The 56279-nt window shown below is 72.1% G+C and carries 49 protein-coding genes and 2 pseudogenes; 14 read left to right on the top strand and 37 right to left on the bottom strand.

Annotated elements, in window-relative coordinates; translation table 11 throughout:
- Positions 1-55 precede the first annotated feature (55 nt).
- Positions 56-1114 (bottom strand): aspartate-semialdehyde dehydrogenase, encoded by a 1059-nt coding sequence (locus ACFVYS_RS13005; RefSeq protein WP_389501549.1) that lies wholly within the window; start codon positions 1112-1114, stop codon positions 56-58.
- Positions 1114-2406: an aspartate kinase gene (locus ACFVYS_RS13000; protein WP_020129234.1), complete on the bottom strand. Its 1293-nt coding sequence runs from the start codon at positions 2404-2406 to the stop codon at positions 1114-1116. Before ACFVYS_RS13000 ends, ACFVYS_RS13005 begins: the two co-directional genes overlap by 1 nt.
- Positions 2407-2634: 228 nt before the next feature.
- Here ACFVYS_RS13000 and ACFVYS_RS12995 point away from each other — a divergent pair, with 228 nt between their 5' ends.
- Both ACFVYS_RS12995 and ACFVYS_RS12990 read left to right on the top strand, forming a co-directional pair.
- Positions 2635-3375: a response regulator transcription factor gene (locus ACFVYS_RS12995; RefSeq protein WP_389501547.1), complete on the top strand. Its 741-nt coding sequence runs from the start codon at positions 2635-2637 to the stop codon at positions 3373-3375.
- Complete coding sequence (locus ACFVYS_RS12990) at positions 3372-4739, top strand: ATP-binding protein (protein ID WP_389501546.1); 1368 nt, start codon at positions 3372-3374, stop codon at positions 4737-4739. The genes ACFVYS_RS12995 and ACFVYS_RS12990 overlap by 4 nt, the downstream gene beginning before the upstream one ends.
- Here the strand turns inward: ACFVYS_RS12990 and ACFVYS_RS12985 are convergent.
- Together ACFVYS_RS12985 and ACFVYS_RS12980 are read right to left on the bottom strand one after the other, a co-directional pair.
- On the bottom strand, positions 4705-5202 hold the full coding sequence (locus tag ACFVYS_RS12985; protein ID WP_389501544.1) for an SgcJ/EcaC family oxidoreductase: 498 nt from the start codon (positions 5200-5202) through the stop codon (positions 4705-4707). The two genes, ACFVYS_RS12990 and ACFVYS_RS12985, sit on opposite strands and share 35 nt — an antisense overlap.
- Before the next feature lie 126 nt (positions 5203-5328).
- Positions 5329-5517, bottom strand: a complete 189-nt coding sequence (locus ACFVYS_RS12980; RefSeq protein ID WP_389501541.1) for a hypothetical protein — start codon at positions 5515-5517, stop codon at positions 5329-5331.
- A gap of 149 nt (positions 5518-5666) precedes the next feature.
- On the opposite strand from ACFVYS_RS12980, the pseudogene ACFVYS_RS12975 reads away from it, so the two are divergent.
- Positions 5667-6250 (top strand): annotated as a pseudogene (locus tag ACFVYS_RS12975) (TSUP family transporter); the annotation flags it as partial.
- Between the two features lie 137 nt (positions 6251-6387).
- Here the strand turns inward: ACFVYS_RS12975 and ACFVYS_RS12970 are convergent.
- The 3 genes from ACFVYS_RS12970 to ACFVYS_RS12960 form a co-directional block, all read right to left on the bottom strand.
- Positions 6388-7053 (bottom strand): DUF5063 domain-containing protein, encoded by a 666-nt coding sequence (locus tag ACFVYS_RS12970; RefSeq protein WP_389501539.1) that lies wholly within the window; start codon positions 7051-7053, stop codon positions 6388-6390.
- Positions 7046-7645: a recombination mediator RecR gene (recR, locus tag ACFVYS_RS12965; RefSeq protein WP_267019168.1), complete on the bottom strand. Its 600-nt coding sequence runs from the start codon at positions 7643-7645 to the stop codon at positions 7046-7048. Before recR ends, ACFVYS_RS12970 begins: the two co-directional genes overlap by 8 nt.
- Positions 7646-7724: 79 nt before the next feature.
- Positions 7725-8069: a YbaB/EbfC family nucleoid-associated protein gene (locus ACFVYS_RS12960; RefSeq protein ID WP_389501537.1), complete on the bottom strand. Its 345-nt coding sequence runs from the start codon at positions 8067-8069 to the stop codon at positions 7725-7727.
- Positions 8070-8388: 319 nt separating this feature from the next.
- Between ACFVYS_RS12960 and ACFVYS_RS12955 the strand changes: the two genes are divergently transcribed.
- Positions 8389-9123: an SLATT domain-containing protein gene (locus tag ACFVYS_RS12955; RefSeq protein ID WP_389501800.1), complete on the top strand. Its 735-nt coding sequence runs from the start codon at positions 8389-8391 to the stop codon at positions 9121-9123.
- Positions 9124-9247: 124 nt separating this feature from the next.
- Here the strand turns inward: ACFVYS_RS12955 and ACFVYS_RS12950 are convergent.
- From ACFVYS_RS12950 to ACFVYS_RS12935, 4 genes and pseudogenes are all read right to left on the bottom strand, one after another.
- Positions 9248-10764 (bottom strand): annotated as a pseudogene (locus ACFVYS_RS12950) (substrate-binding domain-containing protein); the annotation flags it as partial.
- Positions 10765-10865: 101 nt separating this feature from the next.
- A complete protein-coding gene (locus tag ACFVYS_RS12945; RefSeq protein WP_389501535.1) occupies positions 10866-12764 on the bottom strand; it encodes a protein kinase in 1899 nt (632 codons plus the stop codon).
- Positions 12765-12857: 93 nt separating this feature from the next.
- On the bottom strand, positions 12858-13316 hold the full coding sequence (locus ACFVYS_RS12940) for a MarR family winged helix-turn-helix transcriptional regulator (protein ID WP_389501533.1): 459 nt from the start codon (positions 13314-13316) through the stop codon (positions 12858-12860).
- The gene (locus tag ACFVYS_RS12935) at positions 13313-13921 is read right to left on the bottom strand and encodes a DJ-1/PfpI family protein (protein ID WP_389501531.1); all 609 of its coding nucleotides are present in this window, start codon (positions 13919-13921) and stop codon (positions 13313-13315) included. The genes ACFVYS_RS12940 and ACFVYS_RS12935 overlap by 4 nt, the downstream gene beginning before the upstream one ends.
- A 189-nt stretch (positions 13922-14110) precedes the next feature.
- On the opposite strand from ACFVYS_RS12935, the gene ACFVYS_RS12930 reads away from it, so the two are divergent.
- The 4 genes from ACFVYS_RS12930 (at position 14111) to ACFVYS_RS12915 (ending at position 19796) form a co-directional block, all read left to right on the top strand.
- Entirely contained in the window at positions 14111-15466 is a 1356-nt protein-coding gene (locus ACFVYS_RS12930; protein ID WP_389501529.1) for an aspartate aminotransferase family protein, read from the top strand.
- 396 nt (positions 15467-15862) lie between these two features.
- Positions 15863-16564, top strand: coding sequence for a GntR family transcriptional regulator (locus ACFVYS_RS12925; protein ID WP_389501527.1), 702 nt, complete (start codon positions 15863-15865; stop codon positions 16562-16564).
- A gap of 77 nt (positions 16565-16641) precedes the next feature.
- Positions 16642-19086, top strand: a complete 2445-nt coding sequence (locus ACFVYS_RS12920; RefSeq protein WP_389501525.1) for a glycosyltransferase — start codon at positions 16642-16644, stop codon at positions 19084-19086.
- A gap of 59 nt (positions 19087-19145) precedes the next feature.
- Entirely contained in the window at positions 19146-19796 is a 651-nt protein-coding gene (locus ACFVYS_RS12915) for a hypothetical protein (RefSeq protein ID WP_020129216.1), read from the top strand.
- A 20-nt stretch (positions 19797-19816) separates the two neighbouring features.
- Here ACFVYS_RS12915 and ACFVYS_RS12910 read toward each other — a convergent pair whose 3' ends face one another.
- The 3 genes from ACFVYS_RS12910 to ACFVYS_RS12900 all read right to left on the bottom strand — a co-directional run bounded on the left by ACFVYS_RS12910 (position 19817) and on the right by ACFVYS_RS12900 (position 23476).
- The gene (locus ACFVYS_RS12910; RefSeq protein WP_389501523.1) at positions 19817-20110 is read right to left on the bottom strand and encodes a hypothetical protein; all 294 of its coding nucleotides are present in this window, start codon (positions 20108-20110) and stop codon (positions 19817-19819) included.
- A gap of 96 nt (positions 20111-20206) precedes the next feature.
- Positions 20207-22036, bottom strand: coding sequence for a bifunctional metallophosphatase/5'-nucleotidase (locus ACFVYS_RS12905; RefSeq protein ID WP_389501521.1), 1830 nt, complete (start codon positions 22034-22036; stop codon positions 20207-20209).
- 156 nt (positions 22037-22192) lie between these two features.
- On the bottom strand, positions 22193-23476 hold the full coding sequence (locus tag ACFVYS_RS12900; RefSeq protein ID WP_389501519.1) for an adenylosuccinate synthase: 1284 nt from the start codon (positions 23474-23476) through the stop codon (positions 22193-22195).
- 206 nt (positions 23477-23682) lie between these two features.
- Between ACFVYS_RS12900 and ACFVYS_RS12895 the strand changes: the two genes are divergently transcribed.
- Positions 23683-24555, top strand: coding sequence for a diacylglycerol kinase (locus tag ACFVYS_RS12895; RefSeq protein WP_389501517.1), 873 nt, complete (start codon positions 23683-23685; stop codon positions 24553-24555).
- 12 nt (positions 24556-24567) lie between these two features.
- Here the strand turns inward: ACFVYS_RS12895 and eutC are convergent, their stop codons facing one another.
- A complete protein-coding gene (gene eutC, locus ACFVYS_RS12890) occupies positions 24568-25440 on the bottom strand; it encodes an ethanolamine ammonia-lyase subunit EutC (RefSeq protein ID WP_389501515.1) in 873 nt (290 codons plus the stop codon).
- Entirely contained in the window at positions 25437-26861 is a 1425-nt protein-coding gene (locus ACFVYS_RS12885) for an ethanolamine ammonia-lyase subunit EutB (RefSeq protein WP_389501513.1), read from the bottom strand. The genes eutC and ACFVYS_RS12885 overlap by 4 nt, the downstream gene beginning before the upstream one ends.
- 150 nt (positions 26862-27011) lie before the next feature.
- Here ACFVYS_RS12885 and ACFVYS_RS12880 point away from each other — a divergent pair, with 150 nt between their 5' ends.
- Positions 27012-28532, top strand: coding sequence for an APC family permease (locus tag ACFVYS_RS12880; protein ID WP_389501511.1), 1521 nt, complete (start codon positions 27012-27014; stop codon positions 28530-28532).
- A gap of 6 nt (positions 28533-28538) precedes the next feature.
- On the opposite strand, the gene ACFVYS_RS12875 is transcribed toward ACFVYS_RS12880, so the two are convergent.
- Positions 28539-29033 (bottom strand): GbsR/MarR family transcriptional regulator, encoded by a 495-nt coding sequence (locus ACFVYS_RS12875; protein WP_389501509.1) that lies wholly within the window; start codon positions 29031-29033, stop codon positions 28539-28541.
- 73 nt (positions 29034-29106) lie between these two features.
- On the opposite strand from ACFVYS_RS12875, the gene ACFVYS_RS12870 reads away from it, so the two are divergent.
- Positions 29107-29997: an ATP-binding cassette domain-containing protein gene (locus ACFVYS_RS12870; protein ID WP_389501507.1), complete on the top strand. Its 891-nt coding sequence runs from the start codon at positions 29107-29109 to the stop codon at positions 29995-29997.
- Positions 29994-31562 (top strand): ABC transporter permease, encoded by a 1569-nt coding sequence (locus ACFVYS_RS12865; protein ID WP_389501505.1) that lies wholly within the window; start codon positions 29994-29996, stop codon positions 31560-31562. Before ACFVYS_RS12870 ends, ACFVYS_RS12865 begins: the two co-directional genes overlap by 4 nt.
- Before the next feature lie 180 nt (positions 31563-31742).
- Here ACFVYS_RS12865 and ACFVYS_RS12860 read toward each other — a convergent pair whose 3' ends face one another.
- A complete protein-coding gene (locus ACFVYS_RS12860; RefSeq protein WP_389501503.1) occupies positions 31743-33938 on the bottom strand; it encodes a hypothetical protein in 2196 nt (731 codons plus the stop codon).
- Between the two features lie 207 nt (positions 33939-34145).
- Here ACFVYS_RS12860 and ACFVYS_RS12855 point away from each other — a divergent pair, with 207 nt between their 5' ends.
- Positions 34146-34382 carry a hypothetical protein gene (locus ACFVYS_RS12855; RefSeq protein ID WP_389501501.1) on the top strand — a complete coding sequence of 79 codons (237 nt, stop codon included), beginning with the start codon at positions 34146-34148 and terminating at the stop codon, positions 34380-34382.
- Here ACFVYS_RS12855 and ACFVYS_RS12850 read toward each other — a convergent pair.
- The 19 genes from ACFVYS_RS12850 to ACFVYS_RS12760 all read right to left on the bottom strand — a co-directional run bounded on the left by ACFVYS_RS12850 (position 34366) and on the right by ACFVYS_RS12760 (position 54772).
- Entirely contained in the window at positions 34366-35583 is a 1218-nt protein-coding gene (locus ACFVYS_RS12850) for a cytochrome P450 (RefSeq protein ID WP_389501499.1), read from the bottom strand. The two genes, ACFVYS_RS12855 and ACFVYS_RS12850, sit on opposite strands and share 17 nt — an antisense overlap.
- A gap of 259 nt (positions 35584-35842) precedes the next feature.
- On the bottom strand, positions 35843-36508 hold the full coding sequence (locus ACFVYS_RS12845; protein ID WP_355702593.1) for a response regulator transcription factor: 666 nt from the start codon (positions 36506-36508) through the stop codon (positions 35843-35845).
- Positions 36505-37866 carry a sensor histidine kinase gene (locus ACFVYS_RS12840; protein WP_389501497.1) on the bottom strand — a complete coding sequence of 454 codons (1362 nt, stop codon included), beginning with the start codon at positions 37864-37866 and terminating at the stop codon, positions 36505-36507. Before ACFVYS_RS12840 ends, ACFVYS_RS12845 begins: the two co-directional genes overlap by 4 nt.
- A gap of 171 nt (positions 37867-38037) precedes the next feature.
- Positions 38038-38715 carry a response regulator gene (locus ACFVYS_RS12835; protein WP_389501495.1) on the bottom strand — a complete coding sequence of 226 codons (678 nt, stop codon included), beginning with the start codon at positions 38713-38715 and terminating at the stop codon, positions 38038-38040.
- Complete coding sequence (locus tag ACFVYS_RS12830) at positions 38712-40178, bottom strand: sensor histidine kinase (RefSeq protein WP_389501798.1); 1467 nt, start codon at positions 40176-40178, stop codon at positions 38712-38714. Before ACFVYS_RS12830 ends, ACFVYS_RS12835 begins: the two co-directional genes overlap by 4 nt.
- 10 nt (positions 40179-40188) lie before the next feature.
- Positions 40189-41409, bottom strand: coding sequence for an acyltransferase (locus ACFVYS_RS12825; RefSeq protein ID WP_389501493.1), 1221 nt, complete (start codon positions 41407-41409; stop codon positions 40189-40191).
- A gap of 52 nt (positions 41410-41461) precedes the next feature.
- On the bottom strand, positions 41462-42472 hold the full coding sequence (locus ACFVYS_RS12820) for an alpha/beta hydrolase (protein WP_389501491.1): 1011 nt from the start codon (positions 42470-42472) through the stop codon (positions 41462-41464).
- Positions 42473-42638: 166 nt separating this feature from the next.
- Positions 42639-43523, bottom strand: coding sequence for an alpha/beta hydrolase (locus tag ACFVYS_RS12815; protein ID WP_389501490.1), 885 nt, complete (start codon positions 43521-43523; stop codon positions 42639-42641).
- 271 nt (positions 43524-43794) lie between these two features.
- Positions 43795-44997 (bottom strand): kynureninase, encoded by a 1203-nt coding sequence (gene kynU, locus ACFVYS_RS12810; RefSeq protein ID WP_389501489.1) that lies wholly within the window; start codon positions 44995-44997, stop codon positions 43795-43797.
- Positions 44990-45835, bottom strand: a complete 846-nt coding sequence (locus ACFVYS_RS12805; RefSeq protein ID WP_389501487.1) for a tryptophan 2,3-dioxygenase family protein — start codon at positions 45833-45835, stop codon at positions 44990-44992. Before ACFVYS_RS12805 ends, kynU begins: the two co-directional genes overlap by 8 nt.
- Before the next feature lie 160 nt (positions 45836-45995).
- Positions 45996-46409 carry a DUF3151 domain-containing protein gene (locus tag ACFVYS_RS12800; protein WP_389501486.1) on the bottom strand — a complete coding sequence of 138 codons (414 nt, stop codon included), beginning with the start codon at positions 46407-46409 and terminating at the stop codon, positions 45996-45998.
- Between the two features lie 80 nt (positions 46410-46489).
- Positions 46490-48013, bottom strand: coding sequence for an MFS transporter (locus ACFVYS_RS12795; RefSeq protein WP_389501484.1), 1524 nt, complete (start codon positions 48011-48013; stop codon positions 46490-46492).
- A gap of 116 nt (positions 48014-48129) precedes the next feature.
- Positions 48130-49161, bottom strand: a complete 1032-nt coding sequence (gene fbaA / locus ACFVYS_RS12790) for a class II fructose-bisphosphate aldolase (protein WP_389501482.1) — start codon at positions 49159-49161, stop codon at positions 48130-48132.
- Positions 49162-49326: 165 nt separating this feature from the next.
- Complete coding sequence (pyrE, locus tag ACFVYS_RS12785; protein WP_389501481.1) at positions 49327-49875, bottom strand: orotate phosphoribosyltransferase; 549 nt, start codon at positions 49873-49875, stop codon at positions 49327-49329.
- A 37-nt stretch (positions 49876-49912) separates the two neighbouring features.
- On the bottom strand, positions 49913-50710 hold the full coding sequence (locus ACFVYS_RS12780; protein ID WP_389501479.1) for an aldose 1-epimerase: 798 nt from the start codon (positions 50708-50710) through the stop codon (positions 49913-49915).
- A gap of 104 nt (positions 50711-50814) precedes the next feature.
- Positions 50815-51681, bottom strand: a complete 867-nt coding sequence (locus ACFVYS_RS12775) for an SRPBCC domain-containing protein (protein WP_389501477.1) — start codon at positions 51679-51681, stop codon at positions 50815-50817.
- Between the two features lie 97 nt (positions 51682-51778).
- Positions 51779-53425: a polyamine aminopropyltransferase gene (locus tag ACFVYS_RS12770; protein ID WP_389501475.1), complete on the bottom strand. Its 1647-nt coding sequence runs from the start codon at positions 53423-53425 to the stop codon at positions 51779-51781.
- A gap of 95 nt (positions 53426-53520) precedes the next feature.
- Entirely contained in the window at positions 53521-54075 is a 555-nt protein-coding gene (locus ACFVYS_RS12765; RefSeq protein WP_389501473.1) for a DUF2617 family protein, read from the bottom strand.
- A gap of 409 nt (positions 54076-54484) precedes the next feature.
- Positions 54485-54772, bottom strand: a complete 288-nt coding sequence (locus ACFVYS_RS12760; RefSeq protein ID WP_389501471.1) for a hypothetical protein — start codon at positions 54770-54772, stop codon at positions 54485-54487.
- A gap of 140 nt (positions 54773-54912) precedes the next feature.
- Here ACFVYS_RS12760 and ACFVYS_RS12755 point away from each other — a divergent pair, with 140 nt between their 5' ends.
- Positions 54913-56109 carry a pyridoxal phosphate-dependent aminotransferase gene (locus ACFVYS_RS12755; RefSeq protein WP_389501469.1) on the top strand — a complete coding sequence of 399 codons (1197 nt, stop codon included), beginning with the start codon at positions 54913-54915 and terminating at the stop codon, positions 56107-56109.
- Positions 56110-56279 lie beyond the last annotated feature (170 nt).

The raw sequence follows: 56279 nt of genomic DNA, 5'->3' as shown, positions 1-56279 counted from the left end.
CCCTGCCAGCGCTTTTACTCCCGGTAGCAAATCGCCGGACGCCGGTGCGGCCGCCTCAGGACAACTCGGCCGCCACCAGCTCCGCGATCTGCGCGGTGTTCAGCGCGGCCCCCTTGCGCAGATTGTCCCCGCACACGAACAGTTCGAGCGCCGTCGGGTCGTCGAGAGCCCGCCGGACCCGGCCCACCCAGGTCGGGTCGGTGCCGACCACGTCGGCGGGCGTGGGGAACTCCCCCGCCGCCGGATTGTCGAACAGGACGACACCGGGCGCCGTCGCGATGATCTCGCGGGCGCCGTCCACGGTGACCTCGTCCTGGAAACGGGCGTGCACGGTGAGGGAGTGCGTGGTGACCACCGGGACGCGCACACAGGTCACCGCCACCGGCAGCTTCGGCAGCCCGAGGATCTTGCGGGACTCGTCCCGCACCTTCATCTCCTCCGACGACCAGCCGTCCGCGCGCAGCGACCCCGCCCACGGGACGACGTTCAGCGCCACCGGCTCGGGAAACGGCCCGGTGTCGTCGCCGACGGCCCGCCGCAGGTCACCGGGGCCGGTCCCCAGCTCGGTGCCGGCGACCAGCGACATCTGCCGCCGCAGTGTCTCCACCCCGGCCCGCCCCGCCCCGCTCACCGCCTGGTACGAGGACACCACCAGCTCGCGCAGCCCGTACTCGGCGTGCAGCGCGCCCAGGGCGACGATCATCGACAGCGTCGTGCAGTTGGGGTTGGCGACGATCCCGCGTGGCCGGGTCCGCAGCGCGTGCGCGTTGACCTCGGGGACGACCAGCGGCACCTCCGGGTCCATCCGGAAGGCGCCCGAGTTGTCGACGACGACCACGCCCTTGGCGGCCGCGACCGGCGCCCACTGCGCCGCGACCTCGTCGGGCACGTCGAACATGGCGACGTCGACCCCGTCGAAGGCCGCCTCCGACAGGGCCACCACCTCGACCTCCTCGCCGCGCACGGCCAGCTTGCGGCCGGCCGAGCGCGGGGAGGCGACGAGGCGGATCTCACCCCAGATGTCGGCCCGCTGGGAGAGGATCCTGAGCATGACCGAGCCGACGGCTCCGGTCGCTCCCACGACCGCGAGGGTCGGCCGCACGGTACTGGCCATCAGCGGCCGGTGCCCCCGTAGACGACGGCCTCGTCGCTGTCGGAGTCGAGCCCGAAGGCGGTGTGCACGGCGCGCACAGCCTCGTTGACGTCGTCGGCGCGCGTCACGACCGAGATGCGGATCTCGGAGGTCGAGATGAGCTCGATGTTGACGCCCGCGTCGGACAGGGCCTTGAAGAAGTCGGCCGTGACGCCCGGGTTGGTCTTCATCCCGGCGCCGACCAGGGAGATCTTGCCGATCTGGTCGTCGTAGCGCAGCGAGTCGAAGCCGATGCCGGCCTTGTTCTTCTCCAGGGCGTCGATGGCCTTGCGGCCCTCGGCCTTGGGCAGCGTGAAGGAGATGTCCGTCAGGCCGGTGGAGGCCGCGGACACGTTCTGCACGATCATGTCGATGTTGATCTCGGCGTCGGCGATCGTCCGGAAGATCACGGCAGCCTCGCCCGGCTTGTCCGGCACACCCACGACCGTGACCTTGGCCTCGGAGGTGTCGTGCGCGACACCGGAGATGATGGCCTGCTCCACCGGCTTTTCCCCTTGCTGCTGTGTCTTCGGAACGAGTGGCTCACTGCTGACCCACGTGCCCTGGAGTCCGCTGAAGGACGAGCGGACATGGATCGGGATGTTGTAGCGGCGGGCGTACTCCACACAGCGGTGGAGCAGCACCTTGGAACCGGAGGCCGCGAGCTCCAGCATGTCCTCGAAGGCGATCCAGTCGATCTTCTGCGCCTTCTTCACCACGCGCGGGTCGGCGGTGAACACGCCGTCCACGTCGGTGTAGATCTCGCAGACCTCCGCGTCGAGCGCGGCGGCGAGGGCGACGGCCGTGGTGTCGGACCCGCCACGCCCCAGCGTGGTGATGTCCTTCTTGTCCTGGCTGACACCCTGGAACCCGGCGACGATGGCGATGTTGCCCTCGTCCAGCGCGGTCCGGATGCGCCCCGGCGTGACGTCGATGATCCGGGCTTTGTTGTGAACCGAGTCGGTGATGACGCCTGCCTGGCTGCCGGTGAACGACTGGGCGCTGTGACCCAGGTTTTTGATCGCCATCGCCAGCAGGGCCATGGAGATCCGCTCTCCGGCGGTCAGCAGCATGTCGAATTCCCGGCCGCTGGGCATCGGGGATACCTGCTCGGCGAGATCGATCAGCTCGTCCGTCGTGTCGCCCATCGCGGAAACGACCACGACCACCTGGTGGCCGTTCTTCTTCGCTTCCACGATCCGCTTGGCGACGCGCTTGATGCCCTCGGCATCGGCTACGGAGGAGCCTCCGTACTTCTGCACGACAAGGCCCACGTGCGCTCCTCGCTCAGTTTGTCTGTTTCCGCACATACGCCCTTGTACTGCGGGTCGGCTCAGTCTAACGAGCGCCCGAAAACCACCTCCCGAGTACCGCATGGTGAGACTCGGCGAGACTCGCGGAAGAGGCCGGAAAGGGGTCCGGACGCCCGTCGTCGGGTCTTCCCTTCCCACTGACGCCGAAGTGATAGCTGTGAATTAAGTTTCAAGCACTATCGTGCGGCTGTGCACGTACTTCTCGTGGAAGACGACGAACCGGTCGCCGAGTCGCTGCGGCGCGGGCTGAAGCGCTACGGCTTCGAGGTCGACTGGGTCACCACGGGCGCCGCCGCGCTCGCCCACTCCGACCCCTACGACGTCGTCCTGCTGGATCTGGGCCTGCCCGACACCGACGGCCTGGACGTGTGCAAGGCCCTGCGCGAGCGCGGCGACGTCCCGATCATCGTGATCAGCGCCCGCAGCGACGAGACGGACCGGGTGGTCGGCCTGGAGCTGGGCGCCGACGACTACGTGTCCAAGCCTTTCGGGGTGCGGGAGGTCATCGCGCGCATACGAGCGGTGATGCGGCGCGTGCGGCCGCGGACGGCGGAAGACGGCACGACCGGCGGCCCGGACCGCTACGGCTCCCGGCTGACCGTCGACCGCAAGGCGGCCCGCGTCCACGTGGACGGCACGGAGATCGCGCTCGCGCCGAAGGAGTACGACCTGCTGTCCTTCCTCACCGAGGAGCCGGGCGCGCTGATGTCGCGCGAGCAGATCATGGAAGCGGTCTGGGACGCGAACTGGTTCGGGCCGACGAAGACACTGGACGTGCACGTGGCGGCGCTGCGGCGGAAGTTCGCCGGGGTCGTCGCGATCGAGGCGGTGCGGGGGGTGGGCTTCCGGCTGGAGATCGTCGGCGCAACCGCTCCCGCCGGCCCGAGCGGCCCTGGCGGTCCGATCGGCCCGGTCGGCCCGGCGTCATGATCAAGCAACTCATCCGCAGCTATGTGCTGCTGGTGGCCGTCGCCATCCTGCTGTTCACCGTGCCGGTGGCCTTCACCCTCACCGCCCAGTTGCGCGGCGACACCGAGGTGTCCATCGAACGCGAGGCGACCACCATGGCGCTGCTGCTGGGCAACGGCGACACCGCCTCCTGCCAGGCGCTGGAGGAGATGGCCAGGGCGTACGCCGTGGAGACCGAGGACGAGGTACAGGCCACCAGCACCGCCCGGTGCACGCCGGCGCTGCCACGCCCCGAGCGGGACCCGGCACTGACCCGCGCCCTGGAGCGGGGCCGGCCGACCACCGACTGGGGGTCGGACCTCATCTGGGGCCGCGAGCTGGTGATCACGGTCCCCGCGAAAGACGACGGCCAGGTCGTCGGCGCCGTACGGATCGTCTACTCGACCTCGGGACTCACCCACAGGCTGTGGACGATCTGGGGCTTCCGGGCGGGCCTCGCCGTGGCGGTGCTCGGCGTGGCCGCGCTGATCGGCGCGGTCGTCGCCCGCCGCATCACCCGCCCCCTGCGCCAGCTGAACGACATGGCGAGCAAGTTCAGCGACGGCGACCTGACGGCCCGCTCCCCCGTGACGGGCCCCCAGGAGACCCGGACCCTGGCCCGCACCCTCAACCAGGCCGGCGAACGCCTCGACACACTGATCGCCTCGCAGCGCATCTTCGTGGCGGACGCCTCGCACCAGCTCAGGACCCCGCTGACGGCGCTCCGTCTCTCCCTGGACAACATCGCGGACGGTGTCGACGACGAGTTCGTGCGGGAGGACGTGGAGCAGGCCACCGCCGAGGTGGTGCGGATGAGCCGGCTGGTCAACGGCCTGCTGGTGCTGGCCCGTGCCGAGGCCAAGGTGACCGCGGCGGAACCGCTGTCCCTGACGGACATCGTGGCGGAACGCCTGTCGGTGTGGAGGCCGGCCGCCGACGAGCGCGGAGTCACCATCGCGCTCAGGGGGAGTGTTGTCGACGACCGGCCGTCTGTGCTGGCCAGCCCCGGTCATCTGGACCAGGTGCTGGACAACGTGCTCTCGAACGCCCTGGAGGTGTCACCCGACGGCGGGACGATCACCGTCCGGACCGAGGCCGGGGCCAGGGAGGTGGTCCTGTCCGTCGCGGACGAGGGACCGGGCATGTCGGACGCGGAGAAGTCACGCGCCTTCGACCGCTTCTGGCGCGGCCAGGGCCTGACCGGCCGCTCCGGTTCCGGGCTCGGCCTCTCCGTCGTCAAACAGCTGGTGACGGACGACGGCGGGACGGTGGCCCTGGCGGACGCGCCCGGGGGCGGGCTCTCGGTGAGGATCAGCCTTCGGGCATCGCGGACGAGTGGTGGTTGACGATCTTCCACACGCCGTTCCGCTTCTCCCACTCGTAGGTGTAACGGGCCTTGACGACGCTCTTCCTGCCGGTGTCGTGGTCGGTCAGCGTGAACTGGTAGAGGCCCGCGTCCAGCACCGAGTTCGCGTCCAGGACGTTGATGTGGGTCTCGATCTTCTTGCCGACCGGCTTGTTCGCCAGGAAGTGCTCGAAGTAGTCGATCAGGCCGGCGCGGTCGGTGCGCGGCGTGTTGGAGAGGGTGGGCAGCAGGACCGAGTCGTCGGCGTAGAGGTCGGCGACCTTCTCCGGGTCACCGGTCCGGAGCGCCGCGTTCCAGGTGTCGAAGAGGGCGGCGACCTGCTTCTTGGAAGGCTTCGAGGGCCTGCTGTCGCCGGCCGCACTGACTCCGACCGACACCGTGGCGGCGGTGACGACGGCAGTGGCGGTGACGAGGGCGGCGCGTATGCGGGTCTTGCGGGTCATCGCAACTCCTGTGCGGCTTGCTGCTGTTGGGATGACCCAAGACTCGCGTCCGGCCGGTTAGCGCCCGTGCAGCCCGCGTACAGGGGACGTCCAACACCCTGCCAATTCTGCGGATTCCACCCCTCCTCAGGAGGCGGTCCGCCGCCCCCGGTCCCGGACCAGGCTGAGGCCGGCCCCGAACGAGACGACGCCCATCCCGACGGCCGTCAGCACGCCCTGCGATCCGTCGACCACGAAGGGGGCGACGGCGGCGACCGCGAGGTTGAAGAGGAAGAGGAACCACAGGACGGGACGGGAGGAGAGCAGAGCCTTCATGACGGCCTTCCTTGGAGGGGGTGGGCCCCGGACAGCTTCAGGTCGATCGAGATCGATCCGGGGTTTCGCTTGCGAGATCAACGATCCCGTCCCGGACCTGCGCGAACGAGGGAGCGCACTCCCGAAGGCGTGGTGGAGGCAGGTACACCATGACGAGCGGGACGCGTGAGGCACTGCCGGCGGGGATCGTGCTGCTGGGTTCCGGTGTGCAGTGGCTGACCGGGATGGGCTTCGCCCTGGTCGCCGTCCCCGCGCCGGTGCTGCTGCTCGGACCGGCCCAGGGGGCCGTCCTGGCGAACTGCGCGGCGGGCGCGATCAGCGTCGTGGGCCTGGCGGGCGGCTGGCGCCGGGTACGCCCGGCCGCGATGGTCCCGCTGTGCGTGGCCGCCGCCTGCACGGTCCCGGCGGGGGACCTGGCTGACCCGCCGACTCCCGGATTCCGTCACGCTGTTGGTGACGGGCGGACTGGTGACGGTGGCCGTCCTGCTGGTCATGCGCGGCGCCCGCGTCCCGGCCCCGCGCGGCACCCGGGGCGCGGTCGTGGCCGGCGCGGCGGGCGGTTTCATGAACTCGGCGGCGGGCGTCGGCGGCCCGCCGATCTCCCTGTACGCCGTCAACGCGGGCTGGACGGTACGGGAGTTCGTCCCGAACGCGCGGTTCTACAGCGTCATCGTGAATGCCTTCTCGTCGCGTCGCGGCGAACGGCGTCCCGGAGCTGAGCGGGACGCAATGGGCGTAGGTGAGTGGCGCGATGGGCTCGTCGAGTGCTTCGGACGCCTGGACGTCGATCTCGACCGCGTCCGGCACACGGTCCGAGCCGCGCTCCCGCTGGTGCCCGGCCTGGTCGTGCGGTCAGACCCGTGAGGAGGGCTACTCCTGCGCCTGCCCCAGGCGCAGCGGGGCCCCGATCTCCTCCTCCATGACCCGGCCCGCCTCGAACTCGAGGGTCTCGTCGCCCAGGGTGGACTGGTCGGTGTCGAGGCCGTTCAGTTCCTCGAGGGGCTGGTCCAGGCGGATGTGGGCGAGGACCGAGTGCAGGGCGCGCAGGGTCGCCGAGGCGGTGGAGCCCCAGTTGGAGAAGTAGGAGAACTGCCACCACCACAGGGCCTCCGTGGTGCGGCCCGCGCGGTAGTGGACCATGCCGTGGCGCAGGTCGGCGATGACGTCGGCGAGGTCGTCGGAGATCCGGGCCGGGACGGGCGCCTTGCGGGGCTCGTACGGGTCGAAGACCTCCGAGTAGACGTCGACCGGCTCCAGGAGGCGGGCGAGTTTCTCGCGGAGTTCGTCGGCGTCCGGCTCGAAGCCCGGGTCGGGCTCGTAGCGCTCGTCGGGGACGATGTCCTCGTGGGCGCCGAGGCGGCCGCCGGCCAGGAGCAGCTGGGAGACCTCCAGGAGGAGGAACGGGACCGCCAGGCCCGGCTCGTCGCCCTTCGCGACCTCCGTGACGGCTACCAGGAAGCTCTCGACCTGATCCGCGATCTGGACCACGAAATCGTCCGGGTTGTGGTCGGTCGCGTGCAGCGTGGCGTCAGACATCTAGGAGTCGTCTCCCCTCGAAGGCGCGACCGAGGGTCACCTCGTCCGCGTATTCCAGGTCGCCACCCACCGGGAGGCCGCTGGCCAGGCGGGTGACCTTCAGGCCCATGGGCTTGATCATGCGGGCGAGGTACGTGGCCGTCGCCTCGCCCTCCAGGTTCGGGTCGGTGGCCAGGATCAGCTCCGTGACCGTCCCGTCGGCCAACCGCGCGAGAAGTTCTCGTATACGCAGGTCGTCGGGACCGACACCTTCGATGGGGCTGATCGCGCCGCCCAGGACGTGGTACCTGCCGCGGAACTCACGCGTGCGCTCGACCGCCACGACGTCCTTCGGCTCCTCGACGACGCAGATGACACTCGGGTCGCGGCGCGGGTCGCGGCAGATGCCGCAGAGTTCCTCCTGCGCCACGTTGCCGCAGGTCGCGCAGAAGCGGACCTTCGCCTTGACCTCCATCAGGCACTGCGCGAGCCGCCGTACGTCCGTCGGTTCCGCCTGGAGGATGTGAAAGGCGATCCGCTGCGCGCTCTTGGGACCGACGCCGGGCAGTCGCCCCAGCTCGTCGATGAGGTCCTGGACCACGCCTTCGTACAACGGACTGCCGTCCTTCCTGGGGTTCCTTGCGGTACGTACGGTAGTTGGCCGAGGCCGGTCTTAGAAAGGCGGACCGGTCCTAGAAAGGCAGTCCCGGGATGCCGCCGCCGCCACCCAGGCCCTGGGCCAGCGGGCCGAGCTTCTGCTGCTGGAGCGTCTGCGCGTTCTCGTTGGCCGCGTGGACGGCCGCGACGACCAGGTCGGCGAGGGTCTCGGTGTCGTCCGGGTCCACCGCCTTCGGGTCGATCCGCAGGGCGCGCAGCTCGCCGGAGCCGGTCACGGTGGCCCGCACCAGGCCGCCGCCCGCCTGTCCGTCGACCTCCGTGTTCGCCAGCTCCTCCTGGGCACGGGCCAGGTCCTGCTGCATCTTCTGGGCCTGCTGGAGCAGCTGCTGCATATTGGGCTGGCCACCACCGGGAATCACGATCAGCTCCTGTGTCCTACGACTGTCGGGCGTGCCTTCGGGCGGGTTTTTTCCCGCTCGGCACGAGCCTACGTGGTCTGTGCGGGTGTCGCCCCAGCACTCTTTCGAGTGAGTCAGGTGTGAGGCCTATACCTGATCAAGGCCCACTTCCGGGCGTAAAAGAGATGAAACCTTCCTCTTCGCCACCCATTGGGAGGTAGGAAAGGTCCGGCGCAGCAGCATCAGGCGTCACGGGTGTCACGCAACGTGAGCGGTCGGGATCGGTCGGGTTCCATCGGTCGGGATCAGTAGGGAGTGCCGGGTGGGTCAGCAGCCGGAGATGCAGCCCGAGGGTCCGCCTCAGGACGGGCGGAGTGAGGGCGCGGCCGGGCTGCGGCCGGGCGACCTGGCCGGGCGGACGTTTCCGCTCGGGGACTGGGGTGAGCCAGCCGAGCGGCTGGACGAGCTGTACCGGTGGGTGGAGCGCGGGGCGCTGGAGACCGCCGCCTGGTACCTCGCGGACCGGGTGTGGAAGCGGCGGGGCGCCCGGGTGCTGCGCACCGGGGCGGCGACGGGGGCGGTGTGCGCGGCCGCGCTGCCGTTGCTGGACCTCACCCGGGTGCTGGGCGGTATCGCTCCCTGGGGATATCTGGCGCTGCTGGTCGCGGTGGCGTGTGCGGCGGCGGACCGGTTCTTCGGGGTGACCTCCGGCTGGATAAGGGACGTGGCCACCGCGCAGGCCGTGCAGCGCCGGCTCCAGGTGCTCCAGTTCGACTGGGCCTCGGAAAGCGTCCGGGAGGTGCTGGGCCCGGCGGAGGGTACGGCGAGCGAGGCCGCGGAGCGGTGTCTGGCGGTGCTGCGGCGGTTCTCGGAGGACGTCTCGGAGCTGGTGCGTACGGAGACGGCGGACTGGATGGTCGAGTTTCGGACCGGGCCGGCGCCCATGGGGATCCAGGGGGCGGTCGCCTCCGGCGGGCGGGCGGACGTGGGCGGGGGGTACGGGCGGTTCCCGATGCCGCCGGGGGCGAACGCGCGGCCGAACATGCCTCGGCAGCGGCCGCCCGAGCCTCGGTGAGAGGGCGGCTTCGCCGCGTTTTTCACCCCCGCCGCCCCTTCCCTTCCCCGTCCCTGGGGGCTGTCCCCCCAGACCCCCCTTTCGGCCTGGACGGCCTCGTCCTCAAGCGCCGGACGGGCTCATCGGCACAGGCGCGCATGCCCTCCGGGGTCCAGCACGGCAGGTGGCCGTGGGTGCGGATCACGTCCTGGCCGTTGCCCCGGGTGAGGTAGGTCAGGAAGCTCGAGGCCAGGGAGTCGGCCGGGGGGCGGCCGTAGGTGTAGGCGTACTCGATCTCGCGGTACGGGTAGTCGCTCGTGCCGTGTTCGATGGCGTCCACGGAGGGCGGGTCGCCGCCCAGGTCGAGCGGGTGCAGGCCCTTCGCGCGCTCGGCCAGGTTGAGCTCGCTGTAGCCGATCGCGCCGGGGGTGGCGGCGACCGTGGACAGCACCTGGTCGGTGGAGTCGAGTTCGCAGCGGACGACGGGGCCGTCGGGTCGTCCTTGTGGACACAGTCGACGGACGAGTTCGCGATCTCGCCGCGGCCCAGCACCCGCCGCTGGAACACCTGCCGGGTCCCGGAGTTGGCGTCCCGGCTGACCGGGACCACCGGCAGGTGCGGCCCGCCGACCTCGTCCCAGTTGGTGATCTGCCCCAGGTACAGCCGCCGTACGTCCGCCGTGGAGAGGTTCTTCAGCGTGACGTCGTCGTGGACGACCAGCGCGAACACGGACACGGCGACCCGGTTCTCGCGCAGTGCGTCGAGGCCGGCGGACTTGGGGCCGTCGGAGAGGGCGACGACCGGCGGCGAGCCCTTCCTGCCCGCCGCGACGGCGGCGAGCTCACGGATCCCGGCCGTCGAGCCGTGCGGGTCCACGGTGATCGACGAACCCTCGCAGTCGCGCTCGTACTTGGCCGCGACCTCCCGGACCACCGGCGCGAACGCGGTCGAGCCGGTGACCGTGAGCGTGCCGCGTTCGCAGCCGACCGGGGGCGGGGCGTCCCGGACGACGACGATCGTCGCGAGGGTGACCACACAGACGGTGAGCAGGATGGAGATCAGCCGGGCGGCCCGGCTGAACAGCGGCGGGGTGTCGTCCGGGGTCGCGCTGCGGTTGGGGTGCACCTCGCCGTCGCGCAGCCCGCCGTAGAGCCGTATCCCCCGGCCGACGTCGCCGCCCGACAGCAGCACGAGCAGCTTGAAGTGCTCGCGGGGGTTGAGCGGGACGCGCGGGATGCGCAGGGTGTTGTCCTCGTAGCCGAAGCCCCGGTCCGCGGTGAAGTGGTCCATGAGGTGGTCGGTGTCGGTCGGCTGGGTGACCGACACCCCGCGGATGGTGCGGTCGGTGAAGACGGCGGTCAGGCCGTGGCGTTCGGGGCCCGTGTAGTCGTCACGGGCGATGCCCTGCGAGCCGTCGTTCTCGATGCGCAGCAGGACGAGCGTCGCGTCCGACATGCCGGGGGCCTCGTCGAAGAGGCCGAGCCGGCGGTTGGGGCGGCCGGATCTGACGTCGTCGCCGATCGGGTTGTCCATCTGCACCCGGTAGCCGACCCGCTTGCGGCGCGGGACCCGGCGCTCGTACCAGACCATGATCCCGGACGCGACGATACCGACGAAGGCCGTCCCCACGGCCACCACGTTCTCCGCGTTCAGCCACTCCACTGTGGGCGCCCCCGCCACTCCCGCCGACCGGCTCGTAGGGGGTCACCGTACGGCTGTCCGACGGGACATTCCGGATCGGTCGGCTGACGTTCGCGCGACGGTCACCGCCGGGTGTAGGTCAGCTTCTCCCCGGTGCCGGTGTTCACCCGGCGCAGCGTGCCGTCGGCGAGCAGGGTGACCTCGGAGGCGGTGCCCGGGCTGCACGAGGAGAGGGGTTCGCCGGTGGTGACCTTGGACGGGCCTATCCTCAACGGGCCTTCACCGCCCGGCCGTTCGGAAAGGGCGGCGCTGAACTCGCAGTGGTAGCCGTCCCCGTCGGCGACGAGGGCGAGCACCGCGTCGCCCACCTTGCCCTGGGCGAGGGTCAGCCGGCGCGTGTTCGTGCCGCTCTCGTTCTCGATCGTGGTGGTCCAGGTGCCGAGGTAGGCCGCCGGGACCACCCCGTCCGCCGAGGACGCGGAGGGGGACGCGGAAGGGGACGGCGACGAGTCCGGCGGGGGCAGCTCCGAGGCCTTCGCGGAGGAGGACGTCGAGCCGCCGGACGTGGTGGGCGCCGCGTTCGCGGCAGCGTCGTCGTCACCGTTCATGAACGCGTACACCGAGCCGCCCGCGGCGATCGCGACCACCAGGGCGACAGCGACGAGCACGGCGGTCGTCCGACCGCTGCGGCGCGGCGGCTCCTGGGGGCCTGCGGGGCCGGCCGGCCCGTACGGGTCGTGCGCGGGAGCGGCGCCGGGGCCGGCGATTCCGTCCGCGTACGGGTTGTACGGCGCCGGCCCGCCCGGCGCCGCGGACCAGGCGGCCGACGGCTGCTGCGGGTGGCCGTAGGCGGCCGGGGCCTGCTGCGGATGCTGCTGGGGGTAGCCGTACACCGGGTGGGCCGGGGCGGACCGTCCGCCGGGCGGACGGGGCTGCGCCGGGATGCCGTCGGCGCCCGCGACCAGGGTGGGGCGGCGGTCCGGCGAGGGTGCGTGGCCGCGCGGGCCGGAGTGTTCCGGGAAGGCCTCGGGGGCGCTCGCCGGGTGGTCGAGGAGGGTGGGGCGCGCCCCGGGGCCGGAGGAGGTCGGGGTCGCACCCTCCGGGTCCTCCACCTCCAGCAGTCGCACGGCGTGGCGGCCGAGCTGTGCCACGAGGGCACCGGGCAGCCAGGGGTCGCGGGAGCGGCCGTCGGAGACGGTGTCGTCGACGCCGGTGAGCTCCAGGACGCGGTCGAGGGAGGGGCGGGCGCCCGGGTCCTTGCGCAGACAGGCGCGGACCAGGTCGGCGATGCCCTCGGGGACACCCGAGAGGTCGGGTTCGTCCTCGGCGATGCGGAACATCAGGGCGTGTGGCGCACTGTCGGCGGAGCCGAAGGGGAGGCTGCCGGTCGCGGCGTAGGTGATGACCGAACCGAGGCAGAAGACGTCGCTGGCGGGCGTGACCGGGTCGCCGCGCAGCTGCTCGGGGGCCAGGAAGCCGGGCGAGCCGATCACCGCGCCGGTCTGGGTCAGCCGGCTGTCGCCGGTCACGCTCTCCAGCGCCCGCGCGACGCCGAAGTCGATGACCCGGGGCCCTTCGATGGTGACCATCACGTTCGACGGCTTGAGGTCACGGTGGACGATCCCGGCCGCGTGGATGTTGGCCAGCGCGTGCGCGAGCCCGGCGGCGAGGATGCGCACCGACCGCTCGGGCAGCGGACCGTGATCGTGGCTCACCACCTGCTGGAGGCTCGGCCCGGCGACATAGCCGGTGGCGACCCAGGGCACGGCGGCCTCGGTGTCGGCGTCGAGGACGGGCGCGGTCCAGAAGCCGCCGACCCGCTGCGCGTTGCGCACCTCCTGCCGGAACCGCGCCCGGAACTCCTCGCGCGCGGCCAGCTCACGCCGGACCAGCTTCACGGCGACCGTGCGCCCCCGGTCCGAGCGGGCGAGGTAGACCTGCCCCATGCCTCCCGCGCCCAGCCGCGCGAGCAGCCGGTAGCCGCCGATGCGCTGCGGGTCCCCCTGGCCCAGCTTCTCCATCGCAGCGCCGCCTTTCCCGCACATGTGTGATCGAGACATGTGCAACCCAGCCGAGAATAATCCGGCGGTTCGGGGAGTGGTGCGGTGCGGTGTCTACGGTTGCGTAACAGCGGACTCCAGGCCGTCCAGCACCTTGGACAGCCGTTCCAGTACATGGACGGCCTCGGCGAGCTCCGCCTGCCCGAACGCCTCCGCCAGCCGGTCGGCGAGGGCCGCGTGCCCGGGATCGATACGGGCGACCGCGGCCCGCCCGGCCTCCGTGGGCGCGAGCAGCTTGGCGCGCCGGTGGGCGGGGTTGGGCAGGTACTCGGCGAGGCCGTGCTCCACCAGCAGGTCGGCGACACGCTGGACGCTCTGCCGGGTGATACCCATGGCGCGGGCGATGCCGGACACGGGCAGCGGGTCGCCGAGCACCGCGCCGAGCACCTGCCACCGGGCGGCGGTGAGCCCGGCGGGCCCGGCCAGTTCCTCCGCCACGGTGAGGAACTGGCCGTTCAGCCGGAACACGCCGAGGGCGCTGCGGCTGAGCAGATCCTGCCGCTCCCTGCTCACCGGCCGGCCGTCGCCTTCTCCAGCACCTCGTACGCCGTCGCGTCGGAGTCGTGGAACAGCCGGTACCAGGCGTCCAGCACCTCGCCCTCGTACACGCCGAGCAGCCCGAAGATCTCCCGCGCGAAGGCGACCGGCTCGGTCGGGCCGGCGGTGATCAGGCCCGAGTCGGTGACCGCGTCCGCCTCGACGTACCGGTCGCCGCCCGCGTAGCCGGTCGCCGCCAGGTAGAAGGAGACCGCACCGGTGTGGTCCCGGTCGTCGAGCAGGCCCTCGCGGGCGAGTCCCGCGGTGGCCCCGCAGATCGCGGCGACGGGCACCCCGGCGTCGAGGAACGCGCGCGCCGTGCGGGCGAAGGGCGCGAGGTCGTCGGAGGTGTCCCAGAGGTCGGCGCCCGGCAGGATCAGCAGGGAGCTGTCCTCGGGCCGTACGGCGTCCAGCGCCAGGTCGGGCCGGATCCGCAGTCCGCCGGTGCTGACCACCGGCTCCCCGGACCCGCCGACCGTCCGGATCTCGTACCCGTTGCGCGCGAGGTACGCCGTCGCGAACCCCGTCTCCCAGTCGGCGAGCGTGTCGTACACGGCGAGATGCACCGGCTTGCGGCTCATGGCTTCTCCTCGGTGAGCGGGTCCCCGTAACGACGGGATGACAGCAGACTGTCATTTCGACAGCAGACTGTCAACCGACCGAGACTCCCCGGGCCCCTCCCACGCCCGACAACCTGTCGCGGAATCGCCCCGTCCACGGAACAGGACGCCGATACCGCTTCCGCATCGCGGACATTTACGCTCACTGGCATGACCCCTCAGTCCAGCCCCCAGGCCGGCGCCGCCGTGAAGGCCGCGGACCGCGCGCATGTCTTCCACTCCTGGTCCGCCCAGGAGCTCATCGACCCGCTCGCCGTGGCCGGCGCGGAGGGGTCGTACTTCTGGGACTACGACGGCAAGCGGTACCTCGACCTCACCAGCGGGCTCGTCTACGCCAACATCGGCTACCAGCACCCGAAGGTCGTCGCCGCGATCCAGGAGCAGGCCGCACACCTGACCACCTTCGCGCCCGCCTTCGCCGTCGAGGCCCGTTCGGAGGCGGCCCGGCTGATCGCCGAGCGGACCCCCGGCGACCTGGACAAGATCTTCTTCACCAACGGCGGGGCCGACGCGGTCGAGCACGCCGTGCGCATGGCCCGGCTGCACACCGGGCGCGCCAAGGTGCTGTCCGCCTACCGCTCGTACCACGGCGGCACCCAGCAGGCCGTGAACCTCACCGGCGACCCGCGCCGCTGGGCCTCCGACAGCGCGACGGCCGGGGTCGTCCACTTCTGGGCGCCGTACCTGTACCGCTCCCGCTTCTACGCGGAGACGGAGGAGCAGGAGACCGCGCGGGCGCTCGAACACCTGGAGACGACGATCGCCTTCGAGGGGCCCGGGACGATCGCCGCGATCATCCTGGAGACCGTCCCGGGCACCGCCGGGATCATGGTCCCGCCGCCCGGCTATCTCGCCGGGGTGCGGCAGCTCTGCGACCAGTACGGGATCGTCTTCGTCCTGGACGAGGTCATGGCCGGGTTCGGTCGCACCGGTGAGTGGTTCGCGGCCGACCTGTTCGACGTGACGCCCGACCTGATGACCTTCGCCAAGGGCGTGAACAGCGGATATGTGCCGCTCGGCGGGGTGGCCGTCTCCGGCGCGATCGCGGAGACCTTCGCCAGGCGGCCCTACCCGGGCGGTCTGACGTACTCCGGGCACCCACTGGCCTGCGCGGCCGCCGTCGCGACGATCAACGTCATGGCGGAGGAGCGCATCGTCGAGAACGCCAAGAACCTGGGCGCCTCGGTCGTCGGGCCGGGGCTGCGGGAACTGGCCGAGCGGCACGGATGCGTCGGCGAGGTGCGCGGTGTCGGCATGTTCTGGGCCCTCGAACTGGTGAAGAACCGGGAGACCCGCGAGCCGCTCGTGCCGTACAACGCGGCGGGCGAGGCCAACGCGGCCATGGCCGCGTTCAGCGCGGCCGCCAAGAAGGCCGGGGTATGGCCGTTCGTGAACATGAACCGCACCCACTTCGTGCCCCCGCTCAACGTCTCCGAGTCCGAGATCAAGGAGGGCCTCGCCGCCCTGGACACGGCACTCTCGGTGGCCGACGAGTACACGGACTAGAACCGGACGGGGGCTGGCCGGAGACCGGACGGGGCTGGCGACGGCCGCAGGGGCCGCCCCGGGCCCGGACGGGACCGCACGGGGGCCGGACGGGATCGCACCCCGGGCCGACGGGCACCGGCCGAAGGCCGCACCGGGACCGCACCGGGGCCCGCCGAGGGCCGGTCTCCGCGCTTCGGTGGGTCGGTGGTGCGGCGAGGCGGGGCGAGGTCGGTCGGGGCACCGGGCGCCCCTCAGGGGCGCGGGGATCTGCGCGACCGGCCCCCACCGGCCCGCACCCGACAAACGCGGCAATCGTCCAAGGTCTTGATTTCGTCGAACGCGTAAGGTGGCGTGCTCGTACATACCGACGAGCACGCCGTTTTTCCCGCACCTGACGATGGAGACGCCCCGACGATGCCCGGCAGCACCGGCAACGGAGCCGTGACGCGCAGCACCCTGCGACAGCAGATCGCCGACGCGTTGCGCGACGAGGTGCTGGGGGGACGACTCCAGCCGGGCCAGGAGTTCACCGTCAAGGAGATCGCCGAGCAGTACGGCGTCTCCGCGACCCCCGTCCGCGAGGCCCTCGTCGACCTCTCCGCGCAGGGCCTCCTGGAGGCCGACCAGCACCGGGGCTTCCGGGTCCACGAGTACTCCGTCGCGGACTTCCGGGGCATGATCGAGGCGCGCAGCCTGATCATCGAGGGGATGTTCCTCGCCCTGGACGAGGGCCGTCAGCGCCACCACGACTACGAGGACCCGCGGACCGCCGCCGCCATAGCGGGGGTGCGCCGCCGCGGCGAGGAGGCGCAGCGCGCCGCGGCCGCCGGTGACCTCACCGTCCTCATCGGCTACGACCTGCGCTTCTGGCGTGAGCTGAGCGCCCTGTTCGGCAACCCCTATCTCGCCGACTTCCTGCACCGGCTGCGGCTCCAGTCCTGGGTGTGCACGGTCCAGCAACTGCGCCGGCCGACCGATCTGCGCGGCCACCTGTGGTCCGGCCACACCGAACTCGTCGACGCCCTGTACGACCGCGACACCGCCACCGCCCGGGCGATGCTCGCCGCGTACAACGACGACTCCATCGCACTGATCGAGCGACTGGCGGCGGAGTGAGCAGGGCGCACGCCCCCGGCCCGCACGCCCCCGGCACGCCCCCTACCGGCACGTCCGCTCCCGGCACGTCCGCTCCCGTGCACCGCACCGCGCCCGTCGGACTCTCCATCGAACTCTCGGTCGTCATCCCCGCCTTCAACGAGGAGCGCCGGCTCGGCCCCACCCTGGACGCCGTCACCCGTTACCTCGACGCGACCGGGAGCCGCTGGAGCACCTGGGAGATCCTGGTCGCCGACGACGGTTCCACGGACGCCACCCGTGAGCTCGTCACCGTCCGCCGCGACCCCCGGGTGAAGCTCGTCGCGGGCTCCGGCAACCGGGGCAAGGGCCACGCCCTGCGCCGCGGTGTCGCCGCCGGCCGGGGCCGCCGGATACTGGTCATGGACGCCGATCTCGCCACTCCCGTCGAGGAGTTGGAGCGCCTGGAGAAGGCGCTCGCGGACGGCAACGCGGCGGCGATCGGCTCGCGGGCCGTACCCGGCGCGACCCTCGGCGACCGCCAGCACCGGATACGCGAACTCGCCGGCCGGGTGGGCAACCTGCTCATACGCAGGACGACCCTGCGCGGGACGCGCGACACCCAGTGCGGGTTCAAATTGTTCGACGGCGACAAGGCCCGTGCCGCCTTCGCCGCTTCCCGTCTCAACGGCTGGGCCATCGACGTGGAGGTGCTGCGCCACTTCCAGCGGGTCGGCTGGCCGGTCGCCGAGGTGCCCGTGCACTGGTCGCACCAGCCCGGCTCGAAGGTCCGTCCGGCGGACTACCTCCGGGTCCTGCGCGACCTGGTCCGGCTCCGGATCCCGGTGCCGAGACCCGCGGACGTCGTCGCCGTGCTGCTGTTCCTCGCGATGGCGGTGGCCCTCTACTCAGGCCGCGTCCTCGACCCGGCCCACCGCTATCTCACCGACTCCCTCCAGGACCAGAACCAGTGGGAGTGGTTCTTCGCGGTGACCGCCGACAACATCGCTCACCTGCGCAATCCCCTGTTCACCGGCCTCCAGGGCGCCCCCGACGGCGTGAACCTGATGGCCAACACCGTGATGCTGGGCCTGTCCGTCCCGCTCACGCCCGTCACGCTGCTGTTCGGGCCGGCCGTCACGCTGAGTCTGGTGATGACGCTGGGCCTGGCCGCGACGGCCGTCGCCTGGTACCGGCTGATCGTGAAACGGCTCGTCCGCCAGCGTGCGGCCGCCTTCGCCGGAGCCGCGCTGGCCACGTTCGCGCCGCCCATGGTCAGCCATGCCAACGCGCACCCGAACTTCGTCGTGCTGTTCATGATCCCGCCGATCATCGACCGCGCGCTGCGGCTCACGGCCGGTCAACGCGTCACCCGGAACGGGGTCGTCCTCGGCCTGATGGCGGCCTGCCAGTTCTTCCTCGGCGAGGAGCCGCTGCTGCTCGCCGCGATGGGCATGCTGCTGTTCGCGGTCGCCTACGCAGCCGTACGCCCCGACCTCGCGCGCGATGCCGTACGGCCCCTGCTGAACGGTCTGGCGGTCGCCGCCGCCGTCTGTCTCCCGCTTGTCGTCTATCCGCTGGCCTGGCAGTTCTCCGGCCCGCAGAGCTACACCGGCATCGACCACGGCACCGCGCCCGGCGTCGCCAACTCCGTCCGGGCGCTGCTCTCCTTCGCCGAGCGCTCCCTGATCGCGGGCGACGCCCACCGCGCCGACGCCCTCTCCCTGAACCCGACCGAGCAGAACGCCTTCTACGGCTGGCCGCTGGCGCTGCTCGCGTTCGCGATCGCGGTGGGGCTCCGGCGGCGGCCGGCGGTCAAGGCGCTGGCCGGTACGGCGGCGGCCGCGGCCGTGCTGTCGCTCGGCTCGCGCATCCCCCTCCCGCTCACCGGCACCACCGTCCCCGGCCCCTGGGCCGCGCTGGCCGGCCTGCCGCTCTTCGACTCGGTCATCGAGAGCCGGGTGGCGCTGGTCTGCGCCCCGCCGCTGGGCATGCTGCTCGCCCTGGCGGTCGACCACCTCGCCCAGGCCCGCCGGCTGGGCACGCAGTACGCCGGTCTGCTCGCCGTCTGCCTCGCCCTGCTCCCCCTCGTCCCCGCCCCGCTGAGGTCCGAGCCGCGCGCCGAGGTGCCCGCCTTCTTCACCGACGGCACCTGGAAGACGTACGTCCATGGCGACGAGACCCTGGTCCCGGTGCCGCTCGCCGAACCCGAGGACGCCGAGGCGCTGCACTGGCAGACGGCGGCCGGCCTCGGCTTCCGGATGCCCGGCGGCTACTTCAACGGACCGTACGGCGACGGCGACCGCACCGGCGTCTACGGTGTCCCGCTGCGCTTCACCGCGGGTCTGCTGCGGGACGTGCGGTACACGGGCGTCGTCCCGGTGATCGACGCCCGAGCGCGGGCCGAGACCCGCGAGGACCTCGCGTACTGGCGGGCGGGCGCGCTGGTGCTGGCCCCGCAACCGCGTGAGGACCGGCTGCGTGAGACGGTGGAGAAGCTGGTCGGCCGACCGGGTAGGCGGGTGGCCGGAGTGTGGGTATGGGATCTGCACAGGGGGAGCTGATGCGGGTCGCACCGACTAGTCTTCCCTGACCGGTCAACGTACTGAGTGAGGAGCTCTCTTTGGCCTGTGACCTGTGGCTGGTGCCACTCGTCGACGTGTTGTGCCACACCCCCGACAATCCCTTCGCCGACGAACTCGCCCAGTACAACAAGGTGCTGGCCGAGGCGGGTCTGCCGCCCGTGCCGGTGTACCAGTACATGCCGGGGCTGTCCGGCGAGGTCGCCCCGGTGGCCGGCTTCGACTACGACGCCCTGCACTTCCTGCGCCGCGCCTACCTCCTCCAGGTGTGCGGGCTGCCGGTGACGCCGGTGGACGCGCTGGGCGGCGACTACGAGCAGCTCCTGGAGATGTTCGAGGCGACGGCCCAGCAGTCGCACCTGGTCTGGCACTACGACCACGCGGGCGCCTATGTTCCGGTCGACTTCCCGCAGCCGCTGTCCAACGACGAGCTCCTCGCGGGCGGCGGACCCCTGGGTTCCGCGCAGTCCCTGCTGCGGGAACTGGAGTTCGTGGCCCCGTCGATCGGCATCGATCCGGCCAATCCGCCGTTGGCTCCGCAACCGCCGGCCGGGCCGACGGAGTTGGAGGAGCCCGCCGTTCCGGCGCCGTACGACTCCAGCCCCTTCGCGCGCGAGCGGCACGTCTGGCTCGGGCTGCACGCGGCGGCGACGCGGAGTCTGGCGCAGGGGTCGATGATCGTGTTCAGCTGAGCGGCCGTTCGGGTGGGCGGTCAGCGGCCGAGCTGCGCGAGGCCCTTCTGTACGTCCTCCCCGTTCATCACCGGGGTGTAGGAGATCTCGGCCCCGAGGTTGAGGAAGAACGGCTCGCTGAGCACGGGCATCTGCGCGCTCTCTTCCATGTCGAAGAAGAGGAAGGCGGTGCGCTTGCCGTGGTCGGTGGTGAAGTAGGCGGCCTCGGGCTTGAGCTGCGCCATGGACTCCTCGATCAGCTTGCCGAGGGTTCCGTTCCGGATGGCCTCGTTCGCCTTCTCGGTGTCCATGGACGCCTTCAGCATCATGCGCATCGCAGTCACTTCCTTCTGGTCGACACACATGTCTGTCGATCCCAGGATATTCCTGTATGCGGCATTTCTCCCATGGTGCCGGCCGGGTGACCGACGTCAGAAGACGGCCGTGCCGGCCTGCGTCAGCTTCCAGTTGGCGGCGGCGAAGCCGGCCGGGTCCAGGGTCCCCTCGGACGTGACGTAGTCGATCATCAGCTGACGGATCTCGTCGGTCGAGCTGTAGGCGATGTCGGCGGCGGCTATGTGCGGGTAGCCGCTGCCGCCGTTGGCGCGGTAGTTGTTGACGGCGACCACGAAGACCTGGTCGTCGGCGACGGCGGCGCCGTCGTAGGTGAGGTTCCTGATCCGCGCCCCGTCCGCCTGCGCGATGTCGATGTCGTACGAGACACCCGCCGCCGTGTCGTACATGTAGTCCCAGAAGCTGTTGGCGTTGGTCAGGGTCGCGGTGTCGACCGCCGTGCCCGCCGGCACCTGGTGGTAGTACTTCGCCGCGAACTCCAGGTAGTCCTTGAGCTGGGCGCCGGTGAGCTTCTTGCCGTACAGGGTGTTGTCGTAGATGTAGAGCCCGGCGATGTCGCGGATGGTGACGTCACCGGCCGGGATGTCGGCGGTGCGGCTGAACGGCGCGGCGACGGAGATCAGGGGCAGGGCGGCGTCGGCGGCCGACAGTCCGGCGGCCACCGCCTTCATCTGGACCTCGTGGATGAAGTCCATGATCGGGACGTCCTTCCAGCAGGACTCCGCCGCCGAGAGGTCCTGCGTGCAGGTGCCCACGGCCGTGTTGACGTACTTCACGACCAGGTCGTGGTCGGCCTTGAGGAGCCTGGTGATCTCCGGGTCCTCGTCGGCGGTGCGCGGGTCGAGGGTCTGGGCCTTCTTGCCGGTGACCTTCCAGCGCCCGTGGTGGAGTTCGAGCTCGAAGTCGAAGACGGTCAGCCGGTAGCCCCAGCAGTACGGCTCGGAGAGCAGGACCTCCTCGCCGGTCTCCGCGTTCTTGACAGTGTACGAGGACACCTCGACGTGGGTGTGCCCGACGAGGATCGCGTCGATGCCGGGGACCTGCTCGGCGACGAGGTTGGAGGCGTTCTCGACGTAGGGGAGCGCGTCGCCGTAGGAGGTGGATCCGTCGAGCCCGGAGTGGTCGGTCAGGAAGACGACGTCACAGCCCAGCGCCCGCAGTCTCGGCACGTACTTCTTCGCCTGCTCCACCAGCCCGGGGAAGACCATCCTGCCGCTGACGTTGTCCTTGTCCCACAGGGCGATGCCGGGGTTGGTGAGGCCCAGGATGCCGACCTTGATGTCGGGGGCGCCGGGGACGCGGATCTTCTTGACCGTGTACGGGGCGAAGGCGGGCCTGAGGGTCTTCGCGTCCAGCGCGTTCGCGCCGAGCAGCGGGAAGCGGCACTGCTGCTCGAACCTCCGCAGCACCTCGATGCCGTAGTTGAACTCGTGGTTGCCGAGGGCGGCGGCGTCGTAGCGCATGTGGTTCATGGCGACGGCCATGGGGTGCTTCGGCCCGTTCTTGCCGTCGGTCCCGGTGATCGGGTCGACGCGCGCGAAGTAGTAGGCGAGCGAGGTGCCCTGGATGATGTCGCCGGCGTCGACGAGCAGGACGTGCTCCTCGCCCTTCGCCGCCCGCTGCTGCTCGACGAGCGTGGCGATCCGGGCGACCCCGACCGAGTTGCCCTTGCTGTCCGTGTAGGCGGCGTCGGTGTAGTAGTCCCAGTCGAAGACATGACTGTGCAGGTCGGTGGTGCCCAGGATGGAGAAGGACCAGGTACGGGGCGTCTTCTCGGGCGCGTGACCGGCGTGGCCGGTGGCGGCCTCGGCGGTACCGGAGCCGACCGCACCCAGGGCGGCCACGGCCGCTCCGGTGACGGCCGACTTCTGCACGAACTCACGCCGGTTCATGGGGTTCACGGGCATACGGGGCTCCTGGAACTGGTGAGGAAGGAGGGGCAACTACCCGCGTAGATGCTTGCTTCCGCCAGTTACGGGCGTAACCGCGAACAGGCCATGGGCCGGTCAAGGATGTCCAAGACCGGCCCAAGCCGAGGTACCGCCGTCAGGTCTTTCCCGGGACTACAGGAACGAGTTGATCTCGATCGTCTCGTCCCGGCCCGGGCCCACGCCGATCGCGGAGATCGGGGCGCCGGACATGTCCTCCAGCGCCTTGACGTACGCCTGGGCGTTCTTCGGCAGGTCGGAGAAGGACTTTGCCTTGGTGATGTCCTCGGACCAGCCGGGCAGGGTCTCGTAGATCGGCTTCGCGTGGTGGAAGTCGGTCTGCGAGTACGGGAGTTCCTCGACGCGCTTGCCGTCGATCTCGTACGCCACGCAGACCGGGATCTGCTCCCAGCCGGTCAGGACGTCGAGCTTGGTCAGGAAGAAGTCCGTCAGGCCGTTCACGCGGGTCGCGTAGCGGGCGATGACCGCGTCGAACCAGCCGCAGCGGCGGTCACGACCGGTCGTCACGCCCCGCTCGCCGCCGATGCGGCGCAGCGCCTCGCCGTCCTCGTCGAACAGCTCGGTCGGGAACGGGCCCGAGCCGACGCGGGTCGTGTAGGCCTTCAGGATGCCGATGACCCGGCTGATCTTCGTCGGTCCCACGCCCGAGCCCGTGCAGGCGCCGCCCGCGGTCGGGTTCGACGAGGTGACGAAGGGGTACGTGCCGTGGTCGATGTCCAGGAGCGTGCCCTGACCGCCCTCGAAGAGGACGACCTTGTCCGCCTCGAGCGCCTGGTTGAGGAGCAGGACCGTGTCGGTGACGTACGGAGCGAGCTTCTCCGCGTAGCCGAGCAGTTCCTCGACGACCTGGTCGACCGCGATCGCGCGGCGGTTGTACAGCTTGGTCAGCAGCTGGTTCTTGCCGTCCAGCGCCGCCTCGACCTTCTGGGTGAGGATCGACTCGTCGTACAGGTCCTGGACCCGGATGCCGACCCGGTTGATCTTGTCGGCGTATGTCGGGCCGATACCCCGCCCAGTCGTGCCGATCTTGCGCTTTCCGAGGAAGCGTTCCGTCACCTTGTCGACAGTGACGTTGTACGGGGTGATGATGTGCGCGTTGCCGCTGATCAGCAGCTTCGACGTGTCGACGCCGCGCTCGTTCAGACCGCTCAGCTCGGAGAGCAGGACCGACGGGTCGACAACGACACCGTTACCGATGACCGGCGTACAGCCGGGTGACAGAATTCCCGAAGGGAGCAGGTGGAGTGCGTACTTCTGGTCGCCCACGACGACCGTGTGGCCGGCGTTGTTGCCGCCCTGGTAACGCACTACGTAATCCACCGAGCCACCGAGAAGGTCGGTGGCCTTTCCCTTGCCTTCGTCACCCCACTGAGCACCGAGCAGCACAAGTGCGGGCACGCGCGTACACCCCTTCCGGGTGGGGCATGTCCAAGGCCAGGGGCGTACGCGGTGGCTCTTTCCACCGCGTGCACCACGTGCACCGCGACCGTCGTCGGTCGCCGCTTGTCGGACCCGGATGCCCCGGAATAGACCAAGCCCCTGGCGCAATAGCGCAAGGGGCTCTTGCACAAAGATGCTACCCGAGGAAGCGAGGCAGGACCGAGGTGGCGACTTTCGCGACGTCCGATCAGCTGCTGGTGATCATCGATCCGGTCGCCCGGCGCTGGGACGGGGAGTCCGTACGCATCGCGAAAGACGTGCTCAGCGCGGGTGCGGCGAGTACGAAGGTGTGCCTCCCCGAGGACCAGGAGGAGTTCGCCCGGGTGCTGGCCCGGCGGGGCTCGCGGCGGCCGGTGGTCGTCGGCGACGACCGCGCGCTGATGCGGGCGGTGGCCCTGCTGCACCGGCAGCGGGCCCTGGCCGAAACCGTGCTGTCGATGGTGCCGGTGGGTGCGGGCCTGGGCGTCTCGCACGCCCTGGGGGTGCCCACGGGTGCGGTGGCGGCGGCCCGGGCCGTCCTGGACGGCGCCGAGCGGCGTCTGGACGTACTCGTGGACGACAGCGACGGGGTGGTGCTGGGCGCGCTGCGGATCCCGCCGGTGCCGCTCGCCGCGCAGGCGGAGCCGGCCGCGGCGGAGGCCGGGCTCGCGCAGGGCGGCGGCCACCCCTGGCTGCGGACCTACCAGTCGCTCTTCCGGACCCTGGTGCCGTCGCGGCCGTCCCGGCTCTCCGCCGCCCCGGCCACCCCCGGCCCGGCCCGGCTGCGGATCGAGGTCGACGGGGTGACCCTGGTCGACCTCGACCAGCCGGTGGAGGCGGTGTCGGTGACCCCGGGACCCTCCGGCACGGCGTTCGTGCGGGTACGGCCGCTGTCCCTGGGCGCGGTGGCGGCCCCCCTGGAGGCCCGGGGGCGGACGGTGACCGTCTCGGGCGCGGACTTCCGCTACCGGGCGGACGCGGCGGTCGCGGGGCCGGTACGCGTGCGCACCTGGACGGTGCGCGAGGGCGCGCTGGGGCTGATGCTGCCGGGGCGGTGAGTCGGCCGCCGCTCAGGGCAGTCGCTCGACCACGGCCTCGTCGCCGTACTCGTCCTTCAGCCCCACCCCCGAGGCCCCCAGCTCCCGCGCCCTCCCCAGCAGCGCGACCAGCTTCGCCGCCGCCGTTTCGTAGGCGAGGCCCAGCGGCGGGCGGATGTTGGACAGGCAGTTGCGGTCGGCGTCCGTGGTGACGCCCGGCCGGGGCCGGTGGGTCAGGTACGCGCCCAGGGAGTCCGCCGCCGACATGCCGGGGCGTTCGCCGACGAGGAGCACCACGGCCGTGGCGCCCATGGCGTGCGCGACCTCGTCGCCGAGGGCCACCCGGGCCTGTTCGGCGAGGACGACGGGCGCCACCCGGGTGCCGGCCGGCAGCAGCGCGGTCGTCGCCCGGACCATCGCCGCCGCGTGCTCGTGCACCGCCCGGCTGGAGAGCCCGTCGGCGACCACGAAGACGACGTCCCACTCGCCCGTGGGCAGATGGGCCCGGTCGACGGGGTTGAGGCGGCGGCCCAGGTCGGGGCGCTGGAGGTAGGTGAGGCGGTCGGTGGCGGCGCTGCGCACCCGGACCACCGGAGTGCCGGTCAGCCGCGCCGCCACCGCGCCCGGGTCGAACGGCGAGTGCACCGCGTCCCGGGCGGCGGCATGCGCCGCCTGGAGCTCCAGGCGGTGCCGGGTGGGCAGGGCGGAACCGGCCCGGCCAAGACCGATCCGGGCCTGGGTGCGCAGACGCAGGGACGTCCACAACTCGCCCTGACCGTCGGTGACTTGATTGTCGGCGACCTGGCTGTCGATGGCCTGACTGCCGGTGGCTTGATCGTCGGTGACCTGATCGTCGGTGACCTGGCTGATGGTGACCTGATCGTCGGTGACCTGGCTGATGGTCATGCGGCGAGTTCCCGTCCGTCGGCGCGTCCGGTGCTCCCGGTGGTGGCGATCTCCGTCAGCGGGTGGGCCGTTCCGGACAGCTCGCGGATGCCGCCGCGCGGGTCCAGCAGCCCGATCGAATCCAGCCATGCCTCGAACTCCGGTGCCGGGCGCAGCCCCAGCACCTCCCGCAGGTACAGCGCGTCGTGGTACGAGGCCGACTGGTAGTTGAGCATGATGTCGTCGCCGCCCGGGGTGCAGATCACGAAGGAGGCCCCGGCCACGCCGAGCATCGTCAGCATCGTGGCGATGTCGTCGTCATCGGCGTCGGCGTGGTTCGTGTAGCAGATGTCCAGGCCCATGGGCAGGCCGAGCAGCTTGCCGCAGAAGTGGTCCTCCAGGGCGGCGCGCAGGATCTGCCGCCCGTCGTAGAGGTACTCCGGGCCGATGAAGCCGACGACCGTGTTCACCAGCAGCGGGTCGTAGCGGCGGGCGACCGCGTACGCCCGTGCCTCGACCGTCTGCTGGTCGACCCCGTGGTGCGCGCCGGCGGAGAGGGCGCTGCCCTGCCCGGTCTCGAAGTACATGACGTTGCGGCCGACCGTCCCCCGCTCCAGGGCCAGCGCCGCCTCGTACGCCTCGTCGAGGAGGCCGAGGGTGACCCCGAAGGAGGCGTTCGCGGCCTGGGTGCCGGCGATGGACTGGAAGACGAGGTCGACGGGGGCGCCCCGCTCCATCAGGTCCACGCTGGTGGTGACGTGGCACAGCACGCAGGACTGGGTGGGGATCGCGTACCGGCCGATCACCCCGTCCAGCAGCTCCAGCAGGTCCCGTACGGCCTTCGGGCTGTCGGTGGCCGGGTTGACGCCGATCACCGCGTCGCCGGAGCCCAGCAGCAGACCGTCGAGGAGGGCGGCCGCGACACCCGCCGGGTCGTCGGTCGGGTGGTTGGGCTGGAGCCGGGTGGCCAGCCGGCCCGGCAGCCCGATGGTCGAGCGGAACGCGGTCACCACCCGTACCTTGCGGGCCACCGCCACCAGATCCGCGTTCCCCATGAGCTTGGAGACGGCGGCCGCCGTCTCCGGGGTGAGCCCGGGGGCGAGTGCGGCCAGCGTCACCGCGTCCGCGGCCTCCGACAGCAGCCACTCCCGCAGCTCCCCGACCGTCATCGACGCCACCGGCGCGAAGGCGGCCGGGTCGTGGGTGTCGAGGATGAGCCGGGTGACGTCGTCGTCCTCGTAGGGGATCAGGGGCCGGGTCAGGAAGTCGGTCAGCGGCACCTCCGCCAGCGCCCAGCGCGCCGCGACCCGCTGCCGGGCGTCCTGTGCCGCGAGACCGGCCAGGCGGTCGCCGGAGCGTTCGGGGCTCGCGGCGGCGAGCAGCCGGGCGAGCGAGTCGAAGCGGTACCGCTCGCCGCCGAGGGTGCAGGTGTAGGCGCTCATGGCGGCGACCGTACGAGGCGCGTGTTGCGACCAGATTTCTAAAGGTCTGGTTGACAAGCATTTAACCTCTCGACACCCTTGACCGACTCATTCGGGCTACAGAGTTCCGGTCCAGCACACCAGCGGACGACCAGGAGAGGGGCCACCCCGATGGCAGTGGACGAGGGCGTCGCCTCAGCGGCGGGCACAGCGGCGAAGTCAGGCGAGGAAGGCACCGTTCACCGGCTCAAGCCCAACGCCATCGGCCTGCTCGGGGTGGTCTTCATGGCCGTCGCGACGGCCGCGCCGATCACCGCGATGACCGGCAACGTGCCCTTCATGGTGTCGTCCGGCAACGGCATCGGGGCCCCGGCGAGCTACCTCGTCGCAATGGTCGTCCTGGCAATCTTTTCGGTCGGCTTCACCTCGATGGCGAAGCACATCACCTCGACGGGCGCCTTCTACGGCTTCATCTCCTACGGCCTCGGCCGCTCGGTCGGCCTCGCCTCGGGGCTGCTCGCGACCTTCGCGTACGTCGTGTTCGAGCCGGCCCTGATCGGCATCTTCTCGACCTTCGCCACCACCACGCTCCACGACCAGACGGGCCTCGACATCCCCTGGTGGGCGTTCGCGGTGCTGATGCTCGCCGTCAACGCGACGGGCACCTGGTTCGGCGTCTCCGTCGCGGAGAAACTGCTCGTCGTCCTGCTCGCCACCGAGGTGACGGTCCTCGCCGCGATGGCGATCTCGGTCGCCTTCCACGGCGGCGGCCCGGACGGCTTCAGCATCGATCCGGTCAACCCGGTCAACGCCTTCAAGGGGACCAGCGCGGGCCTCGGACTCTTCTTCGCCTTCTGGTCCTGGGTCGGCTTCGAGTCGACGGCGATGTACGGCGAGGAGTCGCGCAACCCGAAGAAGATCATCCCCAAGGCCACGATGATCTCGGTGCTGGGCGTCGGCGTCTTCTATGTGTTCGTCTCCTGGATGGCCATCACGGGCACCGGCCAGTCGGACGCCGTGCAGGTCGCCACCGACAACCCGCTGGGCCTGTTCTTCAACCCCACCGAGCGGTACGTCGGCCACTGGGCCGTCGACGTCATGCAGTGGCTGATGATCACCGGTTCGCTGGCCTGCGGCATGGCCTTCCACAACTGCGCCGCCCGCTACATGTACGCCCTGGGCCGCGAGGGCGTGCTGCCCTCCCTGAAGAACACCGTCGGCCGCACCCACGCCCGGCACGGCTCCCCGCACATCGCGGGCCTGGTCCAGACCGTCGTCTCGGCCGTCCTGATCGGCGCGTTCTGGGCGGCGGGCAAGGACCCGTACACCGGCACGTACGTGCTGCTCGCGATCCTCGGCACGATGGCGATCCTGGTGGTGCAGGCGGTGTGCTCGTTCGCCGTGCTGGTCTACTTCCGCTCCCACCACCCCGAGAGCCGGCACTGGTTCAGGACGTTCACCGCCCCGCTCGTCGGCGGCGTCGCGATGCTCGCCGTGGTCACGCTGCTGGTGTCCAACATGGCGGTCGCGGCGGGGCCGGAGTCGGGTTCACTGGTGCTGAAGGCGACGCCGTGGCTGGTCGCGCTGATCGCGGTGGCCGGCGTGGGCTACGCCCAGTACCTCAAGCGGCGGGACCCGTCCCGCTACCTGCTGCTGGGACGGACGGTGCTGGAGGAGACGAAGGAGCGCTGACCCCGGTCACCTTCCGAAGGTCTGCTCGCGGTACACCCGCCACCGCTCCATCATCTCGGCGACGTCCCGCTCGACGAACTCGAAGAACGCGAGCGTCTCGGCCAGCCGACGCCCTGCCGGGGTGTCGGCTCCGAGGCTGTCCACGCCTTCCCGCAGCGCGTCCTCCCACCGCTTGATGATCGCCTCACGGTTGGTGAGCGCCTCGAACCACTGGTCGCTGTGCACGCGGTAGCGCTCCCGCCGGGACCCCGGCTCCCGCTCGCGCGAGACCAGCCGGACCTGGGCCAGATAGCGCACGGCACCGGAGACGGCGGCGGGGCTGATGCGCAGCCGCTCCCCCAGCTCGGCCGAGGTCAGCACTCCGGTGTCGGAGGCGAGCAGCGCGGAGAAGACCCGGGCGGGCATGCGCGGCATGCCCGCCTCGACGAGCTGCGCCGCGAAGTGCTCGACGAACCGGGACACGGCCTCCGCGTCCCGGCCCTCACCGGTTGCCTCGTTCATGCCCCCACCCTAACCGAGTTTCACACTATTCCTTAACTTCACAAAGTTCTGAAAGAAGCGTACGTTCTGAAGCATGACGAAGGCCATCTCGGTGTCCGGACTGCACAAGTCCTTCGGCCGCGCTCACGCCCTGGACGGCCTCGACCTGGAGGTCGAGTCCGGTGAGGTGCACGGCTTCCTCGGCCCCAACGGCGCCGGCAAGTCCACCACCCTCCGCGTCCTGCTCGGCCTGCTGCGCGCCGACTCCGGCGCCGCGCAGGTCCTCGGCCGCGACCCGTGGACCGAGGCGGTCGAGGCACACCGCCGCATCGCGTACGTCCCGGGCGACGTGACCCTGTGGCGCAACCTCTCCGGCGGCGAGGTCATCGACCTGTACGGCAGACTGCGCGGCGGCCTGGACGCGGCCCGCCGGGCCGACCTGACCGACCGCTTCGAACTGGACCCCACCAAGAAGGGCCGTACGTACTCCAAGGGCAACCGCCAGAAGGTCGCCCTGGTGGCCGCATTCGCCTCCGACGTCGACCTGCTGATCCTGGACGAGCCGACCTCGGGCCTGGACCCCCTGATGGAGGAGGTCTTCCAGCGCTGCGTGCGGGAGGAACGGGACCGCGGCCGGACGGTCCTGCTGTCGTCCCACATCCTCAGCGAGGTCGAGGAGCTGTGCGACCGCGTCAGCATCATCCGCCAGGGCCGCACGGTGGAGACGGGCTCACTGACCGACCTGCGTCACCTGACGAGGACGAGCGTGACCGCCGAACTCGCCCACTCACCCGACGGATTGGCCCAGCTGCCGGGCGTGCACGACCTCGACGTACAGGGAAACCACGTGACGCTGCACGTCGACACCGACAAACTCGACGCGGTGCTGCGGTCGTTGGCGGACTCGGGCGTACGGTCGCTGAGGTCCACGCCACCGACGCTGGAAGAGCTGTTCCTGCGGCACTACCAGGAGACGCCGGCATGACCACGCTGGCGGGCACCGGCCCGCTCCTGCGCTTCGCGCTGCGCCGCGACCGGGTACTGATCCCCGTCTGGGTCGCCGTGAACACCCTGATGGTCCTCTCCATGCCGAACACGATCGATGGCCTCTACGGCACCCCGGCCGACCGGGCCGACCTGCTGCGGCAGCTGGAGACCAACGCCTCCCTGCGGGCCCTGGTCGGCCCGGTCTTCGACGACTCGCTCGGCGCGCTGACGGCCTGGCGGGTGGGCGTGTACGCGGGCGCGCTCGCCGCCGTGACGAGCCTGCTGATCGTCGTACGGCACACCCGTGACGAGGAGGAGAGCGGCCGTCAGGAACTCCTCGCGTCCGGCATGGTCGGCCGCCGCGCCTCCCTGACGGCGGCCCTGCTCGCGGCGGGCGTCGCCAACGCCGTACTGGCCCTGCTGGTGACGGCGGGCCTGGCCGGCCAGGGAGCGGCGGGCGCGGTCGCGTTCGGTCTCGGGCTCGCCGGGGTGGGCATGGTGTTCGCCACGGCGGCGGCGGTCCTCGCGCAGCTCACCGAGAGCGCGCGGCTGGCCCGGGGACTGACGGCGGCGGTGCTGGGCGCTGCCTTCGTGCTGCGCGCGGCGGGCGACTCGTCGAAGGGCGACGGCTCGTCCGCGCTGACCTGGCTGTCACCGCTGGGCTGGCTGGAGAACCTGCGGGCGTTCGCGGACGAACGGTGGTGGGTGCTGCCCCTGTTCGCGGCGGCGATCGTCGCGCAGGGCGCGCTGGCGTACGGGCTGGCCGGCCGCCGGGACGTGGGCATGAGCTTCCTGCCCACTCGACCGGGCCCCCCGACAGGACGTCTGGGTACGGCCTCCGCACTGGCCTGGCGGCTGCAACGGGGCGCTGTGCTGGGCTGGAGCGCCGGCTTCTTCCTCGCCGGGGTGGTGTACGGCGGACTCACCGAGGGCGCGGCCGACCTGGTCGCCGACAACGACAAGGCCCGCGAGATCTTCGAGCGGATGGGCGGCCGGTCGGACCTGACGGACGCGTTCCTCGCCTCGATGATCGGCCTGCTCGGCCTGATCGCGGCCCTGTACATCGTGTCGTCCGTCCTGCGGCTGCACGGCGAGGAGACGTCGGGCCGCGCGGAACCGGTCCTGGCGAACGCGGTGGGCCGACTGCGCTGGGCGGCCGGCCACCTCCTGACCGCCTTCGGAGGCGCCACCCTGATCATGCTCCTGGCCGGGCTGGGCTTCGCGGCGGGCTACGGCAAGGAGATCCTGCCGATCATGGGCGCCTGTCTGGTGCAGCTCCCGGCGATCTGGCTGGTCGGCGGCCTGGCCGTCCTGCTGTACGGCACGGCCCCGCGGCTGGCGCCGGCCGCGTGGGGTGTGGCGGGCGCGATCCTGCTCATCGGCTGGATCGGCCCGGCCCTGGACGCCCCGCAGACCGTCCTGGACCTGTCGCCCTACGGTCACCTGCCGAAGCTGCCGGGCGGCGGCATGGAGTGGGGGCCGGTGCTGGTGCTCTCCGGCGCCGCGGCGGCGCTGGTGGCCGCGGGGCTGGCGGCGCTGCGACGGCGGGACATGACGACCTGACGATCCGAGGCGTCGGCGGGCCGCGTGCGGCTCGGCGCACACGACCACACGAAAACCGGGAGGCGCCGCGTGGGCGCCTCCCGGTCGAAGTCGGCGGCGAGGAAAGCGAAGGAACTTGTTTCATTGGAGGAGTTGAGAAGGAAGCCCCTTCATGGCCTCGCCGTGGGCAAACGCTAGCAGTCAGCCCGGGATCAGGTCGCGCAGATTTTCGAGGGTGATGACCCGGGAGTCCGGGTGCAGCCCCTCGGGACGTTCGAGACCGATGTACGTCACGGGCCCGTCCGGGACCGGCCCGCCGTCCCACGGTTCCACATCCGTGGTGTCGCCGGACATCAGGTCGACCAGGTACGACACCGTCAGCTGCTCGCGCTCCACGAGGGCGCGCACCACCTTGGACACCGACACCTGGTTCTCCTCGACCCGGTTGGCCGACGAGATGCCCTTCAGATACAGGTGCAGCCACTTCGCGCGCCACCGGCCGTCGTCCGCGCGCCGGAACACCAGCGGCAGCGCCACCCGCCCCGTTCCGCGCAGCTCGGACTTCATCCGCACCGTGCGCGGCTCGAACGGCCGCCCCTTCTGCTCACCGTCGCGCAGCATGAAACCGAAGAACGACTCCTCGACCTCCTCGAAGCCCTCCCCGGCGAAGATGTTGACCTGCGGGACGATGAACGAGGCGCGTACCAGGTCCAGGGACAGGTCGATGAACTCCGAGGCCCCGTCGGGCGCCTCGGTGACATCGCCCGAGTGCACGCCCCCGACCGCCGTGAGAGAGGTGTAGGAGAGCCACGAGCCGGTGCTGTAGTCGGCGTGCAGGAGCAGCGCCGAGAGGTCGAAGTCGGTCCGGTCCTCGGTCTCCTTCCAGTACACGAAGAAACGCAGCCGCTCGCCGTCGACCGTGGAGACGGAACCCCGGGGCAGCACGCCGAGCCCGGCCGCGGTCGCCCTGCCGCTGAGCGGGAGAGCCACGTCGAGGACGTCCGGGTCGACGAGCAGCCGCCCCGGCGCCGGGAGCCGGCGGCGCAGCTCGGCGTCGAGCGCGGCGATCAGACGATCGCGGTCGGCGGCCGGGACGGACGGCCGGTGGTCGGGGGTCACCCACGCGCGGCCCCGGCGGTTGACGAAGATGCGGGGTTCGTCGGTCTCCCGCTCCCGGTTGTGGAAGTGCTCGCGGACCGAGAGCACGACCCGGCCCGAGACCTCGGGAGCGACCCGCACGGCGGCGGCCACCACCGCGTCCCGCTGCTCCTGGTCGGCGGCGATCCGCAGCAGGAGGTCCAGGGTGCGGAACAGCTTGCCGGGAGCGGACTCCAGCAGCCGCACCGCACCGAGGACGTCGAACTCGTCGAGCAGCTTCTCGGCACGGCTGTCGAAGGACCGCGCCTCCTTCTCGCCCCGCGCCACGGCGAACACGTCGGCGGCGTGCGGCCAGCGCGGGTACTCGTGCGGGTGGAGACGCTCACCGAGCCGCTTGAACGGCTCGCGGTACGCGTGCACATCGGCCAGCTTGGCGGGATTCGCCGCGATTACGGCGTCGAGGCCCGCGAGCAGCGCACGCCGGACCGGCCTCGGCAGCGCCCGGAACCGGGTCGGCTCCCGCAGCGTCACGTCGCCGCCCGACAGCGCGCAGGCCAGCCGCAGCACATCGACGACGGTGTCGAGGAGCAGGTCCGCGCCGACGGCGAGACGGGCCTCGTTGACGACCGTCCGGTTCTCCCGGACCGGGATCGACTCCGGCTGGGGGCCGAGCGCGCACCGCTCGGCGACGGCCTTGAGGTCCCGCAGATGCTCCTCGCCCAGCGGCGTCGTGCTGCCCGCCCATGCCAGGTACAGGTCGGTGAGCTCGTCGTCCAGGTCCCGCCCGAGGTGCAGCACGGTCACCCGGTCGCCCGCCGAGGCGATCAGCTCGTCCTGCGCCGCGAGCAGCTCCTCGTAGGTGTGCTGGTAGCGGCCGTACGTGGGGAGGCTGAGCAGGTCCAGCACCCCGTGCGCCAGCTGCGTCAGCACCTTCTCGCGCGGCTTCTCGTCGCCGAGCGCCTTCGTCACGCACCGCATCCAGAACTCTTCGGTGTCCGGCACGTGCGCCGGAAAGTCGATGAAGTACACGTTGTGCCGGACGTGGTCGCCCACCATCTCGCTCACGGTGCGCAGCGTCCGCCGGGCGGTGTGCACGACCGCGGCCTCCGACAGCCCCGACAGCCGATCCAGCAGCTCCGCCGAGAGCTTGAAACCCACGGACGCCAGCGCCGCGTCGAACTGCCGCGCGGCGGTGGCCCCTTGCCCGGCGGAGCCCCCGGTGGAGCCCTCGGTGGAGCCCTTCGGGCAGGGAAGTCGGTGGGTGTGCCGGATGACCAGCGATTCGAGACGGTGCGCCATTCGGGGATGATCGCAGAGGCGTTCGAGCGGACGCACCGGAGTTTCCGTGCGCCGCCCGGGCCAGGGGCGGCCGGCCCCGACTCGTGAGTGGCCGTGCCCGGCCGGGTGGGCCGCCCGGCCCCCCGGTCGTCCGGCCCCCCCGGTCGTCCGGGCACGACCCCGGCCGGGTGGGGAACCCGGGGCGGCCGACGTGCGTCCGTCCCGGGCATGGGACAACGTACGCAGGCCGCCGGCGGCTGCCTCGCCATGGCGCTCGGTTGGGGCGCGGGACTCACGGTGTGGTCCGTCGACGTCCGCGCCCGCCTCTGGCGCTTCGAACAGGCACCCGACTGGAGCGTCCTCTACGCGGAACTGCCGCTGGCCCTGCTGGGCGGGACGGCCGCGGGCCTGGCCCTGTGGGCAGTGTTCGCCCGCGTCGCAGGCCGTGTCAGAGGGTCACGCTGAGCCCCTCAAGACCCCGGATCACGAAGGCCGGCTTGCGCCGGGGCTCCGCCGCCAGGGCCAGGGTGGGGGCCCGTTCCAACAGGGCCGTCATCGAGGCGGCGAGCTCGATACGGGCCAGCGGGGCGCCGATGCAGTAGTGGATACCCGCGCTGAAGGAGATGTGCGGGTTGTCGGCCCGGCTGAGATCGAGCCGCTCCGGGTCGGCGAAGACGGCCGGATCGTGGTTCGCCGAACCGAAGAGCATGGCGATCTCGGCCCCCCGGGGCACGGTGGTCCCGTCGATCTCGATGTCGTCGAGCACCCACCGCTCGAAGAGCTGGAGCGGGGTGTCGTACCGCATCAGCTCCTCGACGGCCGTGGGGACGAGCGAGTGGTCGGCGCGCAGCGCGGCCAACTGCTCCGGGTTCCTGAAGAGCGCCCACCACCCGTTGACGGTGGCGTTCACCGTCGCCTCGTGCCCCGCGTTCAGCAGCAGCACGGCGGTCGAGATCATCTCCTGCTCGGTGAGCCGGTCGCCCTCGTCGTGCGCGGCGATGAGACCGGAGATGAGATCGTCGCCGGGCTCCTTGCGCCGCGCGGCGATGAGCTCCAGCAGATACTCGGAGAACTCGACGGAGGCCCGCACCGCCCGCGCCGCGGTCTCCTTCGACGGGCTGAGCTCGTACATCCCGCAGATGTCCGCCGACCACGGCCGCAGCGGCCCCCGGTCCGACTCCGGGATGCCGAGCATCTCCGCGATCACGGCGACGGGCAGCGGCTCGGCGACATCGCTCAGCAGATCGCCCCCGCCCGCCTCCACCAGCCGGTCCACCAGCTCCCCGGCCAGCCGCCGCACATACGGCTGCAGCCGCTCCACCGTGCGCGGGGTGAACGCCTTCGACACCAGCCGCCGGATCCGGGTGTGGTCGGGCGGCTCCAGGTCGAGCATCCCGTGATCGTTGAGCGTGTGGAACGGCTCCTGCTCGGCCGGGGGCGCCGTCCGCCCGAAGTCCTCGTGCGTGAACCGGTGCTGATACGTCCGCCCGAGCCGCCGCTCCCGCAGCAGCGCCGACACATCCGCGTGCCGTGGCACCAGCCACTGGTCGGTCGGCTCGTAGTAGATCACCCGCCCCCGCTCCCGAAGCTCGGCATAGGCCGGGTAGGGGTCCGACACGAACGCGGGATCCCAGGGATCGAAGGAGAGAGCGTCAACTGCTGCCATGAACGGACGCTAGCCGGTGAACGGGCTGCTGACCAGGGGGGTCTTCGCCGTGCGCCCCCCTTCGCCGCCGTCCCCGCGAGGTGCGGCCCACTCACCTTCTGTCAACGGGCGCGTGGCTGGATCACCGTCGGGCCGCCCCGGTGGGGTGTGGGGACATGGCGTGCGGCCGGTTCGGGCAGCGCGTCGACACAGGCCTCCCCGACCTCGGTCATGCCGACAAGCTGCCGAAGCAATGGCGGTCGGCGATCCGGTGTGCGTCCTAGCCCGGGGTCACCAGCCGGGCCTCGTAGGCGAAGACCGCCGCCTGGGTGCGGTCTCTCAGGCCCAGCTTGACCAGGATCCTGCTCACGTGGGTCTTGATGGTCGACTCCGCGACCACCAGCCGGCCGGCTATCTCCAGGTTGGACAGGCCCTGGGCGATGAGGACCAGCACCTCCGTCTCCCGTTCGGTGAGGTCGCCGTACGCCGCCTGCGCGGTCGCCGACAGGCGCGGGGTGTCGGACAGCTTGGAGAACTCCGTGATCAGGCGCCGGGTGACGGAGGGGGCGAGGAGCGCCTCGCCGGCCGCCACCACCCTTACGCCGTCGGCCAGTTGGCGGGCCGACGCGTCCTTCAGCAGGAAGCCCGAGGCGCCCGCGCGCAGCGCCTGGTAGACGTACTCGTCCAGGTCGAAGGTCGTCAGTACCAGGACCTTCGCCGAGCCGTCCGCCGCCACGATCTCCCGCGTCGCCTCGATGCCGTTCAGCTCCGGCATGCGGATGTCCATCAGGACCACGTCGGGCGCGAGTTCGCGGACGCGGTCGACCGCCTCCCGGCCGTTGACCGCCTCGCCCACGACCTCGATGTCCGGCATCGCGTTCAGCAGGACCGAGAAGCCCTCGCGCACCATCATCTGGTCGTCGGCGATCAGTACGCGGATCGTCATGCGGCACTCTCACTCACGGCGGGCACCGGCAGGAACACCGTCACCTCGTAGCCGCCCGTCGGGGTCGGCTCCGCCGTCATCTCGCCGTTCAGCATGCCGACTCTCTCCCGCATTCCGGTGATGCCGTGGCCGGCCCCGGGTGAGGGCTTGACCAGGGACGGGTTCGGCGGTGCGCCGTTGACTATCCGCAGCCCCAGCCCGCCCAGCACATAACCGATCTCCACGCGGGCGCCCGCCCCGGGGGCATGGCGCAGGGTGTTGCTCAGCGCCTCCTGGACTATCCGGTACGCCGACAGCTCCACGCCCTGGGGCAGCTCGCGCACCGCGCCGGTGACCGTCTTCTCCACCTCCAGGCCTGTCTCCCGCACGTTGGCGAGCAGCCCGTCCAGTTCGGCGAGCGTCGGCTGCGGGGCGTCGGGGACCTCATAGTCCTCGGCGCGGACCACGCCCAGGACCCGGCGCAGCTCCGTGAGAGCCGCCACCGCGTTCTCCCGGATGGTGGCGAACGCCTTCTCCAGTTCCTCCGGCGGGTTCTCCACCCGGTAGGGGGCGGCCTCGGCCTGGATGGCCACCACCGACATGTGGTGGGCGACCACGTCGTGCAGCTCGCGGGCGATCGTGGTGCGCTCCTCCAGCAGGGTGCGCCGGGAGCGTTCGTGCGCGGTCACCGTCTGCTGGGCCGTGACCTTCTCCTCGGCCTGCCGGCGGATGTGCCAGACGGTGACGGCGAGCAGGAGGATCGCCGAGAAGACCAGCATGGGGGCGGTGTTCGTGTAGTAGTGGCCCCCGCCGAAGATCGACTCGGCGACGAAGCCGTAGGCCGCCGTCAGCAACCACATCCATGCCGCCGTGCGCGGGCGGGTGCGTATCGCCACGACCGTCAGCACGATCAGGTGGGCGGTGAAGCTGCCCGGCAGCCAGGGCCAGTCGTTGTACGTGGTGCCGATGATCGCGACGACGGTGGCCCCCGCGAGCGACAGCCAGAACGCGCCGACCGGCCGCACCAGCGTCAGCAGCACCGGGGCCAGGGCGAGCAGGCCGATCGGGAGACCCAGGCTGCTGCCCTGGGCGTCCACCCAGGCGATCAGCATCGCCAGGGCGCCGGCCGCCCCGACCAGCGCCTGCCGGGACCAGGTCGCGTACTCCCGCCTGCGGCCCCTGAGGCGGCCCAGGACACGGCCGGCGGGCTCTTTGCGCGCCAGCGGGCGGTAGGCGAAGGCGTCGAGGAAGAGGTCCTCCCGCAGGCCGCGCAGGGCGCCCACGGCCGCCCGGAACTCCGGACTGCGCGGCCGGTAAGCCTCGTAGGAGTCGTCCGGGTCGTCCGGGCGCATGGTGTGCGTCTGCGTCGTCTCTGTCACGTTGAGAACGGTAGGCGGAGGCGGGGGTCCCGGTCGTCACCAGTGAGAGGGGTTCGTGCGGATCCCTCTCAAGTACTACGGGTCCGACGGGGAGCCACCCGGAGCCACCGGGGCACCGCCGGCCGGGGTCGCCGGGGCACCGCCGGCCGGGGTCGCCGGAAACGGCACCGCTCAGTACCCCGACGGTCGCACCAGGCCCGACTCGTACGCGAACACCGCCGCCTGGGTGCGGTCCCGCAGCCCCAGTTTCACCAGGATGCGACCCACGTGCGTCTTCACGGTCTGCTCGGCCACGAAGAGGTGGTCGGCGATCTCCGCGTTGGACAGGCCCTGCGCGATCAGGGTGAGCACCTCCGTCTCCCGCTCGGTGAGATCGCCGACCCGCTCCTTCAGCGGGGCTCTGGGCTTGCCGTCGAGACGGGAGAACTCGGCGATCAGCTTGCGGGTGATGACGGGCGCGAGCAGGGCGTCGCCGGCCGCCACCACCCGGACCGCCTCGGCCAGCCGGTCCGCGGAGGCGTCCTTCAGCAGGAAGCCGGACGCCCCGGCCCGCAGCGCGTCGTACACGTACTCGTCGAGGTCGAAGGTGGTGAGGACCAGTACCTTGATGTGCGGGTGCGCGAGGGTGATGCGGTGTGTGGCCTCGATGCCGCCGAGCTCGGGCATGCGAATGTCCATCAGGACGACGTCCGGGGCGAGTTCGTCGACCTTGGCGACGGCGTCCAGGCCGTGCACCGCCTGCCCGACCACCTCGATGCCCGGATGGGCGTTGAGCAGCACGGTGAAGCCCTGCCGGACCATCTCCTGGTCGTCGGCGATCAGTACGCGGATGGTGCCGCCGGTCGTCATGGGGTTCCTTCTCCTGTCGGGGGCGGGGCGCCCATGTCGTGCACGGCGTCCGTGCCGTCCCTGTCGTGCACGGCGTCCGTGCCGTCCCTCTCGTCCATGTCGTCCGGGAAGACGAGTTCCAGGCCCTCGGGGGTACCGGGATCGGCGTCCGAGCCGTCGCCGGGCGTCGCCGCGCCGTCCCGTGGGAGGAACGCCGACACCGCGAAACCGCCGTGCAGGGTCGGACGGGCGCTGACGTGGCCGCCCAGCATCACCGCCCGCTCGCGCATTCCGAGCAGGCCGTGCCCCGCCCCCGAGGAGGACGGTACGGGTTCACGCGGGCGGGAGTTGGTGACCTCCAGGTACAGGCCCCGGGCATGGTGGCCGACCTCCACCCGCACCTGGGAGCCCGGCGCGTGCCGCAGGGCGTTGCTGAGCGCCTCCTGCACTATCCGGTACGCCGACAACTGCACGCCCGGCGGATACACCGGCGCCTCGCCCTCGACGGCGGCGACCACGTCCAGTCCCGCGGCCCGGGTGTTCTCCATGAGGGCGTCGAGGCGGTCGAGGGTGGGCTGCGGTGTGTCCGGGGCGGCTCCGGTGCCGGCCGCGCCTAGTCCGTAGGGGTCCTCGGGGTTCTCCGAGCGCAGCACCCCGAGCACCCGGCGCAGTTCGGCGAGCGCCTCCAGGGCGTTCTTGCGGATGCCGGCGAGGTTCTCCTTCAGTTCCTCGGACGGGTTCTCCACCAGGTGCGGGGCGACCTGGGCCTGGATGGAGATCACCGACATGTGGTGGGCGACCACGTCGTGCAGTTCGCGCGCGATCCGGTTGCGCTCCTCCAGCAGCGTGCGGCGGGAGCGTTCCTCGGCGGTGATCGTCTCCTGTTCGACGAGCTGGGTACGGGCCTCGCGGCGGCCACGCAGGGCGCTGCCGAGGAGGACCACGACCGCGAACACGATCACCGCCGACGGGCCGCTCGGCGCGTAGTTGGCGGCGCCGATGAGCCCTTCAAGGACGTAAGTGACCAGCGCGGTCAGGCCCAGCGCCGCAACAGAGGCTCGGGTGGGTACGCGCAGCGACAACAGCAGCAGCACCATGGCGTGGGCGATCAGACCCGGTACGCCCCAGGGCCAGGAGGCGCCGGGCTCGGCCTGACCCGACATCAGTTGGGAACGCGCGCCCAGGGCCACGACCACGGTGACCCCCGTCGAGAGCCACCAGGCGGGAACCGGCCGCCGCAGGGCCAGCACCACCGCCGCGCCCTGTGCGGCGGCGCAGATCAGAGCGTAGTTGGCGCCCTGCCGGTATTCGTCGGTGATCTGAGCCGCGCCGGCCAGCACGATGGCGATGCCGACCAGCATCACATGCCAGTGCGGCAGGCGGCGCAGCAGCACGAACGGCGGCAACGGTGCCGGCCGGATCGTCCACAGGTCGTCCCGCAGCACCCGCAAGCCCACGGTCAGCCACTCCCCCACGCCCTTCATCCGCACCACCCTAGACACGCCGCGTCTCCCGCGGCCCCGTTGTTTTCCCCCGGTGTCCGACGCGCACCACGCGTGACCCGGCCGGCTTCCTCCGCGCGGGCCGGCTTCCGCCCCGCTCGAAGGCGTGGAACGCCGCCCAGCACACCCCCAGCGCCAGGGCGAAGACCGGCAGCCACAGCAGCCGGGCCGCCACCCACCCCAGCCCTTCGGGGACCGTGTGCAGGCCGGGCAGACGGCCCGCGAACAGGCCCGTCGCGGTGGTCGCCATCATGGCCGTCTGGTGCCAGAGGAACACCGTCATCGCCGAGAGGTTGACCAGCGCGACCGCCGCCCAGGTCAGGGGCCCGCGCATGGCCCGGCGCAGCCGGTCGCGCAGCAGCAGCGCCAGTCCGCACTGGGCGAGACCGAAGGTGACGGCGGCCAGCGTCGGCGGGTTGAGGTTGGACACCGCCGCGCCCGGCACACCCACCATCGACGCCGGATATCCGGCCCAGCCGACGAGCAGCGCCGTCGCCACCGCCCCGCCGACCAGCAGCAGCCGGCCCGCGCGGGGCCGCTCCAGCTCACCGCGGGTCCAGGCCGCGCCGACGGTGTACGGCACCAGCCAGCCCGCCACCACGTTCACCCAGCCCAGCCAGGACGGGCCGCCCAGGCCGAAGCGCACCAAATCCACATGGAGGACGACGGCCAGCGGCCACAGCGGGTTGAGCCGGACCAGCAGCGGGGTCGCGGCCGTCAGCACGGCGAAGACCAGCAGGAACCAGAGGGGAGACAGCGCCAGTTTGACCACGGTGTGCACGGTGACGAAGGACGCGCCGCCGAACAGGAGGCCGACCGCGGCGACGATCCACACGGCCGACAGGGCGGCGACCGGGACGAACAGCCGCGCCAGCCGGCTTCCGAGCCATGCGCCATAGGTCCCGCCCCGCGCGCGGGCCGAGACGAGGCTGCGGGTCGCCACATGGCCGCCCACCATGAAGAACACCGCGAGGGTCTGGAACATCCACGACACCGGGGCCAGCCAGGGCATCGGCCCCAGCGGGCTCGCGGCCCGCAGGGTTCCGCCGTCGGCGACGAGCGCCGTCACCAGCCAGTGGCCGAGGACGACACCGAGGATCGCCAGTGCCCGCAGGGCGTCCACGGCCCGGTCGCGCTGCGGCGGCGTCGCGGCGTCGATCCGGACGGCGGCCCGCCGTATCCCGAACAGCGCCCGCCCCTGTGACCCAGGCACCGGTGCCGCACCCTCTCGTGTCTCACGCACCGCTGCCGCACGCTCCCGTGTCTCACGCACCGGTGACCTCCGAGGTCTCGCCGAGGACGATCCGGGCGATGTTGGCCAGGGAGGGCGAACCCGGCCTGAAGTAGTCGCTGTGGCCGCCGGGGCCCGCCGCGAAGACATGGGCGCCGAACGACGGGGACAGGGGATCGGTGCCGAAGCCGACCGTCGTGCCGAACAGGTCGGCGCTGACGTGCGGGACGTCGGCCACCCAGTCGTCGGCGCCCCTGGCCGCCCAGATCCGCGCACGGGTGCGCAGGTCGGCCGCCGACACCGCACCCGTGCCCGGGCTGCCGAGGAGGACGAGATCCGTCACGTCCAGGTGCGGGGCGGCGCGGCCGCAGACCACCGTGCCGTACGAGTGGCACAGGAGGGTGAACCGGGAGCCCGTTGCGGTGACGGAGCGCAGTTCGCGCAGGAACTCCCGCAGGTCCGGGGCCGCTTCCTCGGCACGGTCCGGGGTGATCACGGTGGCGCTGATCGTGCCGGGGGTGGTGTAGCCGAGCCAGGCCACCACCGCCGTACGGGAGCCGGCGGCCGACTGTCCGGAGAGGCGGTGGTGCAGTGCGGCCGCTCCCGCGCGAAAGCGCCCGAAGGTGTCCAGCGAGGTGTCGGAGCCCGGTACGAGGACGGCGACACGCTCGGCGTGTGCGAGGTCCCCGAACACCTCGACCGCCCGGCCGGAACCCCGGCCGTCGAAGGAGAGCAGATTGCGGGACGGGGCGGCCAACTCCCGTTCGGCGTCGGCACGGTGGCGGTCCCCGTGGGCGGCGGCCATCCGGGACGCCAGTGCGACGTTGGCCCGGTTGGCGGCGTACGCCTGCTCCAGTGTCGCCGCCGTCGGCGGGGCGAGGGCGGCGGGGGCCGGGGCAGGGATCCGCGGCCGGGCCGCCGCCGCGGTGAGGGGGACGACCACGGCGGCGGTGACGAGGACGGCCGACAGGGCGCGGAACCAGTACCGCACCCCACGCGTTTCCCTCGCACGGCGCCACCGCCCGCGAAAACGAAGCTCCGCCATCCCGCCCCTCCCCCGCCACAGCGCCCGGCCATCGGGCCTTACTGGCTTGGAAGTTACGGATCGGCGCTCGTCGTTCGCGTCCCGCTGAGGAGCTCTTCTTCGACGTAGCTCTCAGGTACTACGGGTACGACCTAGGGGACTTCACGCGGCCGGACCGGGGTCACGGCTACCACGCCAGTTGCGCGATCTCCTCCGCGACCACCGCGCACGCGTCCGCCGCCGGGTCGATCAGCGGGAAGTGGCCGACGTCCTCCAGAAGGGTCAGACCCACCACCTCCCCCGCCTTCGCCGCCGCGTCCGCGTACGCCTCGGCGACCGCCTGCGGGACGACCAGGTCGGTGCGGCCCTGGACCAGGGTCGTCGCGACACCGGTCGGCAACAGCAGCGCGGGGTCGGCGTACGGCCGTCGCTCGCCGAACTGCTCTTCTCCGCCCAGGAGTTGATGGACCGCTCCGCCGCACATGTCCAGCTTCTCGGCGACCGCGAAGTCGGCGATCGGGGCCAGCGCGACGACGCCCCGCAGCGAGGCGGAGCCCCCGGTGCGCCAGGGTGCGTCGGCGGGCAGGACATGCCGGGACGCCGCCCACAGCGCGAGGTGGCCGCCCGCCGAGTGACCGGTGAGCACCGTACGGCGGGCGTCGGCCTGCGGCACGGCCTCCCGGACCAGGGCGGGGAGCGCGTCGAGGGCCGCGGCGACGTCGTCGAAGGTGTCCGGCCAGCGTCCCGCGATCAGGGATGTCCCCTCCGGGTTGGGGCTGTCGGCACCCCGCCGGTACTCCACGTTGGCCACGGCGAAGCCGCGCTGCGCCAGGTAGTCCGCGAAGGGCGTGAGGTGCCGCCGGTCGTACGGCGCCCGCCAGGCCCCGCCGTGCAGCACGACGACGAGCGGGACGGACCCGCCCGGGCCGACCTGTGCCCGCGGGACGTAGAAGTCGATCACCTGGTCGGGGTGATCGCCGTACGCCGTGGTGACGTCGGGCTCGACGGGCGGATGCGCGAAGGCCGACGCCTCCTCGGCGGCGGCCCGGGCTGCGACAACGTCGTCCGGCATGCTCCAACCTCTCAGCGGCGAAAAGGATTTGGCGGACCAGATGAGAATTCGGCCGTTGGCCGGGACGGTATCAGGCCCGTGACGTGCGCGGACACGCGGATGTCACGCACGGTGAGAGGTAACCGGTCCAGATAAACGGTTCTGCTGTTCCGCCGTCCCGCCGGGCCCGACCGCCGGGAATCCCCCTGGGCGTACCCAGGGGTACGCCCGGGGGACCCGGCCCGTTCAGCCGACCGGGTCCGGCTGCCGGATCCGCCGGCCGGCCGCCGGGTCAGCCCAGTTCCTCCGCCAGCACCCGCGCCGCCCGCTCCACGTCCGCGAACCCGACGTACAGCGGGGTGAAGCCGAAGCGCAGGACGTCCGGGCGGCGGAAGTCGCCGACGACCCCGCGCCCGATCAGCCGCTTCATGACCTCGCCGGCGTCCTCGCAGCGCAGCGCCACCTGGCTGCCGCGTTCCTCGTGACGGACCGGAGTCAGCGACTCGACCCGCCCCTCGGGGACGTACGCGGCGACGCATTCCAGGAAGAAGTCCGTCAGGGCCAACGACTTCGCCCGCACCGCCTCGACCGAGACCCCGTCCCAGACCTCGAGCGCCGCCTCCAGGGCGAGCATCGACAGGATGTCCGGGGTGCCGACCCGCCCGCGCGGGGCACCTGCCGCCGGCTCGTACGTCTCCCGCATACCGAAGGGCTCGGCGTGCGAGTTCCAGCCGGGCAGCGGTGAGTCGAACCGGTCCTGGAGACCACGGCGGACGTACAGGTACGCCGGTGCGCCCGGTCCGCCGTTGAGGTACTTGTAGGTGCAGCCGATCGCGAGGTCCACGCCGTGCTCGTCGAGGCCGACGGGCAGGGCGCCCGCGCTGTGGCACAGGTCCCAGACGGCGATCGCGCCGGCCGCGTGCACGGCGGCGGTGAGCGAGGGCAGGTCGTGCAGCCGCCCGGTGCGGTAGTCGACGTGGTTGAGCAGCACCGCGGCCGTACGCTCCGACAGCGCCGCCGGCACCTCGCCCGGTGTCACCGCACGCAGGGTGCGGCCGGTGAGACGGGCCGCGGACTCGGCGATGTAGCCGTCCGTGGGGAAGGTCGTCGCGTCGACGAGGATCTCGTCGCGGGCGTCGTCCACCAGGCGTACCGCTCCCACAAGTGCCTTGAAGACGTTGACACTCGTCGAGTCGCCGACCACGATCTGGCCGTCCGCCGCGCCCACCAGCGGGGCGATCAGGTCGCCGATCCGCTCGGGCGCCGTCCACCAGCCGCTCTCGTCCCAGGAGCGGATCTTCAGCGCGCCCCACTGACGCCGTACGACGTCCTCCACATGCCCGGGGACGGACCGCGGCAGCGCGCCCAGCGAGTTGCCGTCGAGGTAGACGCCGTCGTCGAGGAGGAACTGGGCGCGCTTGCCCGCCAGCTCGTCGCCGCCGTCCAACTCCTTCGCTCTGAAGGCGAGTTGCTCGAATCCGGGGCGCTCAGGCATGGGACCTGGCCGTCCACAGCTCGGGGAACACGTTCTTCTGCGCGCGCTTCTCCAGCCAGGCCACGCCGGCCGAGCCGCCCGTGCCGGCCTTCGCGCCCATCGCGCGGCGGGTGGCGACGAGGTGGTCGTTACGCCAGCGCCACACCAGCTCGGCGACGTCCGTCAGCGCCTCGCCGAGGCGCGCGATCTCGTCACCCTCGTCACCCGCGTACACGGCCGTCCAGACCGCCTCGACCTCCGCCGAGGGCTCGTACCGGCGCGAGATGTCACGCTCCAGGACGGCCGACGGGATCGCGTGACCGCGCCGGTCCAGCAGCCGCAGCACCTCGTCGTACAGGCTCGGCTCGTGCAGCGCCTTCTCCAGCTCCGCGTGGACACGGGGCGCGCCGCGGTGCGGGACCAGCATGGACGCCGACTTCTCACCGAGCAGGAACTCCATGCGGCGGTACATCGCCGACTGGAAGCCGGAGCCCTCGCCGAGCGCGGAGCGGTACGAGTTGAACTGCGCCGGGGTCAGCTGCCCGAGCGGCCGCCAGGACGCGTTCAGCGCGTCCAGCTCGCGGACGGAACGCTTCAGCGCGTCGATCGCCACCGGCACCCGGTCCTGGCGGAGCGACTGCGCGGCGGTCTCCCACTCGTGCACGATGACCGTGAACCACAGCTCCATGACCTGGGTGGTGACCAGGAAGACCATTTCTCCGGGATCGTCGGAGAGGGTGTGCTGGAGGTGGGTGAGCACGTCCGCCTTGACGTAGTCCTCGTACGGCGTCGTGCCGGCGAAGTCGAGATGCGGGGTCTCGGGCTCCGAAGCCTCTTGGGGCTGAGCCTGCTGGGACATCGCTGTCTCCTGATGTGTACTCCGGGTAGCGGTCCGCCCCTGCCGTTACCGACACGGGGGCCCCGGTCCCCACCGGCACATACTGCGCAATGGTGTCCCAAAAACGCAAGGCCCGCCTGGTCACACCAGACGGGCCCCGCAAGGACACACAGGTGGACGGCTAACCCAGGGTCTGGGCCGCCGTCGGCGAGGAGTCCTTCAGGAACTGCGAGCAGCGCTCCCACTCCGCCTGCTCGCCGATCGTCTGCGCGGCGCGGGCGAGGCCGTGCAGGGCACGCAGGAAACCGCGGTTCGGCTCGTGCTCCCACGGCACCGGGCCGTGGCCCTTCCAGCCGTTGCGGCGCAGGCTGTCCAGGCCGCGGTGGTACCCCGTACGGGCGTACGCGTACGACTCCACCACGCTGCCCCGCTCGAACGCGTCGTCGGCGAGCTGGGCCCAGGCCAGCGAGGACGTCGGGTACTTCGCGGCGACGTCGGCGGGCGCCGTGCCGTTCGCGAGGAGCTCGCGCGGCTCGGGGTCGTCGGGGAGGTGGGTCGGGGGCGGTCCCCCGAGGAGGTTTTCGTGAATGGACATGCGTCCAGTCTGCGCCATCCGCGGGCCCTCGGCCCCGGCCTACCGGGGAAACCCGGACAGCCGTCGTGCCCGGGACGCTTCTAGGACAGCCGCCCCTTCGTCCGCTCGCCCTCCAGCGGCGGCGCCAGCACGCTCCCGTGCGTCCTGCACTCCGGCCTGCGGCAGTCCGGGGCCGGGCGGCGCACCGTCGTGAAGGCGACCACCGCGCCCACCACCAGCACCCCCGCGCACAGCACCATGGCCCGCTGGAACGCGTCGTCGAAGGCGGTGGCCGAGCGGTACGCCTCCGAGCTCATCCCGGTCAGCAGGGGCAGCGCGGCCACCGCGACGAGACCGGCCGCGCGGGCCGCCGCGTTGTTGACGCCGCTGGCCACCCCGGCCCGGGTGACGTCCACGGAGGCCAGCACGGTCGCGGTGAGCGGGGCGACCAGCGCGACCATGCCGAAGCCCAGCACCAGGACGGCGGGCAGGACGTCGGTGGCGTAGGACGCGCCGGGCCCGACCCGCAGCATCAGGAGCATCCCGGCGGCGCACAGCAGCGGGCCGACGGTGAGCGGGAGCCGCGGCCCGATGTGCTCGGCCAGTTCACCGGAGCGCGCGGACAGCAGCAGCATCAGCACCGTCGTCGGCAGCAGCGCCGTACCGGCCCCGAGGGCGGACCAGCCGACCACGACCTGGAGCTGGACCGCGGACAGGAAGAAGAACCCGCCGAAGGCCGCGTACACGCACAGGGTGACCAGGTTGACGGCCGTGAACTGGCGGGACGCGAAGATGTCGAGCGGCAGCATCGGGTCCGGGTGGCGGTGCTCCACCGCCACGAAGGCGACCCCGGCGACCAGTCCCGCGACCGCCGCCCCCGTGACGACCCCTACGGGTCCGCTCCGGGCCTCGATCAGCGCGTAGGTGACGAGGGCGAGCGCCAGCGCGCCCAGGAAGGCGCCCAGCACGTCGAAGTGCCCGTGCGGACGCCCTGCCGCGCCCTCGGAGGCGCCCCCGGTCGCGGTCGTGGTCGAGCGGACGGGCCGCCCGTCCGACTCCGGTACGTGCCGCAGCGCCACCGGCACGCACACCACCGCCAGCGGCACGTTCAGCAGGAACACCCACCGCCAGCCCGGACCGTCCACCAGCCAGCCGCCCAGGAAGGGCCCCACGGCCGCCCCCATGCCTCCGAACCCGGACCACAGGCCCACCGCCCGCCCCCGGTCCTCGGGGTGGAAGGAGGCCTGGATGAGCGCGAGGGAACCCGGCGTGAGGAGCGCGCCGCCGACCCCCTGCAACGCCCGGGCGGCGACCAGCACGCCCGCGTTCGGGGCGATCCCGCACAGCAGCGAGGCGACGGCGAACCACACCACCCCCACCACGAAGACCTTGCGCCGCCCGTAGTGGTCGCCCAGGGAGCCGCCGAGCAGGATCAGCCCGGCCAGCGTCAGGAGATACGCGTTGACGGTCCACTGGAGGGCGGCCAGGTCGGCGTCCAGGTCGCGGCCGATGCGCGGGAGGGCGACGTTGACCACCGTCGAGTCCAGCAGGGCCATGCTGGAGCCGAGCACGGTGGTGAGCAGGATCCACTTGCCCTGCGGCGAGGCCAACCGGACATCAGGCATGCCCCCAGGTATACAGCGAGCCCGGCGCCGTAGACAGACGCCGGGCTCACCCGTACCCGTAGTACCGCCGGGGGATCTCCAGAGGTCCGGAGGTACTCCCGAGGTGCCTTCGGGGACTACTTGATCTTCTGGCCCGCCGCACGCAGGTGCTGCGTGGCCTCGAGGACCCGCGCGGCCATGCCCGCCTCGGCCAGCTTGCCCCAGGTCCGCGGGTCGTAGGTCTTCTTCGAGCCGACCTCGCCGTCGACCTTCAGGACGCCGTCGTAGTTCTTGAACATGTGGTCGGCGACGGGACGCGTGAAGGCGTACTGCGTGTCCGTGTCGAGGTTCATCTTGACGACGCCGTTGTCCAGCGCGGTCGCGATCTCCTCCGCGGTGGAACCCGAGCCGCCGTGGAAGACGAAGTCGAACGGCTGGGAGCCGGCCGGCTTGCCGTACTTCGCGGCGACACCCTCGTTCAGCTCCTTGAGCAGGTCGGGGCGGAGCACGACGTTGCCCGGCTTGTACACGCCGTGCACGTTGCCGAAGGACGCGGCCAGCAGGTAGCGGCCCTTCTCACCCAGACCCAGAGCCTCGACGGTGCGCACCGCGTCGTCGACCGTCGTGTACAGGGAGTCGTTGATCTCGTGGGAGACGCCGTCCTCCTCGCCGCCGGTCGGGGTGATCTCCACTTCGAGGATGATCTTCGCGGCGACGGCGCGGGCGAGCAGCTCCTGCGCGATGGCGAGGTTGTCGGCCAGCGTCTCGGCGGAGCCGTCCCACATGTGCGACTGGAAGAGCGGGTTGCGGCCGGCCTTCACGCGCTCCTCGGAGACCGCGAGCAGCGGACGGACGTACCCGTCGAGCTTGTCCTTCGGGCAGTGGTCCGTGTGCAGCGCGACGGTGACCGGGTACTTCTCGGCGACGACATGGGCGAACTCGGCGAGGGCGACCGAGCCCGTCACCATGTCCTTGCTGTACTGGCCGCCCAGGAACTCGGCGCCACCCGTGGAGATCTGGATGATGCCGTCGCTCTCCGCCTCGGCGAAGCCGCGCAGTGCCGCGTGCAGGGTCTGCGTCGAGGTGACGTTGATGGCCGGGTAGGCGAACTTGCCTGCCTTCGCCCGGTCGAGCATCTCGTTGTAGACCTCGGGGGTTGCGATGGGCATCTGTCCGCTCCTTGGTATCTGCGGGTTGGCGATCTGTCGATCTGCGTACTACGGCCCTGACCTAGACCTGGGGTGCGACGTCATCGTCGGCCCCATCTTTCCAGACCTGGGCGAATGGTCCATGCCTGGTCCACGCCCCGGTCAAGTGCAGGTCAATACGGCCCGTCAGTCCAGACCCAGTTCATCCTTCGAGAAGGCGAACAGGTACGGCACGCCCGCGCCCGCGCGGATCTTCTCGTCGGCGCCGGTCGCCCGGTCCACGATCGTCGCCACGGCCACGACCTCGGCACCCGCCTCGCGGACGGCCTCCACCGCGGCGAGCGGCGAACCGCCGGTGGTGGAGGTGTCCTCGACCACCAGGACGCGCCGGCCCTTGATGTCCGGGCCCTCGACCCGCCGCTGGAGCCCGTGCGCCTTCGCCGCCTTGCGGACGACGAAGGCGTCCAGCTTCTTCCCGCGCGCGGCGGCCGCGTGCAGCATGGCGCCGGCCACCGGGTCGGCGCCCATGGTCAGACCGCCCACCGCGTCGAAGTCGAGCTCGGCCGTCAGATCGAGCAGCACCTGCCCGACCAGCGGAGCGGCCTCCCCGTCGAGGGTGATGCGGCGGAGGTCGATGTAGTAGTCCGCCTCCAGACCCGACGACAGGGTCACCTTGCCGTGCACCACGGCCTTGTCCTTGATCTGCTGCAGCAGCGCGCCACGTACGTCCGTCATGCCGCCCAGCTTAGAGGCGAAGCCAGGAAGGCCGAGCTCAGAGCCGGGTCCAGTGCCAGGCGGTGGTCGCCTCCAGCGGCTCCAGGGGCGTGACCAGGCGCGGAAGCGTGTTCAGGCCGTCGGGCGGGCCGGTCTGCGGCTCCACGCACACGGCCGTCTCCTGCTCGTCGTAGACGACGACCCACTCCTCGGGGCTGGTCACCTTCAGCTCCAGCCGGCCCGGCCAGGTGAGGCCGACGGCGACACCGCCGGGCATGCCGAAGCAGTCGTCCCAGGGGCCGGGCTTCGGCTCGATCCGGTTGCCGGTCGGCAGATGGTCGTCGCCGCGCTCCTCCTGCCACGCCGGCTCGAAGGAGACCCGCACGTCCTGGTCGTCCGGGCCGCCGAGGTTGCGGTTGAACCAGGGGTGCCAGCCGATCTGCGCCGGGAAGGACGAGCCGTGCGTCTCCACGGCCATCGCGAGGGTCAGGGTGTCCTCGGTCAGCGTGACCACCTGGGTGACCCGGCCGGGGTAGGGCCAGGGTTCCACCAGGTCGTACGTCAGGACGACCTCGTCGGCGGTCCGCCGCGCCACCTTCCAGGCACCGTCGCGGACGGTGCCGTGGATGGCGTTGGGCGCGGCGTTGAGGGGCATCTGGCGGACGGTGCCGCCGTCCCGGAAACGGCCGTCGCGGATCCTGCCGCACCAGGGGACCATCGGGAAGCACCCGAAACGCTCTCCCTGGCGCAGCAGTTCGAGGCCGCCGACGCGCAGCCCACCGACCCGGCCGCCGTTGCCCGGCTGCACGGTCACCTCCGCGTCGCCCGCGGTCAGCGTGATGTCTTCGTCACTCACGGGACGACCCTACTGGGACGGTCCGACCGGCGCGGTGGCGGACCGGCCGAGATGCCGGGCGAGGCACCGGGCCGCGTGGTCGGACCGCGTGGACGTGTCGGTCCTCAGCCGCGTCGGCGCAGCGCCCTGCCCACCACGATCGCCGACGCCACGACCAGTGCGGCCGCCGGAGCGGCCCATCGCAGCGTGCTGTTCGGTACGACGGTCTGCGGGGCCGGGACCGGCGCGTAGCGCCCGCGCGGCGGGGCGTGGTCCACCTCCTCGGCGCTGCGCCCGATCATCGTCCGGCGCGCGTGCGCGGCCTCGGCGGGCGGCTCTCCGGGCCCCGCGAGATCCTCGAGCCCGGCGGGCGACACCTCCGCCTCGAAGACGGTCCCGGGGACCGATGGCGCGTCGACGTCATCGACGTCATCCACCTCGTCGCCCGCGTCGACCTCATCGCCCGCGTCGACGTGATCGGCGGCGTCGTCCAGGGCGTCCGCATCCCCGGCTTCCCCGGCTTCCGCCGCCTCTGCCGCTTCCCCTGTTTCCGCTCTTCCCGCTGTTTCGGCTGTTTCCGCGGCCAGGTTCGCCGCGAAGCGGTTCAGCAGCCGGGCGACCGCCGAGTCCACCGCCTCCGACGGCAGTTCCGCGATCCGGCCGTCCGCCGACGCCGTCCCCTCGAAGCGGAGTGTCGTGCCCGCTTCCGTCTCCCGCAGCCACAGCGTGAGGATCGGTTTCACCACCCCGCTGCCGCGCACCTCGGTCGCGTCGCCCTCCACGGCGTACGCACCGTCCTCGCGCGGGGAGACACGCAGGGCACCCCGGTACGTGATGGTGTGCCCGCCGACCCGCACCTTCAGCCGTCCCGCGACGGGCTCGGTGCCCGCGTCCTGCTGGAGCCCGGGGACCGCCCGGGCCACCTGCGCCGGATCTGCGAGAGCCGCTCTCAACCGCTCGGCCGGAACCGGAACGAACACCTCTTGCTCCATGACATCGGAGCCTACCCAGCAGGTACCGGAAAGCACCCGGCGAAACCGGGATTCGGCTCCGCCCGGCCCCGGCCGGTGATACGCCCCCGGCGCCGGGTCAGTACCGCGGGTGCACCAGCGTCGAGGGCCGCAGCCCCGTCACCCGGGTTGCCTCCGCCGCCCGCGCGTCCGCCGTCAGCTCCGCCTGGGTCAGCGTGCGCGGCGGCCGCTCGTGCGGGTCGAGGCGCAGCGGCGGGCGGGTGTCGGCGGTGGCCAGGACGAAGCCCCAGTCGCGGGGCGCCCGGGAGCCGCCGGCGGTGTCGGGACCCGCGGTGCGGCCGGCGTCGCGGCCGTCCACGCGGTAGGCGGCGGTGTGCAGGCCCGCCGCGCGCATCGTCGCCTCGACCGTCCAGAACGCGCGCGGCCGGCCGGCGACCGGGCCGGCGTGCACGACGAGGCGGCCGCCCGGGGCGAGGGTGCGGCGGGCGAGGCCGTAGAACTCCTGGGAGTAGAGCTTCGTGCTCGCCGTCATGCCGGGGTCGGGCAGATCCGCGACGACCACGTCGTACGTCGCCGGAGCGGCCCCGCGCAGCCACTGGAAGGCCTCCTCCGTGGCGACGTGCGCGCGCGGGTCGCCGAAGACGTGGTCGTTGAGGCGGGACAGGCCCGGGTCGGTGCGGGCCAGCCGGACCAGGCCGGGGTCGAGTGCGACGATGTCGGCGCGGCGCACGCCGGGGTGGCCGAGGACCTCGCGGGCGGCCAGGCCGTCGCCGCCGCCGAGGATCAGCACGCGCGCGTGGGGGCCGCTCATCGCGGGCCGGACCAGGGCCTCGTGATACCGCCGCTCGTCGTGACCGGCGAAGCGGAGCCGGCCGTCCAGATAGAGGTCGAGGGGCCGGCCGTCGGTGCCGCCGGTGAGGACGATCTCCTGGAAGCCGGTCCGCACCGCCACGCGCACGTCGTCGCCGTACACCGCCTGCCGGGCCGCCCGTTCGAAGTCGTCGACGAGGACGGCGGCGGAGGCGAGGACGCCGAGGACGGTGATGTTGGCGACGAGCAGCAGACAGCGGGCCCGGCAGGTGAGGTCGCGCCGGAACAGGCCCAGGACCAGGGCGGCCCCGGCCACCACGTTGACCCCGCCGGTCAGCAGGGAGCTGGTCAGCTGGCCCAGGAAGGGCAGCAGCAGGAACGGGAAGGCGAGGCCGCCCACCAGCGCGCCCACGTAGTCCGCGGCGAACAGGTCGGCCACCGCGCCGCCCGCGTCCTGGCGGCGGATGCGCTGGATGAGCTCCATCAGGAGGGGCACCTCGGCGCCGATGAGCACGCCGATGGCGAGGGAGAACGCGACGAGGAGCACACGGGAGCCGTGGGCCCACACGCCGCCCCAGTCGCCGGTCCAGGCAAACACCGCGTAGAGCGCCATGGCACTGCACCCGCCGACCAGCGCGAGGGTCGTCTCCAGGGCGCCGAAGCCGGCGGCGGCGAACCGGCGCAGCCGTTTGGCGGCGAGGGAGCCGATGCCCATCGCGAAGACCATGACGGACAGCACGACGGAGGCCTGGGTGACGGAGTCGCCCATCAAGTAGGAGGCGAGGGCGACGAGTTCCAGTTCGTAGACGAGACCGCAGGCCGCGCAGACGAAGACGCACGCGAGGACCAGGAACCGCCCGGTGGCCGGCCGGACGGGGAGCCGCGCGGGCCCCGGCGGGGGCGGCTTCCGGTCCGGTCGGACACCGGGCGGGGCCGGTGCGTGCGGTTCGATCACGACTGCGACGTTACGTCACGGCATGGTTGCCCTTCGTCACCCACACGTGTGGAATCCGAGGCGTTCGCGCAACGGACGTTTGGGCCGCCGGTGCCTCAGGCTCCCTGGGCGGAGGCGCTCACGGACAGGCCGGGATCGCCCGACCGGACCCGGACACCCACCCTCGTCCTGGTCGCCACCAGCTGTCCGTCCTGCGGGTAGGCGTGCCAGGTGCGCCAGTGCACCTGGCCGTCGCTGCGGTGGGCGAGCAGGGCGGTGAAGGCGTGCGGGCTGCCGGGGAAGACGCCGGCGAGGCCGTGCGGGTGCTCGGAGACTAGGGCCAGGAGTTCCTGGGCGCGGCCCGCGAACTGGCCGGGCGAGAGCTCCTCGACGCGCGCGGCGAACTCGTACTCCCAGTCGCCGACCCGCTTGGCGACGCCCAGCGGGAGCGGGGTGCTGCTGCCGGGGATGCAGGCCACCGTCTCGGAACAACTGCCCTGCTCCTCCTCCAGCAGCACCTGGTGCGAGGCGCCGAGCAGTCTCAGCTGCAACCTGGCAGCGGACAGTTCGAGGTCGAGTGTGGCGAGGGCGGGCAGCGGCTCCCGCCCCAGGGCCCAGGCGAGATCGGCCGCGCGCGTGTCGGTGTAGGAGGTGTTCAGGGTGGTGAGCATGGATCGGCTCCGCGGAGACGCAAAGAGAGGAGGGGGCAGGTCGGCGCACCCCGGTCGAAGCCGGGAGAACGGCCCCGGTCGGCCCGGTCCGGAAGGTCGTCCGCACGGGACGTCCGAAGGGGTCCGAGGGGCTGCGTGGTCGTCTAGAGGGAATCATGAACTGCGGTGTCTCCACAGCGTTTTTACCCAACTTCGTGGGGTTTCCATCCCTCGGGGGGTCCACAGCTCAATTGTTCAACTATGGCGTACCCCAGGCGGCCCAGGCGTGCATCCGCGCGCCCCACATGAAAGGGGCGCGCGCGGGTAGACGATGCGGCCGCCCCGACCGTGCGACCGCGGAGCCCGTGGGTCGGCTCGGGCCCCGCGGTCCGGATGCGGCTCCCCCCGCGGGGAGCTCAGCTGCCCCGTGTCAGCTGCCTCCGCCGCATCCGCCGCCTCCGCCGCAGGACGATCCGCCGCCCCCGCAGGACGACCCTCCGCCGCAGGAGTGGCCTCCGTGGTGACCGCCGTCGGAGCCACCGTCTCCGCCGCCGGCCCACCAGCTGCCACCGCCACCGCCGGCCGCGCTGCCGCCGGCGCTGTAGCGGCGCGGTCGGCCGCCGCGGTACGACCTCGCGGCGCCGCGAGTGCGGACGCCTGCCAGCAGGGCCGCCACGAGCACGATTCCGATCACCGCCAGGATGATGCCGAAGACCATGGCGTCACCCTCCTTCCGTGTCCCCCGAAGCGGCCCCCCGTGGGCGCCTCGCGTGGTGTCTGAGCGCCACGTGCACGGGGGATGCCCGCCTGTCTCATCTGCCAAAGCAGAGTTGAGGAACTCCAGAGCTTCGGCGCAGGATGACGGGCATGACCTCCACCGCGCGCCCCTTCCTCAACCGCCGTCTCGCCGAGTTCGGGACGACGATCTTCGCCGAGATGTCCGCCCTGGCCGCGACGACCGGCGCGATCAACCTGGGGCAGGGTTTCCCCGACACCGACGGCCCCGAGGAGGTCCGCGAGGCGGCCGTGCGGGCGCTGCGGGACGGGCGCGGCAACCAGTACCCGCCGGGCCCCGGTGTCCCCGAGCTGCGCACGGCGATCGCCGACCACCAGCGCCGCCGCTACGGCCTCTCCTTCGACCCGGACACCGAGGTCCTGGTCACCGCGGGCGCCACGGAGGCCATCGCCGCCACCCTGCTCGCGCTGCTGGAGCCCGGCGACGAGGTCGTCGCCCTGGAGCCGTACTACGACTCCTACGCGGCCTGCATCGCGATGGCGGGCGCCACGCGGGTGCCGGTCACCCTGCGCCCGGACCCCGAGCAGGCCCGTTTCCGCCTCGACCTGGACGAGCTGCGCGACGCGGTCACCGGGCGCACCCGGCTGCTGCTGATCAACACCCCGCACAACCCGACCGGCACGGTCCTCACCCGCGAGGAGCTGACCGCGATCGCCGAGCTGGCGGTGGAGCGGGACCTGCTCGTCGTGACCGACGAGGTGTACGAGCACCTGGTGTTCGACGACGCCGAGCATGTGCCGCTGGCGACGCTGCCCGGGATGCGGGAGCGGACGGTCACCATCGGGTCGAGCGGCAAGACGTTCTCGTTCACGGGCTGGAAGGTCGGCTGGGTCACGGCCTCGCCCGGACTGGTCACGGCGGTGCGCTCGGCGAAGCAGTTCCTGACGTATGTGTCGTCCGGCCCGTTCCAGTACGCGGTCGCGGAGGCGCTGGCCCTGCCCGACAGCTACTTCGCCGACTTCCGCGCGGACATGCGGGTCAAGCGCGACCTGCTGGCGGCGGGGCTCGCGGACGCGGGCTTCGCGGTCTTCCGCCCGGCCGGCACCTACTTCGTCACCACCGACATCCGCCCGCTCGGCGAGTCCGACGGCTTCGCGTTCTGCCGCTCGCTGCCCGAGCGGGCGGGCGTGGTCGCCATCCCGAACGCCGTCTTCTACGACCACCGCGAGGAGGGTGCGCCCTTCGTACGGTTCGCGTTCTGCAAGCGGGTGAGCGTGCTGGGGGAGGCGGTGAGCCGCCTGAAGGTACTGGCCGGCTGAGGCGCCGGCCGAGCCGGCCCCTCCGGGGGTGGGCGCCGACGCGAGCGGGCGCCGACGCGAGCGGGGGGCCCCCCCCCCCCGGGGGGGCGGGGCCCCCCCGGCGGGGACGCGGGGGGGGGCGCGCTGGGGGGCGCGGGCCCCCCCCGCCCCGGCCGCCGCGGGTAGGCCGG

Origin of the sequence: Streptomyces sp. NPDC058295 (assembly GCF_042880655.1) — a bacterium.
GTDB lineage: Bacteria > Actinomycetota > Actinomycetes > Streptomycetales > Streptomycetaceae > Streptomyces > Streptomyces coriariae.
Note: the sequence above shows the minus strand (reverse complement) of the source record. Positions and strands in the feature narration are given on the sequence as shown.

Coding starts and splice junctions, on each gene's coding strand:
- ACFVYS_RS13005 (WP_389501549.1), bottom strand. CDS start 1,114: ATGGCCAGTACCGTGCGGCCGACCCTCGCGGTCGTGGGAGCGACCGGA.
- ACFVYS_RS12990 (WP_389501546.1), top strand. CDS start 3,372: ATGATCAAGCAACTCATCCGCAGCTATGTGCTGCTGGTGGCCGTCGCC.
- ACFVYS_RS12985 (WP_389501544.1), bottom strand. CDS start 5,202: ATGACCCGCAAGACCCGCATACGCGCCGCCCTCGTCACCGCCACTGCC.
- ACFVYS_RS12980 (WP_389501541.1), bottom strand. CDS start 5,517: ATGAAGGCTCTGCTCTCCTCCCGTCCCGTCCTGTGGTTCCTCTTCCTC.
- ACFVYS_RS12970 (WP_389501539.1), bottom strand. CDS start 7,053: ATGTCTGACGCCACGCTGCACGCGACCGACCACAACCCGGACGATTTC.
- ACFVYS_RS12955 (WP_389501800.1), top strand. CDS start 8,389: ATGCAGCCCGAGGGTCCGCCTCAGGACGGGCGGAGTGAGGGCGCGGCC.
- ACFVYS_RS12945 (WP_389501535.1), bottom strand. CDS start 12,764: ATGGAGAAGCTGGGCCAGGGGGACCCGCAGCGCATCGGCGGCTACCGG.
- ACFVYS_RS12935 (WP_389501531.1), bottom strand. CDS start 13,921: ATGAGCCGCAAGCCGGTGCATCTCGCCGTGTACGACACGCTCGCCGAC.
- ACFVYS_RS12930 (WP_389501529.1), top strand. CDS start 14,111: ATGACCCCTCAGTCCAGCCCCCAGGCCGGCGCCGCCGTGAAGGCCGCG.
- ACFVYS_RS12925 (WP_389501527.1), top strand. CDS start 15,863: ATGCCCGGCAGCACCGGCAACGGAGCCGTGACGCGCAGCACCCTGCGA.
- ACFVYS_RS12910 (WP_389501523.1), bottom strand. CDS start 20,110: ATGCGCATGATGCTGAAGGCGTCCATGGACACCGAGAAGGCGAACGAG.
- ACFVYS_RS12905 (WP_389501521.1), bottom strand. CDS start 22,036: ATGCCCGTGAACCCCATGAACCGGCGTGAGTTCGTGCAGAAGTCGGCC.
- eutC (WP_389501515.1), bottom strand. CDS start 25,440: ATGACCATCAGCCAGGTCACCGACGATCAGGTCACCATCAGCCAGGTC.
- ACFVYS_RS12885 (WP_389501513.1), bottom strand. CDS start 26,861: ATGAGCGCCTACACCTGCACCCTCGGCGGCGAGCGGTACCGCTTCGAC.
- ACFVYS_RS12880 (WP_389501511.1), top strand. CDS start 27,012: ATGGCAGTGGACGAGGGCGTCGCCTCAGCGGCGGGCACAGCGGCGAAG.
- ACFVYS_RS12875 (WP_389501509.1), bottom strand. CDS start 29,033: ATGAACGAGGCAACCGGTGAGGGCCGGGACGCGGAGGCCGTGTCCCGG.
- ACFVYS_RS12870 (WP_389501507.1), top strand. CDS start 29,107: ATGACGAAGGCCATCTCGGTGTCCGGACTGCACAAGTCCTTCGGCCGC.
- ACFVYS_RS12865 (WP_389501505.1), top strand. CDS start 29,994: ATGACCACGCTGGCGGGCACCGGCCCGCTCCTGCGCTTCGCGCTGCGC.
- ACFVYS_RS12860 (WP_389501503.1), bottom strand. CDS start 33,938: ATGGCGCACCGTCTCGAATCGCTGGTCATCCGGCACACCCACCGACTT.
- ACFVYS_RS12855 (WP_389501501.1), top strand. CDS start 34,146: ATGGGACAACGTACGCAGGCCGCCGGCGGCTGCCTCGCCATGGCGCTC.
- ACFVYS_RS12850 (WP_389501499.1), bottom strand. CDS start 35,583: ATGGCAGCAGTTGACGCTCTCTCCTTCGATCCCTGGGATCCCGCGTTC.
- ACFVYS_RS12845 (WP_355702593.1), bottom strand. CDS start 36,508: ATGACGATCCGCGTACTGATCGCCGACGACCAGATGATGGTGCGCGAG.
- ACFVYS_RS12835 (WP_389501495.1), bottom strand. CDS start 38,715: ATGACGACCGGCGGCACCATCCGCGTACTGATCGCCGACGACCAGGAG.
- ACFVYS_RS12830 (WP_389501798.1), bottom strand. CDS start 40,178: ATGAAGGGCGTGGGGGAGTGGCTGACCGTGGGCTTGCGGGTGCTGCGG.
- ACFVYS_RS12820 (WP_389501491.1), bottom strand. CDS start 42,472: ATGGCGGAGCTTCGTTTTCGCGGGCGGTGGCGCCGTGCGAGGGAAACG.
- ACFVYS_RS12815 (WP_389501490.1), bottom strand. CDS start 43,523: ATGCCGGACGACGTTGTCGCAGCCCGGGCCGCCGCCGAGGAGGCGTCG.
- kynU (WP_389501489.1), bottom strand. CDS start 44,997: ATGCCTGAGCGCCCCGGATTCGAGCAACTCGCCTTCAGAGCGAAGGAG.
- ACFVYS_RS12805 (WP_389501487.1), bottom strand. CDS start 45,835: ATGTCCCAGCAGGCTCAGCCCCAAGAGGCTTCGGAGCCCGAGACCCCG.
- ACFVYS_RS12800 (WP_389501486.1), bottom strand. CDS start 46,409: ATGTCCATTCACGAAAACCTCCTCGGGGGACCGCCCCCGACCCACCTC.
- ACFVYS_RS12795 (WP_389501484.1), bottom strand. CDS start 48,013: ATGCCTGATGTCCGGTTGGCCTCGCCGCAGGGCAAGTGGATCCTGCTC.
- fbaA (WP_389501482.1), bottom strand. CDS start 49,161: ATGCCCATCGCAACCCCCGAGGTCTACAACGAGATGCTCGACCGGGCG.
- pyrE (WP_389501481.1), bottom strand. CDS start 49,875: ATGACGGACGTACGTGGCGCGCTGCTGCAGCAGATCAAGGACAAGGCC.
- ACFVYS_RS12775 (WP_389501477.1), bottom strand. CDS start 51,681: ATGGAGCAAGAGGTGTTCGTTCCGGTTCCGGCCGAGCGGTTGAGAGCG.
- ACFVYS_RS12765 (WP_389501473.1), bottom strand. CDS start 54,075: ATGCTCACCACCCTGAACACCTCCTACACCGACACGCGCGCGGCCGAT.
- ACFVYS_RS12760 (WP_389501471.1), bottom strand. CDS start 54,772: ATGGTCTTCGGCATCATCCTGGCGGTGATCGGAATCGTGCTCGTGGCG.
- ACFVYS_RS12755 (WP_389501469.1), top strand. CDS start 54,913: ATGACGGGCATGACCTCCACCGCGCGCCCCTTCCTCAACCGCCGTCTC.